The organism is Flavobacterium rarum (SeqCode), from assembly GCF_965234445.1.
In the GTDB taxonomy this organism is placed as follows: Bacteria; Bacteroidota; Bacteroidia; order Flavobacteriales; family Flavobacteriaceae; genus Flavobacterium; species Flavobacterium rarum.
Map to the genome: position 1 here is coordinate 1 of NZ_OZ248502.1, position 57,671 is coordinate 57,671.

A 57,671-nucleotide genomic window follows, 5' to 3' on the forward strand; every position below is an offset into this window, starting at 1 on the left:
CTTGAACGATGGAACAGGTTAGAGCTGCTTGTGGTTGACCAATAGTTACAGTACATGTTGTTTTGTATCCTAATTTATCGGTAACAGTAACTGTATGTAAACCTGCATTTAATCCAGTGGCTTGTTGTGTAGTTTCTCCGTTATCCCATAAGTAAGTGTATTCACCATTTCCTCCAATAGCAGTTAGGGTTGCTACTCCATTACTATCTCCATAACATTTTGCAGGATTATTTTGAACAATGCTACAAGAAAGTACATCAGGTTGAGTGATGGTCACTTGACAAGTAGTAGTACATCCTTTTGAATCAGTAACAGTCACAGTATGTAAACCTGCATTTAATCCAGTGGCTTGTTGTGTAGTTTCGCCATTATCCCAAGAGTAAGTGTATCCACCATTTCCACCAAGAGGAGTTACTGTAGCTTGACCATCAGAAAATCCATTATTAGAAACGGCTTTATCTTGAACGATGGAACAGGTTAGAGCTGCTTGTGGTTGACCAATAGTTACAGTACATGTTGTTTTGTATCCTAATTTATCGGTAACAGTAACTGTATGTAAACCTGCATTTAATCCAGTGGCTTGTTGTGTAGTTTCTCCGTTATCCCATAAGTAAGTGTAGTCTCCATTTCCACCTATGGCAGTTACGGTTGCTACTCCATTACTATCTCCATAACATTTTGCAGGTGCGTTTTGAGTAATACTGCACGATAAAACATTGGGTTGAGTAATAGTGATTTCACAAGTTGTTTTACAGTTATTTGAGTCGGTAACAGTAACTGTATGCAAACCAGCACTTAATGCAATTGCTTTTGCATTTGTTTCACCGTTATCCCATAAGTACTGGTATCCGCCACTTCCACCAAGTGGAGTAACTGTTGCTTGTCCATCACTTAATCCGTTAGAAGAAACTGCTTTGTCTTGTGTTATGGAACAAGTTACAGCCGAAGCAGGTTGAGTAATTGTTATGGATAAAGGAGCAGTGCTACAACCATTTGCATCTTTTACAGTAACGGTATAGGTTCCTGCAGCCAATCCTGTACGGTCTTCTATATCATTTGTTCCTGCTAAATCGGCCCAGTCGTAAGTGTAAACACCAGTTCCTCCCGAAGCGGTAATGTTAATAGCACCAGTAACGGCACCAAAACAAAGTACATCGGTTTGAGAAGATTTAGCAACCGCAACAGCCGAAGCAGGTTGAGTAATTGTTATGGATAAAGGAGCAGTGCTACAACCATTTGCATCTTTTACAGTAACGGTATAGGTTCCTGCAGCCAATCCTGTACGGTCTTCTATATCATTTGTTCCTGCTAAATCGGCCCAGTCGTAAGTGTAAACACCAGTTCCTCCCGAAGCGGTAATGTTAATAGCACCAGTTGCGGCACCAAAACAAAGTACATCGGTTTGAGAAGTTTTAGCAACCGCAACAGCCGAAGCAGGTTGAGTAATTGTTATGGATAAAGGAGCAGTGCTACAACCATTTGCATCTTTTACAGTAACCGTATAGGTTCCAGCAGCCAATCCTGTACGGTCTTCTATATCATTTGTTCCTGCTAAATCGGTCCAGTCGTAAGTGTAAACACCAGTTCCTCCCGAAGCGGTAATGTTAATAGCACCAGTAGCGGCACCAAAACAAAGTACATCGGTTTGAGAAGTTTTAGCAACCGCAACAGCCGAAGCAGGTTGAGTAATTGTTATGGATAAAGGAGCAGTGCTACAACCATTTGCATCTTTTACAGTAACGGTATAGATTCCAGCAGCCAATCCTGTACGGTCTTCTATATCATTTGTTCCTGCTAAATCGGTCCAGTCGTAAGTGTAAACACCAGTTCCTCCCGAAGCGGTAATGTTAATAGCACCAGTAGCGGCACCAAAACAAAGTACATCGGTTTGAGAAGTTTTAGCAACAGCAACAGCCGAAGCAGGTTGAGTAATTGTTATGGATAAAGGAGCAGTGCTACAACCATTTGCATCTTTTACAGTAACGGTATAGGTTCCTGCAGCCAATCCTGTACGGTCTTCTATATCATTGGTTCCTGCTAAATCGGTCCAGTCGTAAGTGTAAACACCAGTTCCTCCCGAAGCGGTAATGTTAATAGCACCAGTAACGGCACCAAAACAAAGTACATCGGTTTGAGAAGTTTTAGCAACCGCAACAGCCGAAGCAGGTTGAGTAATTGTTATGGATAAAGGAGTAGTGCTACAACCATTTGCATCTTTTACAGTAACGGTATAGGTTCCAGCTATTAGGCCAGTTCTGTTTTTTGGATTATCTGTACCTGTTATATCAGTCCAATCATAAGTATATGGTGAACTACCTCCCGTTGCATCGTTTAAATTTATTGCACCAGTTGCAGCTCCAAAACAATTAACATTGGTTTGAGAAGCTAAAGTAACAGCAGGGCAAGGAACATTTGTAGAAGGTGTAGTAATATCTAAAAACGCTGTAGCACATGCTGAATTTTTATAATCTAACCTAGAAGTACTCACTGTTTTTGTGCCACAAACATTGGTCTTTGGAGTTAATTCATATTTTAATGTTATGGTTTCAACATTAAGAAAATCAATATTCCAAGAAATAACTTGACCTGAAACAGACGCTGTTCCTTTTGAGGGAGTTATTGTTCCAATAGTAAAATCATTGCTAACCGTTTCTTTATCAAATGGCGTACCTGTTATTTGTTGAGCAACCCAAGAGAGCTGAGTAAAAATTTGATTATAGATACCAGTTAAATTAGCTGAATTTTCAGTAAAAAATGCACCCCCAGATTGTATTTGATTTAGAGCAAATTCTGCATCTGTTTGTGGTTGGCCTGAGATCGCTCCAAAAAGACCTACCGAAAAAATTTGATTGTTGTATACTACACTAGAAACAGTAGTAGTTTTTGCATTTGTAGCAGCATCAATTGCACTTTGTATACAAGTTCCATTTTGTCCACTAGTACAAGATTGATCATTACCAATTCTAGTTGCAACACCATCGGTTAACAACAAAATACTTCTAGAAGTTACACAATCAAATGTGCCGTTTGCAGTCAATTCATTATCAGCTTTTACTATTCCGTCTTGAATATTCGTACTTCCATTTGCAGTTAAACCATTTATAGTTGTAATTAAACCGGCTTTTCCAGAAGAAAGAGTTAATCCATTAACAATATTTGCTGAACTACTGTATTTTACAATCGAAACTTTATTTTTCCCAGTTGGGTTATTGGCTGCTAAAAAAATTTTGTTTATAAAATCTATTGCTGCATCTTGAGCATATTCTAATGAATTTTTCGGATCATTTGGAATATCATCATCCATACTCCCAGAAACGTCAATAACTAAAACCACTTCAAGGGGTCTATTGACAGGATTAGCTCCTTGGATTTTCAGCTCCACATCAATTTTACCGCATACACCAGGTCTTACAGTAACTGTTTTAGTAGGTGTGATTGTTTGTGAATAACCAAGTAAGTTTGAAAATATAAATAGAATTAAAAATAATCCTTTTTTTAAAATTTCTATGTTTTTGCTAAAGTGTAATGTTTTTTTCATATTAAAAAAAATTAAGGTGAAAAACCTAATATATTTCAAGAGTATTTCTAATCAATTATTCTTCGGAAGGATCACTTACCAAGGTATGTAAAACAGTGTTTACTTTGTAAGAAGGGCATTCTATAGATGTTGCCGTAATTTGAGAACAATTCCATTTATTAACAGCGGTCCCAAAAGGAGCTTTAACTTTTACTAAAAATGTAACTGTTTCCCCTGGATTCAAAGAAATTTGATTTATTGAATTTGAATTTGTATCAGTAAATGACATGCTTAAAATCACATTACTAGAAGTGTTACTTCCGTCATTGTTGGAACAGTTACTGTTTATATTTGAAGCACTCAAATCAAAAGTAGCATTTCTAGATCCTGTATTTGAGATTAGTAAAGAATAGGATATACCTTCTGGAGGTACACTTTTTGTGAATCTATTTTTTTCTACTTGTAGTGTAGCTTTACAAGATTGTGAATAAGAATTAGCAGTTATGAATGCAAAAGCAATCATTATAACTATTTTATAAGGAGTTAAAGGAAATTTTTTACCAAAAATGAATGAATAAATCAATTTCATTTTTAGAATTCCATTCGCACAATTAACTTTTAATAGGTTTAGAGTAGTTTTAGGTTTCATAAACTTTAATTTTTTCGTTAAAATATTTTTTTTTAAAACTTAATAATGGAGAAAAATCCCCTTAAGAATAGTGACTTTTTACTAGATTTGTAGGTTTACAAGTTTTTAAATTTGAATTAAATTGCTTGGATTTATCAAATAAAAACCTATTGCAAAACTTCAAAATTATTTGAAGTTTTAATTAAAATTATAGTATGTTTTTGTCTTAATCTTTGACTTAAATTGGGGATTTAAATCAAAAATTTTTAATTAAATTTTTTAAAAACTTAATTAAGGGAGCAGGTTTATTATAAAAAAACAAATGACTTTTTGAAAGTGTTTGGGGTCATAATCAAAATTAATTCAGTCACTTAGTATTTATTTACAGTTCAAATTTATAAAGATTGATTAAATTAAAATATCAATGTCTTCAAATAACCTAAATACTCGTTGAAAAGTTAAAATTGTAGCATAATGATTAAATTTTTCGCATAAAATTTCTTTTTGTTTAGCACGTAAAGAATTGTTTTGTAAAGTATTTTTTATTTTTTTAACATTATTATTTATATTTTTATCTAATCATTTTTTAATTAGATCAAAAAATATAAATCTTGAGAGGATTTTATTATTTATTTTATAAGATTTTTCACTAAAGAAAGGTAAAATTGTTTTTAAGAAATTATCAAACAAATTAAAACATATTGGTTATCACTTCTTAATAACTCACCTTACGCAGAAATACATTAGAATTCCATAGTTTTAACATTTGAGAAGTTGATAAGATTTAACAAATAGCTAGATGGTTAATTTTGGAGATTTATATAGTGATTACTTGATATGTTCTACATCTTATACTACTGCGACTGGTATGGCTAAACTTTTATCAATAAAGCATGACAAAATCACCCGTGAATTATCCAATGAGAATTATGATAGTAAATATTTATGGAAACGAGTAAAACCATACATTCAAGAATTAACACATTCTAAAGACTTGATAACCTTAAGTTTTGATGATTCTATTGAAGAAAAACGATATACAGATGAAAGTGAACTTAATTGTTGGCATTATGATCATAGTTTTGGCAGATCAGTCAAAGGAGTAAATTTCCTTACGGCTTTAGTAGAGGTTGGAGGTATGCGATTGCCTTGTTCTGTTGAATTTATACTGAAAGATGCGTGGGTAACAGATTCAAAAACAGGTAAGTTAAAACGGAAATCTAGTGTTACTAAAAATGAACTTTTTAGGAAAATGCTAAGAGAATGTGAAGGCAAATTTCGTTTTGATTATGTTTTGGCAGACAGCTGGTATTCCTCTACTGAGAATATGATTTGCTGTAAAAAAGAGCTAAAAAGAGAATTTATTATGGCTTTAAAAAGCAATAGAAATGTTGCTTTATCAAAAGAAGACAAAGTGAATAAGAAATACATAAGTATTGATACACTACAGCCAGGGCAACAAACCGTGGAGATTTGGCTCGAAGAATTAGATTTTCCGCTGTTGCTTACAAAGCAAGTTTTCAAAAACGAGAACGACACAGTCGGCGAGTTGTACTTGGCTAGTAGTGATTCAAACTTATCGTATGTCCAAATCAATACAATCTACAAAAAACGGTGGGGAGTAGAAGAATATCATAAGTCAACAAAAAGCAATACAGGCTTTGCAAAATCACCAACAAAAACAATCAAAACACAAACCAATCATTATGTCTTATCCATAGTAGCTTACGTAAAACTAGAATGGCTTAAACAAAGAACACAAACAAATCATTTTGCGATGAAAGCTCAAATATATTTAGCTGCTCAAAAAGCCGCACATGCAGAATTGGAAATATTGAAAAAACCAAGAAAGGCTGCGTAATTATATTTTAAGAGATGGGGTTTTATGGATTGTAAGTTGTTAACAATGCAAATGTTAAAACGTGAAAATTCGAGGACTTTTTTGCGTAAGATGAGTTAATAAGACATAAGTTCAATAATTTATATTTCTAACGATTCCTATTTTTTACGAATTAGCCAGTTGGGTGAAATATTTTTATCCCGTAGATCTATAGTCATTATATTTTTTTTAAAAATCTTACTATCAACTGTGTTATTATACGTATGACAGCTATTCTTGATTTTTCTTTTTCTATTAAGAAAAATTCTACTCTAAAGTAAATTCTGAATTGAAATGGTATTATACTGTATTTTTTATTTGTAAAAGTATAAGCATTGGATATTATTTATTTTAAGATTAATAATATTACTGATTATCAGATAAATACATTTTTTTGTAAGGTAAATTAATATTAAATAATTATTTTTATGTATTTCATCGATTAAATTTTGCGTTTAAACGGATATATTGTTATTTTGGTAAATAATTCAATTGATAATAAAAAAATCAATAAAGGATTTTACCAAACTATATACTTTAATTTTAAATATATCTACTATGAAATCAAGAGCGCTTATTTTGTTTAGTTTTTTTGCTTTGTTTAGTTTATTAATTTCGTGTTCATCTGATGAAGATAATACAGAACCCGAAGCAAAATTATCAATTGTAACGGTATACAATTATAGTCCATTAGAATTAGAAACAATGACTTTAATTAATAATTACAGAGTGAGTAAAGGTCTGAATGCTTTAGAAAAAATTAATCATGTTTCATTTAAATCTGAAGAACATGATGATTATATGATAGCAAATAATGTTGTAAATCATAATGATTTTGTAGCAAGATCAGAAAATATAATAAAAGCTTTGGGAGCCGTAAAAGTAAGTGAAAATATAGCCTATAATTATAATAATGCTCAAGAAGTTTTTGACGCTTGGATGAATAGCCCCAGCCACAGAGATAATATAGTAGGGAATTATACTCATTTTGGTCTTGCTATTAAACAGAATCCAGTAAATGGTAGAAATTACTACACTAATATTTTTGTAAAAATATAAGTATTTGTTTGTTTGTTTACTTGTTTTTAAAAAAGCTATCATAAATTGATAGCTTTTTTTATTTAATTTCAAAACGTAAGTTTTAAAACCTTATTCTGCTTTAGAAATTTAGTATAACTTGTTGTAAGAAATCAATTCATACTTCATAGAAACATTATAATTATAACCCGTTGGGTGTAATTATTTTACACCAAATAGATGACACAGATCAAAAGGATTTCGCACAGATTTCGCCTTTCCTTTTAACTCAATTAATAAAAAGATCCGTATTAATCTTTTATATCCCTGTCATCCTAGTGTTAATTGGATAGCTTAGCAAGATTGCAAAGTGCTATTTTAATCAATGCGAATGTCTTGGCTTTTAAAGGTTTTTTCGATTATTTCGAAATCTATTTATGGATTGATAATAGTCTTTTTTTGAATTCCACAGTTTTTGGCCAAGCACCTGTTTTGTTTTATTTGAATTTCTCAAAACAGTTTTCTGTAAATAAAAATTTGCAAAATATTTTTATTGAGGAGTTCAATAAAATTATTTGTCTTGGCTTTTTTCTGTAAATTTCAGAACTCTTTTTCTTCATTAAAAACTATTTTTTCTACGATTTTAAGTTTAAAACGGAGTTAAAGAATCAGTTTTTTTTTATTTGTAAATTTAAAATACAAAAGTAACTTAGCCTCGGTTTTTAGTTTTTAAAAGTATTTGTTAAACCTTGTTTGTGTTTTTAAATATAGTAATCAAGCCATTGTTTTGATTTTATAATTAAGGTTTTGTACCGAAGTCTAATTTGGAATAAAAATTAGAAAAGTTAAACTCAAAATATTTTTTAATTAATTTTAAAATTAAAACAAGTTACTAATCAATTTTTTTTGTAAATTGTTGTTTCTTAAAGGATTGATATAAGTTTTAATATAGTTTAATACTTTCTGTTAAAACTTAAAAAATTATTCTAAAAACAAATTTCCTTTTTTTTACCTACTACAATTAAAGATTTTCTTTAATATGATAAACAGTTGTTATTTATGAAAAATTTAATATTAATTAGACACGCTAAATCAAGTTGGGATGCACCTTTGCATGACAAAGACCGTCCTTTAACTTCACAAGGTATGCAAGCTGCTCATTCGGTTTCTTCACATGTAATTAATTATCTTCCAAAAGTATTTAGTATTTGGAGTAGTACTGCTGAAAGAGCAATAGAAACGGCTTTGATTTTTGCTCAAAATTTTAATTTCCCATTGGAAAGTATATTATATAAAGAAGAGCTATATACATTTGATGAAAGAAAATTAGAAAAAGTTATTAAATCTTATAGTAATGGTTATGATAGTATAATTATTTTCGGGCATAATGCAGCTATTACAAATTTTGTTAATAAATTTGGGGATGTTTTTATTGACAATGTACCAACAGCAGGATTTGTTCATTTGGAATTTGAATCTGAAAGTTGGGAAGAAATTGAAAATGGAAAAACAAAAAAAACGATATTCCCCAGAGATTTAAAATAAAATAAAACGTGTCAGAACAAAAATATATAGACAGAGAGAAAAGTTGGTTAGCATTTAATGCAAGAGTACTTCAGGAAGCAGGAGATAATACAGTTCCACTATTAGATCGATTGCGATTTTTAGGAATTTTTTCAAACAACTTAGATGAATTTTTTAGAGTTCGTTTTGCTGCTATTCGCAGGTTAAGTTTAAGCGGTATTTCTGGAGAAAAATATTTTGGAGGTGTTACAGCTCAACAATTGATAAAAGACATTACAGAGATCGTAATCCAACAACAATCTGAGAGTTTGAGAATTTTGAGTACAATTGAATCAGAATTAGAAAAAGAAAACATCTTTATCATAAATGAATTTTGTATCAATGAGGAGCAAGAAATATTTTTGAAAGATTTTTTTATACAAAAGTTAAGCCCAGAATTAGTTACGATTATATTAAACGATTTGGCTGAATTCCCCATTCTAAAAGACTCATTGGGATATTTAGCTGTAAAATTGGTAATGAAAAAAAATGATGAAATTCGATATGCAGTAATTGAGATTCCTAAAATGATCAATCGTTTTGTGGTATTACCTTCAAATAATGAAAAAAAATACGTCATTTTAATTGATGATGTGATTCGACATAATTTAAACAATATTTTTAATATTTTTAATTACGAAAGTGTTACGGCTCACATGATTAAAATCACAAGAGATGCTCAATTGGATATTGATAGTGATTTAAGTAAAAGTATGCTAGAAAAAATTTCGAGTAGTGTAAAAGATAGAAGAATTGGAGAGCCCGTTCGTTTTATTTACGATCAAGAAATTGAAAAAGACACTCTTCGATTTTTTTTAGACAAAATGAATATTGATTCAACAGATAGTATCATACCTGGAGGAAGATATCATAACCGTAGAGATTATATGGATTTTCCAAACTTGGGAAGATTTGATTTGTTATATAAAAAAAATGATCCATTACCAATTCCAGGTCTAAGTCTTGAAGGAAGTATTTTGGAAAAAATAAGAGAGAAAGATTATTTAATGAATGCGCCTTATCAATCTTTTTCTTATTTAATAAAGTTTTTGAGAGAAGCGGCATTAGATCCAAAGGTTACAACAATAAAAATTACACTGTATCGATTAGCCAAAAATTCACAGATAATAAGTTCTTTGATTAATGCTGCCAAAAACGGAAAAAAGGTAACTGTTCAAATTGAATTGCAAGCTCGATTTGATGAAGCTTCAAATATCAGCTATTCTGAGCAAATGCAAACAGAAGGAATTCAACTAATATTTGGAATAAAAGGATTAAAGGTACACAGTAAAGTTTGTGTAATTGAAAGAATTGAAAAAGAAAAAATTAAAAGATACGGATTTATATCCACCGGTAATTTTAATGAATCCACTGCTAAAATTTATACAGATGTAACCCTTTTTACATGTCACCCTCAAATACTTAAAGATATTACAAAAGTATTTGAATTTTTTGATATAAATTATAAAGCACAACGTTATAAACATTTAATTGTTTCGCCACAATATACTCGACATCGATTTGTAAAAATGATTGATAGGGAAATTGTTCATGCTTTAGCAGGTAGAAAAACTTACATGAAGCTTAAAATGAATAGCTTGTCTGATTTGTTGATGATTGATAAACTCTATGAAGCAAGTAAGGCTGGTGTAAAAATTCAACTTGAAGTTAGAGGGATTTGTTCACTAATTCCAGGAGTAAAAGGATTAAGTGAAAATATAGAAGCCATTAGCATTGTAGATAATTATCTTGAACATGCTCGAATTTATATTTTTGGAAATGCAGGAATACCAGAAGTCTATATATCTTCAGCCGATTTTATGACAAGAAACATCGATGCTAGGGTAGAAGTTACTTGCCCTATTTATGATCAAAATATAAAAAACGAATTGATTGAAAATTTTGATTTAGGTTGGAAAGGTAATGTCAAAGCGCGTTATCATTCAAGCAAGCTAGATAATAAATATAAGGTTAGAAACGACAACCCAATATTTAGAGCTCAACTGGAAACCTACAAATATTATCAAAATAAAATTGAAGTTTTTGAAGAATCAATTTAATTTAAAAAGTTAACCCGCTGGGTGAAATTCAAATAAAATAAAAATTTAACCACATAGAAACATAGATTAATGCTAAATAGGCAAAGAATAAATAGAAATAGCAATATTTCACACATAGAATAGCTATGTGAATAGTAAAACGTCTATTTCAATCTTTTAAAAACTATAAACTCTATGTTTCTATGTCGTATAAATAATTTCACCCAACGGGTTAAAAAGTTAAACAAAATAGAATACTTAAAACCATTAATCGGACCCATTATAAAATGATTAAAATAAAAAAATACGCTGCTATTGATATTGGATCGAATGCGATGCGTTTATTAATTACCAATATTGTTGAAGAAGAAGGCAAAGAAACTCAATTTAATAAGAGTTCCTTAGTTCGTGTTCCAATTCGTTTAGGTCAAGATGCATTTACAGTAGGGGAAATTTCTCAAGAGAATATCGAAAGGATGTGTGATGCAATGAAAGCATTTAATCTTTTGATGAAAGTACATAAAGTGGAACGCTATATGGCCTTTGCAACTTCTGCAATGCGAGAGGCTTACAACGCAAAAGAAGTGGTAGCATTAATCAAAAAGAAAGCAGATGTTAAGATTGAAATTATAGATGGAAAAAAAGAAGCTGCTATAATTGCTTCAACAGATTTACACCATTTATTAAAATCAGATGAAACGTATTTGTTTGTAGATGTTGGTGGTGGTAGTACTGAGTTTACATTATTTTCTAATGGTAAAATGGTGAATTCAAGATCTTTCAAAGCAGGAACTGTTCGATTATTAAATGAGATGGTTTGTGATGTTGTTTGGGATGAAATTGAAAAATGGATAAAAACAAACACTGAAGATTATGAAGAAGTAACTTTAATAGGGTCTGGCGGTAATATCAATAAACTATTTAAAATGTCTGGAAAAGTTCAAGAAAAACCTTTGTCATACATTTATATGAATGCTCAATATGCTTATTTGAATTCGCTTACTTACGAACAAAGGATTTCTCAATTGGGTTTAAATCCTGATCGTGCCGATGTAATTGTTCCAGCTACTCGCATTTATTTAAATGCTATGAAATGGAGTGGTGCCAGACAAATTTATGTTCCAAAAATTGGACTTTCCGATGGAATAGTTAAAGCGATGTATTACGGTAAAATTTAAAAAATAATTTGTCAACTACTATTTATCGCCTTCAGTTTGACATATGGACGTATATGAAATCATTTAAAATTAGAAATGTGATTTCTCTTTAATGTAATTGTTAGAAAAAAATATACCTTAAGGAAACTAAATTATATTTAAAAGCCCACTTAATTAAGATAAATTAGGTGGGCTTTTTGGTTTTAACCCAGATTCCGCATTAGAAATCTACTACAACTAATACAAAACACAAATACTATATAGTCCAAAGGCCCACTCTAATTTGGAGATCAATAGTAAAAAAAGCAACCACTCCCGATATTTATCGGGACGCAGATTATTCCTTAAAAAAAAATTTTTTTTTAAAGAAATTAATTCGCGCTAATTCCGCTGTAAGCGGCTAATTTATAGATTAACTTATATTTAAAATCTGCGAATCTGCGGTAAAACTACTCATACGTTTGTCTTGGGGAGAGAGTTTGGCTTGAGGATAAATAATTGGACTAATTTATATATGTGTTTGGTATAAATTCTTCTTCAAAACCAAGAACTTTTTTCACGCTTTTATATTTTACATTGGAGTTCAAGATACGCTTCGCTTGATTCTCCCATTTTTAAATTCAAAATACAAAAGTTGTACATCTTCAAAAATAGTCCGTGAGCTTTTGCTTTTAGGGAATAATTCAGATTCGCTACGAAGTATAATGCGGATTCTGGGTTTAAATTTAAATTTTTAAAAAAAAACTGGAAAGTTTATGAATTATTGTTGTTGTTTTAATATTGGAACCAATAATCCTTTTAGCCAAATTCCAACGAATAAAGCTATAATTAAGAGACCAGAAAACAGGTAAAAAATTGTTACTTCTGTGGCCAAACCAAGTAGCATTGGCCCTATAAAAGCTGCTGCGGACCAAGCTGTCAATACATAGCCAAGTACTTGTCCATAATTTTCGGAACCAAAAATGTCTTTAACAAAAGAGGGCATAGTTGCAAATCCTGCGCCATATCCAGCTATTATAATAAAAGTTAAAACTTGGAAATACGTTTGATTTGTTGCTAAACTTGGTATTAAAGCAAAACAAATAGCGTTAATCCCAATAAAAATCATGAAAGTAGACCAACAACCAATTTTATCCGATATGCTGGACCAAAACAATCTTCCCAAACCATTAAATAAACCAATTGTCGCCACAAAAATAGTAGCTTGCGCTGTTGTCATTCCTACCAATTCTTTTCCTAAAATGGCAGCTTTGGATATAATGGCTATACCACCACAAACATTTAAAAACAATAAGAACCATAGCGCTAAAAAACGTTTGTCTGTCACAATTTGTTTTGGTTTTAAATCTGTGTGTTCCAGCTTTGACTCTACTATAATTATTGGATTGGCTAGGTACAAAGCACTAAATAACATACAAATTCCATAACCAATTCCTAATGTTAAAAAGGCTCCTTCTAATCCTAATGAAGTATATAAAGGGCCAATTAAAAATGAAGCCAATAATGATCCCAAAGCAAATGACATTATGATAATACCTGAAGCCAATCCTGGACGATCTGGAAACCATTTGACAACTGTGTACACAGGAACAACGTATCCAAAACCCAAACCAATACCTTGCAATACTCCAAATGTTAAGTAAAAAAGAGTTATTGAATCTACCTTAACAGCTATTGAGCTTCCTAACAAACCGAGCGTTAAAAATACTGCACCTATTAATCCAGCTTTTGTTGGACCGATTTTTTGGGCATAATTACCCATAAATGCGGCTGTAATACCCAAAAAGAATATAGCCAAACTAAATGCAGTTTTGGTATCATGAGCTTCCCAATTCAATTCTTTAGTTAACGGTTCAATCCATTTACTATAGGCATAAATGGACCCGATTGACAGTTGCATAATCATTCCTGCCAATACCATAAGGTATTTACTTTTTGACATAATTGTGGTAATAGATAATGAAAAAAAGTTTTCATTAAAGATTTGTAGATTATTTTATTTTTACGTTTTTAAAATATTGCTTAAAAATAGATAAAGCTTTTTCTTTTTCTTCTGTGGTTGGAGGTAGTGTGTTTTCCAACGGATACTCAAAGCCTAAACTATCCCATTTATGTTTACCCATTTGATGAAAAGGAATAATTTCTACTCTTTCTATAGTTTTATAATTGGTAAAAAATTGCCCCCATTCATTTAGGTATTCTTCTTGGTCTGTCCAACCTGGAACCAAAACATATCGTAACCACATTGGTTTCCCTGTACTTTCTCGGTATTCGGCTAAACTAATGGTTGTTTTGTTTTTTAATCCAGTAAGTTTTTTGTGCCATTCATTGTTGATGTGTTTGACATCCAATAACAACAAATCGGTTTTGCTTAAAAGTATTTTTGTTCTTTCGTCCAGAACCCTTCCATTTGAATCCAAACAAGTGTTTATACCATTTTCATGCAATCGATCAAATAGTTGAATTAATTTGTCTCTTTGCAACAAGGGTTCACCACCAGAAACGGTAACACCTCCTTTTTTACTAAAATAGGATTTTTGATGTAAAGCTTTGTCAACTAAGTCTTCAATGGGCATAAAAGTGCCGCCATTAATGTCTAATGTATCGGGATTTTGACAATATAAACATCTAAATTGGCATCCTTGAACAAAAATAACCATTCTAATTCCAGGCCCATCATGGGTTCCTAATGTTTCAATGGAATGAATACGTAGCGAATCAGAATGAATTATATCTATTGAATTGTCTGTAGAATGTTGTTGCGGAAAGTACATTAAATTATAAAATTAAAAACGGGTCTAAAATAACAATTCAAGTCTCAGTTTTAAGTATCAATTATTAGAATTATATAAAAACAAAGCAGCTTACTTTTTTTAAAATAGTAATAAAATAGAGATTCTGTTTAAGAAATATTTTAATAAACTTCATTTTTTTGAGCTAAAAACTGAGACTGAAAACTGAGACTGAAAAATAGTTGAATTGTTGCAATTGAATTATTTTTCTAGACAGGTTTATGCGGTTTAATTAGAAACTATAGTTTTGATTTATTAAAAGTTTTCATGAAAAGTTCTTGTAATGACTTCTAACTGATGGGCTTTTGATAATCTTACGAAATTTACAGCATATCCAGAAACCCTGATGGTTAATTGCGGATAATTCTCAGGATGTTCATAGGCGTCCATTAAGGTTTTTTTGTCCAATACATTGACATTTAAATGATGTGCATTACGTCCAAAGTAGCTGTCCAAGATTGTTGTTAGATTTGACACTTGTTCTTCTTTATCCGATCCCAAAGATTTTGGAACCATTGTAAAAGTATATGAAATACCATCTTGAGCATCTTCGTAATTTAATTTACTAACTGAGTTTAAAGAAGCAATAGCACCATTAACATCTCTACCATGCATGGGGTTTGCACCTGGAGCAAATGCTTCTCCACCTTTTCGACCATCTGGAGTAGCACCAGTATTGGAACCGTACATAACATTTGATGTGATTGTAAGTAAAGAAAGGGTAGGAGTAGCATTTTTATATGCTATGTGTTTTCTCAATTCATCAATAAAAACTGCTGTAATTTCTTGAGCTATACTATCAACTCTATCATCGTCATTCCCGAATTGAGGGAAATCGCCGTCAATATCAAAATCGACTGTCAATCCTATTTCGTTTCTAATTGGAGTAACTTTTGCATATTTTATGGCCGAAAGCGAATCAGCAATAATAGAAATTCCCGCAGCACCATAAGCAATGTCTATGTTTGGATCACTATCAATTAATGCCATTTGAGCTCGCTCATAATAGTATTTGTCATGCATATAATGGATGATGTACATTGATTTTGCATAAACTCTAGCTACTTCGGCCAAGGTTATTTTGAATAGGTCAATTACAGTGTCATAGTCCAGAACGCCATCTTTCATTTGTGGTATGTTTCGAATGACAACAGAACCGTTATCCTCTTCTCTTCCGCCGTTTAAAGCCATAAGTAAGGCTTTTGGTAAATTGGCACGTGCTCCAAAATGCTGAATTGTTTTTCCTATTTTTTGATACGAAACACAACAAGCAATACCGTAATCATCTGATCCTCTGTTTGTACGCATTAAGTCATCATTTTCATATTGCAATGAAGAAGTATCAATAGAAACTTGAGTACAAAAGTCTTTGAATCCTTTTGGTAAATTTTGAGACCATAAAATGGTTAAATTGGGTTCAGGTGATGCTCCTAAATTATAAAGAGTTTGTAGAAATCTAAAAGAAGTTTTGGTTACTTTGGTTCTACCATCATTTAATTGTCCACCAATTGCTTCAGTTACCCAAGTTGGATCACCACCAAAAATTTCATCATAAGCACTCGGACGTAAGTGACGTACTAATCGAAGTTTCATAACAAACTGATCGATAAATTCTTGGGCCTCTTCTTCTGTTATTAATCCTGTTTTTAAATCGTTTTCTATAAAGATGTCTAGAAATGAAGAAACATTTCCAAGTGACATTGCAGCTCCGTCTTGTTCTTTTACAGCACTTAAATAAGCTAAGTAAGTAAATTGAACTGCTTGGTGCGCATTGGTAGCAGGAACCGAAATGTCAATACCATAAGCATTGGCCATTGTTTTCATGTCCTGCAAAGCATTAATTTGATTTGAAATCTCTTCTCTAAGTCGTACTTTGTGATCAGACATTTCGCCTGTTGTTGCATTAAAATCAGCTCTTTTTGCTTCAATCAACCGATCTACACCATAAAGCGCAACTCTCCTAAAATCTCCAATAATACGGCCTCTAGCATAATTATCGGGTAAACCTGTTAATAAATGTTTGGATCGATATGCTCTTATTTCACTATCATAAGCACTAAAAACTGCTTGATTATGATCTTTAGCGTAGTTAAATATTTTGACTACTTCCTCAGAAACTTTTAATCCTCTTTCGGCTACTGCAGATTCAACCAATTTGATTCCTCCAAATGGTTTCATTGCTCTTTTTAATAGTTGATCGGTTTGTAAACCAACAATAACTTCGTTTTCTTTATTTATGTATCCAGGTCCAAAAGAAGTCAAATTAGAAATTACATTTGTGTCAATTGCAAGACACCCATTATTTTTTCGTTCCAGAAGTAAATTTTCTTTACAAACATTCCACAAATTTTTAGTTTTATCTGATGGACCTACCAAAAATTTGGCATCGCCTTCAAATGGAACAATGTTTTGCATTACAAAATCATAAACATCAATGGATAAATTCCAGTTTCCAGTTTTAAAATTTACTGTTTCAGATGTACTTTTCATTTTTTTATATATTAAAATATTATCAGTCCTTATTATTTATTATATCAGCCATTATACTAGTAAATTTAAGAATTTTTTGGATTGAAAACACGCTAATAATGATTTTTGAAGTATGATTAAAGTATTAATGTATAAGTAGTTATTTTTTTTGATTTTATTAATTTTTGATAACTATTTCTCTTTTCTATAACGTTATAGAATAAATTTATATCATTTTAAATTAGTAAGGTTTTTATTCTTTATTTCAACAAAAGACTCTTTTAACGAATTCAAAATTCAAATATTAAATATTAAGAATCAAAAACGAGTAAGTGGAAAGATAAAATAGTTCGGTTGAAGGTTAATATATGTTTTTAATTGCCTCTTGATTCAAAGGTTTTTATTTTTAAAGCTAGTTAGAGATGCTATTGCTTGCTTTTGTATTTGGTTTTGCATAAAACCCGTCCATCCTAATAATAATCCTTTGAAACCCAAGGCTTGTTTGGACCATTTCCAGATGTCAAATGAATCCGTATGCTTTATGATTAAACCTTCTTTAAATTGAAATTCTGCGGAAATCACATTAACGACTTTTCTATTGGTTTTACTAAAGTTGTAGGTAGCGATCCATTTTGTAGAACCTGTAAATTCATCTGCCTTTAGATCCATAAATTCAATTTTGATATTTCCTTTGCTTTTTTCAATCAACATTTTCCACATGTTGCAAACATCATTTCCATTTAAACTACCAAATGCTGGATCTTGAAATTGAATATTGGAATGATAACATTCGCACATGGTTTTTGCATCAGAATTTGCAAAAGCTGTATAGAATTTATGAATTGTCGTTTCGTTTGTGTTCATTATACTAAAGTTTGAAAGTAAAAATAGTGATTTTTAAACAAAAAAAAAGATAGGCTTTTTAATTGCCTATCTTTCTGTATTTTATAATAGCATTTTATGGCTATTTGACTTTATAATTAAAAATGTTATGGTTTGGAGATTATGTTAGTGTGCGTCATAACGATAGCACCATTTCTAGCCAACATTCTTCCTTGTACAGTGGCGTGTGAATTCATTGTTATAGAAGTCAAGGCCAATATATTTCCTTTGAATATAGTATAGTTTCCAATAGTTGCAGATCTGCCCACTTGCCAAAAGATATTTTTTGCTTGAGCGCCACCGCTTAGTATTACATTTCCACCAGCTCCACCTACAGTTGTAAAATCGGATGCTACTTGAAAAATCCAAACTGCATTTGCATCACCTTGCGCATCAAGTGTTAAATCTCCAGATTGAATTAAGAGGGTAGAGGTCGATTTGTAAATACCAGGAGCCAATGTTTTTCCTCCTTGATCACCAGATACTGTTGCAGGTGCTGGAGTAGATGCTCCTTCGGCAAAAAGATAGGCGTTTGTTAAATCTTGTTTGGCTTTTATTAGCATAGCTCCTATTCCTGGAGGAGCAATATCATCAGATGCATAAATAGCTCCTTCAACAATGATTGCAGGCGGAAATCCTGTAACCGATGAACGTACACCAGGATAAATACCTACATCCATGTTTCTTATTTCACTAAAACCAGCATTATTGCTTACTCCAACGCCTGCAAGAATACCAAATCTTTCTGAAGATCCAAGATTTACGGTGTTACCAACTAATGATGAACTTGTACTGAAATTCCAAACGTAATCATTGGCAATAGCTATACCTGCTAAGTTTTTGGCGCCTGAAATTGTTGCCGTGTAAGTTGTACCAGGCAATAGATCAGTACTTGGATCAAAAGTGGCTGTTGTACCTGAGTAAGTAACATTTCCAGTCAGAAGTGTAGTTCCATTTTTTACGGTAAATGTTTTATCATTGACACTCTTAGGATCAATAGCGATATTAAAAGTTGCTGAAATCGATTTGTTAATAGGGGTTGCCTTTGCTTTGTCTAAAGGATCAGTGGAAACGATCGTCGGGGCAGTTGTAGCACCTGTTGTAAACGTCCAAATATAATTTGAATTCAATGCCGTACCTTGAATGTTTTTGACTTCTGTTGTTATTGTTGCTGTATATACTGTATTTGCTTGTAAAGAAACATTTGGTTTAAAATAAGTTGCTGTTCCTTCGTATGAAACACTTCCTGCAATAACTGTTGTTCCTTGTTTAATTGTAAAGGAGTTTGAGTTTAAGGTAGTTTGATCCATTGGCATATTAAAATTTGCAACAATTACTTTATTTAGTACTACATCGGTTGCTTTATCGATTGGATCTGTTGATAATACCATTGGATTTAAAGTTGTACCAGTACTAAATGTCCAAATATAGTTGGCCTCTAAAGCTTGACCAAATGCATTTTGAACAGTTGTTTTAATCGTTGCTGTATAGGTAGTATTTGCTGTAAGAGGAGCTGTTGGGCTAAACGTAGCTGTTTTTCCGCTTACGGAAACTGTTCCTGCAACAACTGCGGTTCCTTGTAAAGTGAAAGATGTTGCATCAATAGTAGCGTTTTTCATGTCTTGGTCAAAAACCACCGATATGTTTTTGTCCAATGGAACATTTAGAGTTCCATTTTCAGGATTTGCAGATAGTACCATTGGAGATAAACCAATTGTTTCTTGCGCATCATCTTTTGAGCATCCAGTAATTATAAAGACAAGTGCTATTGCAATTATCGAGACTATTTTTTTAGTATTCATTTTTTTATGTATTAGGTTATTTATACAGCAAAGATGAATTGATAGCCTCAAATGCTCGTTATAGAATTCAAGCTTTTAGTTGTATAATTCGCTGTATGCAGTTTTACAAATATGGAGTATTAAACCCAGATTCCGCATTAGAAATCTACTGCATCTGAATTCTTCTTCAAAACCAAGAACTTACTCCTATTTTTAAAATCAAAATACAAAAGTATTACATCTTCAAAAATAGTCCGTGAGCTCATGCTTTTATTGAATAATTCAGTTTCGTGACGAAGTCTAATACGGATTCTGGGTTAAATCATTTGCATAAAAAAAGCCAAATTGCTTTTGTACAATTTGGCTTTTTCTACTTCTTGTTTGAAGGATTATAGTTTTTTGTTTTTTTCGTATAATTTTTTCTTAAGGTCAAAAGTATAAGAAGATAATTCTTGAGTATAAACGTCAAGTATCAAAGAAGACTGTTTAATGAATTCTATGAAAACTTTAATTTCTTCTTTTGAGTTTTTGGAATCATTCAGTAAATACGATAATCCCAAAATATTTGCAATAGGTTGTCTTATTCGATGGGATGTCATAAACAAAATAGACTCCAGTCCTTCTATATATTCTTTTTGAGTTTCTTGGACTTTTTTTAGTTTTTCATTTGATTTAGAAACTAACTCACTTAGTTTTTTGTTTTCTTTATTTTTCGAGAGAAGCTCATTATGAGTAATAGTCAACTCTTCATTACATTTTTTGTTTGCTTGATAGTGAAAAATCAATTCTTTATTAATGTTTTTTAATCTTGTAATTTGTTTTTCATTTTCATCATTTTGACTTATAATTTTTTGATTGTCAATAATCAATTTTGCAACCCTTTTTTCAATCTGTTGATTTTGAATTATCAATTTTTCATTAGTCTTTATCATTTCATTTTTATTAATTGCATCCATCAAATTTGTTGTTTTTGAAATTTAAATTCATAAAATGCAGTACCGATTATGTATTGCTTCGCCTGTTCGCTATCGATCGGGTCAATACAATCCGAAAAAATGGACTATTTTTATACTATATCGGCATAATACCACTTGCTATTGGACTATTTAATAAATAATGCGAATTAAGGGTTCAAATGTGCCGTTAGGCACTAAATATTGATAGAAAAATAATTTCAGCTGCTTTTTTGTCCCGTAGGGACTAAACAATCACTATTTATATATAATTATGAAAAACGTATAGTCCCTACGGGACATTGAGAACATTACAAATTTAATTAACTACCAATATTTAGCGCCTAACGGCACAAAAAAATAGATTTTAACTCTTAATTCGCGTAAATACAAATGGTATACTATGAAGATACAATTCATATCTTAAAAATAGTTTACACTGATTTATGTATAAAAAAAACAACAACAATAATGAAAATAATTTGAGAGCCTAATAAAAAACACAAACAAACGATACATCTAAAGCAATAGTTGCAAAAGATTAAAATTTAGTTGATTGTGGTTTTATCTTTATAAAAAATTTCACTACTGTTATTGTTTTACTATTCAAAAATTAAACACTTTCGTTTTTAATTTCATTTTTAACTTCCTCAAATTTTGATTTTCCATCGGCAAAACGGTTTTTACCCTCTTGAACCATTTTTTCATAATTGTCTTTTAATACACCAGATATATTATCCAATTTATTTTTCAAATCATCGGCACAATCATTGCCTTTTTGTTGAATTTTTTTTCTGGTATCAACTCCTTTTGCAGGAGCAAACAATATTCCTAATGCAGCTCCAGCGGCAATTCCACCCAAAACTCCTAATGCTATTTTATTTGCTTTCATTTTTTTGTGTTTTTAATGTTATAAAATTTTTCTGCCTTGAATTATTCTTAATATTACAGCTATTAATGCAATTACTAGCAGTATGTGTATTATAGAACCTGCACTGTATGCAAAAAATCCAATTGCCCAAAAAATAACTAATATTACTGCTACTGTGTAAAGAAGATTGCTCATGATTTTATTTTTTTTTAAATTATTAATATTTGGTTGCAATCATCACTATTACAACGACGTAACTTATTTATTTTAATTTTTATTGTTCACGGTAAAGTCTTTTAAACTTTGACCAAGTTCATCCATATCATGATTAAATTCTCTTTTGAAAGAGTTCCAATCACTGTCGACATCATTTTTGTAAGAATCAATTTTGACTTTAAGTTCCTTATTTTTTTGTTCCATTGTATCGATATTTTTTTGGTACGTTTTATCAATGTCTTTACCCGTTTTTTTAATTTTCAATTTCAGCTCGGCTATTTGAGCATTGTTTTCTTCAATTTTTGCATTTGTATCTTCTTTGAATTGTTGCCATTCTTCGGCAGTTGCCACTCTTTTGGCTTGATCCAAATCGTCTTCGGCTTCTGTTACGGCAACTTTTGCACTGTCAACATTTTCTTGTGCATCTTGAACCTTTTCGGTATTTGGTTTGCAACTTGTAATGGAAGATCCAATTACAAAAGTGGCAACTGCAAGGGTAAAAATTGATTTTTTCATATGTAAACTATTTATGGTTTTTACGTTTTTTTGTAAAAATTGTATCCATTTATATTTTTATAAATTAAATGGATACAATCTCCAATCACTATTTTAAAGTGCTTGAATAATTTTGTAGAGTTCCTCTTTGGTTTTACCCAATTTGATTTGGAGTTTACCCATCATTTCTTCTTTTTTACCTTCGGCGAATAATAAATCATTATCAGTTAAGGCAGCAAATTTTTGTTTCAATTTCCCTTTTTGTTCGTCCCAATTTCCTTCTAGCTCTGTTGTATTCATTTTGTTATTATTAAGTGTGAAAGTAGTTTCACAACACTACAAAGATGGGGCAGATTTGAATTAAAAGAGTTACAATATTCTTGCAAAGAGTTGCATCATTTACAGTTTTTGATTCGTTAATTTTATTGTTTTCATTCTTTGATATGATTTTCTTCGTCATCCAAAGCTTTATCCAGTTCGCAATTAAATCCACCTTTTAAATCTTCATCCAATTCTTTGATTTGTTCAGCCAGTTCAGAATACTCTTTGGATAATTCTGTAATTTCTCTTTCTGTTTTAATTTCTGCATTCATGACCGAATTGCTTGCAGGTTCATGTGATGAAACCAATTCGTTTATTTTTAAATGCAAAGAAGCAGAAAACCGATTGAAGGATTTTTGAATAACAAATAGACTCAAGAAAGTAAACCCAAAAATGATGTCACCAATAATAAGATGAATGTCATTGTAAATAAATAAACTATTGATCCACCAAAAAAGTACTAAGCATAATGCTATTAGAAATGAAATTGAATTCCCTAATATTGTGGTTGCAATCGAAACTAATTTTTCGAAAAGATTTTCGGTATGATTGTATATTTTGTTCATGATTATTTTATTTTATCCAGTTTTGTAGTTTCTAAGTTTCTAATTTTTGATTATTAGGCAGATCGTACTCACGATGATGACAACCTCAAAAAAGAGAATTAATATACGAGGTTTTTAACTTAGCATCTTAATGACTAAATAATAATGCTCGAATAGCTTCAATATTGTAAATAATATAAAAGCCCTGCCAATTTAATAGCAGGGCTTATTTTAAATTTTCAACAAAACGTTCCCGTTGTCTAAAATTTATTTTTTTATAACATTATGCTTTTGAAGTCTTGAAATAATCAGAAACATAACTGATTCTTTCTGGATCACTCATTTTATCTGCTTCTTTGACTGTAATTTCTATAGTGTCAAAGTGATGGTCTTTTCGCACTTTATTAAATAGCTCTGTTTTTGCATTAGTAGCACCAAAAAGGAGTACTTCATTATAATTCAAGATAACAGCTTCGAGATTTTTATAATATTCTGTCTGCAATTGTTGTTCTTTGTTGTGCATTAATGATTCACTTTTGACAAGGCTTTCTACTTTATCTTGATGTGTAAAATTGGAATCAATGGTTTTTAATTCTTTCCATTGAACATCAAATTCTATGATATGAGCGATTGAATGATCCATCCAAATGCCTAATTTTTTTTCTGTTTTCATTTTTTATTTATAAAATTATGAAATATCAATTTTGTGATTTGGAGCATATTTATCCAGAATTTCTTTTAAGGAACTCAAATAGTCTTTCAATACTTTTGTGTTCATTTCAGGGTTTTTAACATCTGGAATGGTTTCTGGCATTTCTAGTAGATATTTTGATAACTCTGGATATTCCTTTCGAATAAGCATTGTTGTCTTCAATATTTTTTGGTTGAGTTCTTTTTCGGATTTCATATCTAGATTATATTTGTGTTTGTTTGCAACAAACTAGTTGTTAATGGCAATTTCATAGCATTAGAAACTAATCTTTATCTTTTTTATGTCCTTTGTTTCCTTTTCCATGATTTCCATTATCATGATTTCCATTGTCATGATTGGATGCAGATCGATAATTTTCTTGGTGACCTTTATTATACCCTTTGTAATATTTGACTTTGTGTTCTTTGTAATGTCCATAAGGTCTTGATCCGTGGTAATCATTTAAAACTACTTTATACCCATTATATAAGTTATAGTTTCTATAACGATTTGGTAAATTATGAGATCTGATCCAAACTCCATTGTTCAAAAAGATGAACTGTTCGGCACGAATATCATAATAGGATTGTACATCTGGTAGATAGTAGTATGATACTTCAGAGTAGCCAACTGGGCCCCATTGTGGAGGTGTTCCAAAATTAACATTTATAGACACTTGTGCGTGATTTGTTGTCGAGGCAAAAAGGAATAGGGCTAGGGTAATTAGTTTTACTATTTTCATTTTTTTCATTTTTAAATATTTTTATTCCTATTCATTTTGAAGAGGATCGAGAAAACATTCTCCTTTTAAATTTTATACTACAAAGGTGAAACAGAACCTCAATAATTATGTTATACTATTACTTATAAAGGTTTCATAATTCACGGATTATCTGATTTAGCTTTTAAATCCTTTACTTTTTGAATTTCTTTTTCTTTTTCTTCTTTCTTTTTGGCAGCTGCTTTTTCTTTTTTATTGAAATACCCTTTCAGCAAAAAGTTGTGTTTTGCAGCTTCCATATTTTCATTAAAACCTTTGGTTCCTTTTTCCAAATTTGTCATTGTGGCATTTAGTTTATCTCCCATTTGTTCATCCATTAACAATTTGGACAAAGTTCCTTTTCCGTTATTTATTTTGTAGCTAAATTCAGCAAGCTGATCCGTAATTACGGCCGCATTATCTACCGTGGTTTTTACTCCTTTCATAATATCTTCAATTTCGATAGCACTTAGAGATGCAATTGTGGCATTGTCTTTTACAGCACTTTTGGATGTTGTTCCTGGTGATATGGTTAGTACTTTGTCTCCCATTAAACCATCAGAACCAATACTGGCTTTGGCATCTGTTTTTATAAAATGTCTTACCTCTTCTTTTATAACTAATTTTACCACAACTGCCGAATCGGTAAGGAGTTCAATCTCGCTAACGGTTCCTACATTTATACCTGAGAATCGAACATTATTTCCGATTTTTAGTCCAGTTACTGTTTTAAATTGAGATTTTAAGGTAAAAGTAGATCCAAATAAATTTTTCTGTTTTCCAACAAAGTATATGGTGCCAACAAAGAGAATCAATCCAATTGTTACAAACATTCCTAATTTCCATGTAAACCCTGATTCTTTATACATAATTTGAGTATTTTTTTTGCCACAGATTAAAAAGATTAACACTGATTTTTTTGACGCATTAGAAGATAATCTTTGGTTTTTTTTTAATCTGTGACAAATTTTATTGTTTTATTTTAAGTGTGGGATAGTTGTTTCATTAAATGAAAAAAGAACGAACCCATTTGTCTTTACTTTTTTCTAAATCTTCATAAGAGCCTTCTGCACCTATGACTCCATCATTCAAAATCATGATTCGATTGCCTGTTAATTTTGCACAGGCCATATCATGAGTGATAATAATAGATGTTGTTTTGTATTTTTTTTGAACAAATAATATCAAATCGCTAATTTCTCTAGCGGTGATAGCATCCAATCCTGAAGTGGGCTCGTCGTACAAAATGATTTCGGGTTTAATGATAAGTGTTCTGGCAAGACCAATTCTTTTTCGCATTCCTCCTGATAATTCGGATGGCATTTTGTCAATAGCTTCTTCCAGTCCAACACTTTCCAAAGCTTCAAGAATGGCTTTGTCCACTTCGGAGGATTTTGCATCTGGGGAATGGTGTTGTAACGTAAATTCCAAATTCTGTCGAACTGTCATCGAATCATACAACGCACCATTTTGAAACAGAAAACCGATACGCACCCGGATTTCATTTAATGCTGTAGTATTTAATTTTGTAATATCAGTGCCAAAAATATTGATTTCACCTTCATCGGCAGGAACCAAACCCACCAAGCATTTTATGGTGATTGATTTTCCAGAACCTGAACGTCCTAAAATCACCAATCCTTCTCCTTTTTTTACGGTAAGGGAGACCCCTTTTAGAACATCATTTTCTCCAAAAGCTTTGCATACATTCTTCAATTCTATGATTGTTTCCGATGTATTTATTGCTACTTTTTTATCTTTCAATGGTTTGGCCTGTATCATGGTTTTAATAAAATAAGTCGGTTATTTGTACAGCAACCATATCAATGATAAAGATGGTTAAAGAGGCAGTAACTACTGCAGTGTTTGCAGCCTTTCCAACACTTTCGGTTCCATTTTCGGCATTAAATCCTTTGTAACAGCCTATTAAACCAATTGCAAAACCAAAGAAAAAAGTTTTTAATACAGCTGGTAAAATGTCCAAAAACTCCAGATGTTCTAATACATTGGAGAAATATCGGTAAATCCCCATGTTTTCATGAATATTGTAACCGATGTAGCCACCAAAAATTCCGATAAAATCGGCGTAAATCACTAAAATAGGAATCATAATTGTGGTGGCCAGAATTCGGGATACCACCAAGTATTTGTATGGATTTATAGCCGAAACTTCCATAGCATCAATTTGTTCTGTTACTTTCATGGAACCCAATTCGGCTCCTATACCAGAAGCTATTTTTCCGGCACAAATTAAGGCAGTAATTACCGGTACAATTTCTCGTATTAGTGAAAGTCCAACCATACTTGGCAACCAGGATTCGGCGCCAAACTTGGCCATTGTTGGTCGGGTTTGGATTGTAAGTACCAAACCCATTATAAAACCGGTGATACTCACAAGAGGCAAAGATTTGTATCCGATGGCATAACATTGCCATAAAAATTCTTTGAATTCAAATGGAGGTTTTACAACTTCTTTAAAAAAACGAATTGTAAATAGTGTTGCTTTGCCAATCTCTTCAAAAATATTTTTCAAATAAGATTTTGCCATAGATACTTTTATGATATTTATAGAGCTATTCATGGTTTTAAAAATATAATTGTACAGTTGATTTTATAAAATCTAATTCTTGAAAATTACTCATTAAGTTTCCAAGTTGAATTTTCTACAGATCACCAGCAGATCTCCTAAACCTTTTAGAGTATCATGGTCTTTCTTTATGCATTGATGATGCGCTTTTAATAGGTATTGATGCTTTTCAGTAAGATGTTCTATATTGTTACTCAACACTTTTTTGAATTTATTGAAGGTGACATCAGCATCATATTCACAACGATTTAAGATATCTTCTCGGTCATTAGTGTTAAATCTTGATTTTAATTTGTTCCAAATTCTAGAAATGGACTTCATTATGATTGAATCCTTTTTTGGTCTTCCTCCTAATTTTTGAACTTCAGAAATCAATTCGGCTTTGCATATTCTAGTTTTTTCCTGAAAATTATCAAACAACATCATCTAATCCATATCATTAGTTTCTATTGATGCCGTGAGATAACTTTCAAATCTATTGTTGTTGATGGCAATAAATAAATTTAAAGCATCGATTGATTTTTTTGTATTCATAAAATTCAAATTAAGTTTGGTTATTTTTAAATATAAAAGACTAAATTTTCAATAGACAAAGGTTTGTACTTTAGTAAAAAAAAGTGTTCCATAACTTTCGAAAAATCTTATATTATTCACATATTAGATCAATACTTTTTTTATGATTTAATTTTAAGAAAAATTCTTTATTCGGTAAATTTGACGTGTGCAATTTGAAAGATCTTCTCTTATTTTTTTCGATTGTTAGTCGAGCCATTAAATAACTTACTGTAGATTCTGCTCCCTGATTTAAATTGATATAAGTGTCTTCTAACCCGTCATAACAGCCACCAGTACAAGGGTTGTAAATGATTTGATGCAAATGGTTATTGCCCAAAAACCAACTAAAAGCAATCTTCATTTTACGTTCATATTCCAGATCTTCAAAAGCTATAGCAAATTTGCTTAATGCCAAAATGGTATAAGCCACATCAATAGGTTGTTCGCCTCCGATTACTTGTTTATTGACTTTGTCGTCTTTTTGTAACCATCCTTTGTTGGATACAACTTTGATGCTGTTGTTTTCAAAAATTTTTTCCAAAAGAAAATCAAATGAAGTTTTTGCCACTGCTTTGTAAATGGTATCACCTGTACTCAAATAAGCGCAAAGCATTGCTTCGGGCAAAATACTGTTTCCATAAGTCAAATAACTTTCAAACCAATTCCAATTGGGATTGGATTCGTGTTTGTACATTTCGATCATTCTATAGGCTAATTTTTTTATAATTGCTGTGTATTGAGATGATTTTACTTTAGTATTGGCGTAATAAAGCCCTTTGATTATAAAAGCCATTGCTCGAGTCGAATGAATTTCAGTTACATTAACGGTTGCTCGATCTAAGGTTGATTTCGCTTTTTCAATCAGAGCTGTTGGCAAAATTGTTCCTAATGAAATCAAATATCCCAATGACCAAATGGCTCTCCCATTGGAATCTTCCAGGTTGGTTTCCTTGTTTTGCTCGGTAAAATCACCATCTTCGTCTACATAGTTTAGAAATGAACCATTGTCTTGCAAACAGGAGGCAATGAAATCTAAATAGATTTTGATGTACTCTAAATCTGTTTTGTCTTTTGTCAATTCATAATGTTCACATATAGCTACCATCGCTCGGGCATTGTCATCAACCGTGTATCCAGAATCTAAGTCGGGCTGATTGATAATAGAAAATTGGATCATACCAAAATCAGTTGTTAGTTTTTTAATGTGATCAAGATTGATTTCAGGAATTTTATATTCTAAGTTCAATTTTTTGTTTCCTATTTGTTCAAATAATAAAGCATGAGCAATGGCAGAATTTTCCCAAGCGGTAGGGGCAATTTTGTGCAATCCGTTGTTACCCATATTTTTTCTTAATTTATTGTCCAATAATAAATGATTGACTTCTTTGGCCAATTGTTTGGAATTTCCAAACTCGATTATGATTCCGGCTCCATCACTCAAGACTTCGTTTGCGTGGGGAATTGGAGTGGATATAATGGGGCAACCAGAGCTTAATGCATAAGAAAATGTACCACTTACAGCCTGATTTGGATCTTTTGACGTAAACAAATAAATATCTGTAAGCTGCAAAAAGTCTAAAAGTTGGGGTAATGGTAAAAAAGAATTGACAAACAAAACATGATTTTCAAGTTGTAAAGTTTTAATTTTTGTTTCCAACATCGTTCTGTATTTTTCACCTTCTTGCTTTTTAACAGACGGATGTGTTTTTCCAATTATTAAAAACACTACATCTTCGTTTTCTTTTATAATGCTTGGCATGGCATCAAGTGTTGTTTCAATACTTTTTCCAGAACCCAATAGTCCAAAAGTGGAAAGCACTTTTTTTCCTGACAAATTGTATTCCGCTTTTAAAAGTTCTTTGTCAGAGTGCGGTACCAAATGGGTTCCGTGTGCTATTACAGTTATTTTTTCAGGATCAACTCCATAATCTTTAGTCAAAATTCGCGAGGCCGAATGGGTCATCACAATTATAGAATGAGCTTGTTGTGCTATAACCTGTACATTTACTTTAAATGAACTGTCTGGATTAGGTAATACAGTGTGAAATACAATTATGGCAGGTTTATTAATTTTATATAAAAATTCTATCAAATTAGCTTCATTATTTCTAAAAAGCCCAAATTCATGTTGCAGTAATACCATTTGAATCGAAATACTGGCATTGATCTTTTCGGATAAATTATAAAAAGCATTTGGCTCATCCGTGTTGAGTATGTATTTTATAGGTTCGTCATAGTGATGTTTTTCGGTATCCGATTCCAATGCACAAATTTTAATATTGAACGAATTTTTGAATTTATTTTTTAGAGATAAAATCAAATCTTGCGAATAAGTTGCAATGCCACATTCTCTTGGAGGGAAAGTGGTCATAAACAATATTTCAGGAAGTTTTACTGTTGTTTCAGAAATTAAATGGTTGGAAACTGCGGTATTAAACTCTGTTTTTAATATCCTTGCCGAAAGAATATTTGGGCTTTGTGTGGTGATTCTATTTCTCATTTTTTTCAGTATTAAGCATTAGTTCTTTTAATAATTCGGATATACTCATAGAAGCGGTGCCTATGCGTTCGTCGGCAGCTCCATAATAGATATAAAGTGTATCATCAAATAATGCAGTTCCACTTGGAAAACAAACATTATTAACTTCACTTTTTAATTCCCAAATTAATTCAGGTTTAAAAAGGGGATAGGGTAGTCGGGCAATTTCCTTCATCGGTTTTTTTAAATCCAATAAGGCAGCACATGCAGAATAGACATACCCTTTAATAGTATCTTGAACACCGTGATAGATAATGAGCCAACCCAGTTCTGTTTCGATAGGAGGACAGCCTCCACCAATATAACTGGCTTCATGATCGTATTTGGGTTTCATAACAATGCATTCATCAAAATGTGTAAAGTAGTTAGCCCAAAATTGAGCGTTTAATTCTTCTAAAGTTTTTACACTTACTACAATTTGAATATCTGGTTTGATGCGATGCAGAAAAACAAATTGGTCATCAATTTTCCTTGGAAATAAAATGATGTTTTTATCCCACAGTAATACTTTTTTATCTTGTTCTACGGTTAGTACTTCATGTTTGTTGTATCGGGAGTATTTTTCATTAATTCTTTTGTTGTTTGTAGTTAGAACATCAAATTCATCGTAAGTAATTTGAGGTACAACTATTCCTTTTTTCTCCCAGTTTACCAAATCTGTAGATATAGCAAGAGCTCCCAGAGCATTTACACCATCAAAAGCAGTATACGATAGGTAGTAGGTATCATCAATTTTTACAATTCTAGGATCTTCAACACCATGAGATTCATAATCAAATTCAGAAACAATTACAGGAGCCGTAAGTCTAGTTTCAACGGTTAGTGGCCCTTTGAGCTTGCAATACCCAATGCTAGAATAATTGCCCATACTTACAGCCCTATAAAAAAGATGTACATATTCCCCTTCTTTTAGTACCGCAGGATTTAGAACTCCTTCGTTCTCAAAAACGAGTTCTGTTTTTTGAATTAGAATACCTTCTTTTTTTACAGTTATCATGATAGTGTATTTGACTTATTTCATAAAAATTAGAATCATAAAGGTCATTTTTTTATGTCCAAAAGAGTTGTAATACTTTTCGAATAAGTTATATTATTTACAGATTATCAAGTGTTTGCGTTTTGTGTTTTAGTTTTTTTGTTATAGCATTTTTTTTCAATAGAAAAGGGCTGTCGTTTCCAACAGCCCCCTTCACCCAAACCTACCTTTTATTAAAAAACGAAACTTTATTTTTGAATATTATATTTAAAATGCTTTTGTGGTATAATTATTTTTGTAACTAACCCACTATTTATTTGAAGTGTAAAGGTCTGTTTATAAAGTAAAAAGGGATTACAATTTTAATTTAAAAAGTTATACAATTCACAGATTTGGAGATTTTGAACACTTTTAATAATTCATTCTTTGAGTGCTAATTTTTGCATTTTAGCATTGCATTTTCTTAAACAAAAAAAAGAGGTTGTATATTGCAACAACCTCCCTTTTTTAGAGTGAATTCAAACCAATAAAATGCACTCTTTAATACGTTGTTTTCAACTCAACCCTTCTGTTTTTGGCACGACCCAATGAAGTTTTATTACTTGCAATTGGTTTGCTTTCACCATATCCAATAGCTGTCAATCTGTCACTATTAATACCTTTACTTTCTAAATAATTTTTCACAGAATCCATTCGTTTTTGTGATAAATTTAAGTTGTATGTATCACTACCATTATAATCAGTATGGCCTTCAATCAGCAAATTGGTTCCACTATAACGGTTTAAGATTAAAACTAACTCATTCAATTCAATAAAAGACGAACCTTTTAACTTCGCGCTAGCATTTTCGAAGAAAATTTTACCCGCGATATAAGCAATTCTTTTTACATCTTGTGGCGTTATATCTGGACATCCTTTGTTTGCAATTGTTCCTTTTACGGTAGGACAACGGTCATCAATATCGGCAACACCATCTCCATCAGAATCTGGACAACCTTTTAGGGCTACTGGTCCAGCAACATCAGGACAACGATCTTCATTATTAACTACTCCATCTTTGTCATTATCCAATGGACATCCTGCGGCATCGACTTTATAACCAGCAATTGTGTTTGGGCATTTATCATCGATGTCTGCAACACCGTCATTGTCTGAATCTGGACAACCTTTCAAAGCAACTGGTCCAGCAACATCAGGACAACGGTCTTTAGCATCGGCCACACCATCATTGTCTCTGTCTGGACAACCATTCAAAGTAGCTAAGCCCGCAACATCTGGACATTCATCTTGATAATCGGCAACACCATCTTTGTCTTTGTCAAGAGGACAACCATTTTTGTCTACTGCTATACCTGCTGGTGTGTCTGGACATTTGTCATTTCTATCTGAAACACCATCATTATCAGCATCTTTTTTTTCTCCTAAGTTGAAAGACAATCCCACAGTATGCATCAAAAAAGCATCATTGCTTCCTCCAGAAACACCATCTCTGTCATCTCCATCTGTAAACATGAATGTTTCTTGTACATTAAGCATCACAACTGGACTCAATTTAAAAGTTAATCCACCACCCGCTGTAGGCAATAGATAATCAATTTTTTTACTGTTGACATCTAGTTTTTTGTCAAAAAGCATCACTCCCAAACCTCCAAAAACATAAGGTCTTACCACATATTCTGGATTTAAAAAATTAATTTTTAGATTCAATGCCAATGATGAAAACTCACTGTTGAAATAACCATCAGGTCGGTTGTAAGCTACAGTTCCTTTGTTTGCGGCTAAGTTCAAATCAAAATATTTTCCTAAATATCTCGAAACAGACAAACCTCCAACTCCATAAAACGTCATATCGGTTTTGTAAAAGTCATTTCCCAAATCTCCGTTATACTGTGTTGCACCACCAGATAAACCAATATTCCATTTTCGATCTTCGGTTTGTGCATTCGTAATGAATGTAAATGCTAAGCACGTACATAAAAATAGTAATTTTTTCATTTTGTGTTTTTGTTTAATTATTTAGTCAAAGGTCATTCACAAATCGAATGTTTGAGTTACAAAACTTTTGTTAATAGTTGCATCATTCACACCTTAATTCAATTAAACCCAGATTCCGCATTAGAAATCTACTGCATCTGAATTCTTCTTCAAAACCAAGAGCTTTTTTCACTATTGCATATTTTATTTTGGAGTTCAAGATACGCTTCGCTTGGTTCTCCTATTTTTAAATTCAAAATACAAAAGTATTACATCTTTAAAAATAGTCCGTGAGCTCTTGCTTTTATTGAATAATTCAGCTTCGCTACGAAGTCTAATGCGGATTCTGGGTTAAACAGCGACATAATCTAATTCAAACAACTTTGCGTTTAATTTTATTGGCAATCATTTGTTCCATTTTTTTTCAATTTTATAAAATAAAAAGCCGAGACTGTTCTGCAACAGCCTCGGCTTTAAAGTGAACTAACAACCAATTAATTTACTCTTTCAAATAAGACGTTTTCAATTCGACTCTTCTGTTTTTGGCTCGGCCAGAAGCTGTTTTATTATTAGCAATTGGTTTTGTATAACCAAATCCTGTAGCAGACAATCGGTCTCCAGAAATACCTTTACTTATCAAGTAGGCTCTTACAGAAACGGCACGTTCACGAGATAAGTCGATGTTGTGTTTTTCACCAGCATTACTATCTGTATGACCTTCTATTTGCAAAAAGGTTCCATTGTATCGATTTAAAATAGCCACCAAATAATCAAGCTCCACATAAGATGATATTTTTAAGGCATCACTATCATTTTCAAAGAAAAGTTTACCTGCTATATCCGCTACTTTTCTGGCATCAGCTTCTGCAAATGTTGGACAACCCTTGTCTACAATATTACCCTTTTCGGTAGGGCAACGGTCAATAGTATCGGCAACACCATCTCCGTCAGTATCTGGACAACCTTTTAACGCTGGTGGTCCAAATGCATCAGGACACATATCCATTTCATTGGCCAAACCATCTTTATCTGTATCCAAAGGACATCCTGTTGCATCTACTTTGTATCCTGCAGTTGTATTTGCACATTTATCATCAATATCTGCTACACCATCATTATCAACATCGGGGCATCCCATTAAAGCTAGGGTTCCTGCAATATCTGGGCAACGATCTTTAGCATCGGCAACACCATCAATATCTCTATCTGGACATCCATTCAAGGTTCCTAAACCAAATACATCTGGACATTTATCCAGATAATCGGCAATACCATCTAAGTCTTTATCCAACGGACAGCCCGTTTTATCTACTGCTACACCTGCTGGAGTTCCAGGACATTTATCGTTCTTATCAGCAACACCATCATTATCCGAATCTTTTTTTAATTCTATAAATGTTGCTCTAAAACTTCCATTTCCATAAATTGTTGTATCCGTTTTATAAAATACCATTCCTAATTCTCGGTTACAGGAAATTACACCATCAAACAAATCAATATTGCTTTTAAAATCTTTTGTTTCTCCGGAGTAACTAAATGTAAATGCCAAGCAGGTACATACCAATATAAATTTTTTCATTTTGTTATTGTTTAAATATTAAACCAAAGGTCATTAACAAATAAGGTTAAGTAATTACATAATTTTTACAATTAGTTATATGATTTACACTTTATTATTTTTAATTAACTATAATTCAATTATTTATATATAAAAAAATGCGTCTTCGCCAAAATTAATGGAAAACCAAATTACGTTGGTTGTAGATAAAAATTAAGGTGTAATTTTAGTTATGGTTTGTAGTTCAAATGATTCCCTACAAACCTTTTAATTTTTTTTATAAAACTAGAATTTGTTGATTTTGTAGCTTCAAGTTCTCCTATCAAAAAACCATAAGGTTTCAATGATTCAATGTGATCACATAAAATTTTGAGCATGGCAGTTAATGGTATTGCCAAAATAATTCCGGGAATTCCCCAGAGGAGTTCACCCAATACCAATGCAATAATGGTAAACAACGGATTAATTTTTACTTGAGGTCCAAGCATCAAAGGTTCGAGTAACCAGCCTTGTATGAATTGTACAATTCCGTATGTAAGAACAATACCTCCCAAAAGTGTTAGATTTCCACCATGCATACCGGCAATCAAGACAGTAAGTACGGTACCTGTGAGGTTGCCTACAAATGGAATTATTTCAAGGAATCCACAAAGAAGAGCAAAAAAGAATGCATTTTCCAAGCCAATAAAACTAAAACCCAGAAAATACATAATCCATAAACAAACAATCATTTTTGAAAGTCCTACCAAATATTGTTGCGATACATTTGCAATTTTATGAATGATTAGTTCCATCGCTTTTTGTTCTGAAATCGCTGTAAGTTTTAAAATAAATTGTTTAATATGGGAACGATAATACAATAAAAACAAAAAATAAGCCGTGACCAAAACTAAGTTGGTCAAGATGGTTGCCAAAGAGCTCAATATCATTTGCATCATACTAGAATATGAAGGTTTTTCTTCCTTCAAAATTTTGGATTGTTCTTCAATTGAAATATCAAAATGGTTAAAAATGTATTTTTGAATATAGGCTACAGTATCTACCGCTTTTTCTTTCAGAAGAGCAATATCATTCATTACTTCGGATATTTTCCAACTAAGTAGTGCAATTAAACCCAAAACAAAAAGTGCTAATGCAAAAAAGCACAAAAACACCGCCAATCCTTTTGGAATTTTCTTTTTTTCCATCCAATTGCAAAAAGGTAAAAAGAGTGTTGCCAAAATTCCTCCAATTACAAAAGGCATCAAAAAAACTTGTCCGTAATACAAAGCAGTAATAATCAAAAAAATTAAAAATATTTTTTTTGCAATAGTAGTGGAGGAGGTGGTCATTTTTCTTTTATATTAAAAAATTTTTATTGGTGGTGAATTATCCAAAATATAAATTCGAATGTTTTCTTGAGGAAAATTTCCAACAAAAAAACACTCGAATTGCAATTATTTATTTTTTAAAACTCTTTACATTTTAGAGATACAACTCTTTATAATCAATTCAATAGACCAAAGCTACTCTTTTACAAAAACAGAAGTAAGTTTGTCTGTTTTATAAACTGCATTTCTCTATTTGCCAAATTCAGATTGTACTTTTGCAATTAAAAAACAATTTATATTTTATATATAGAAAAACATTTTTGGACTTAAAGTGTTCGTACTCTTTTTGTAAACTGAATATTAGATTTTTTAAAAGCTTCAGTTTTAAAATCAATTTGCACAGCACATGAATCGCCTACACCGTTTTTTGGAGTAAAAATTTTACCCACTTTGCAATGACTTTTGGAACTAGATATTAATTCTTTTTCTGCTTTAAACATCATCATAATTTTTAGTGTTTCAATTTTTTTTAACTCAGATAACGCCTCAATATCCAGGCCATTGTTTCATGATCTTGCATTAATCCAGTCATAAAATCGGCTGTACCTGCATCTCTGTTTTCTTCAGAACATACTTTAATATCTTCACGTAATTGCACAATTACAGTTTCTTGATCTTCTAGTAATTCCAAAATCATATCTTTTTGTGAGGGATATTTATTAGGATTTTCTTTGAGTCTTGTCAGTTCCGAAAACTCTTTCATAGTTCCAATTGTTTTGCCTCCCAATTTACTGATGCGTTCTGCAATTTCATCTATTGAGGCTTCCAATTGTTTGTATTGGTTTTCAAATAATTTATGCAATTCCATAAAACTATTACCCGAAACATTCCAATGAAATTTTCTTATTTTAATGTATAATGTCATTTCATCTGCCAAAATGGAAGATAGAAAATCAATGCTTTTTTGTAAATTCTGCTTGCTAATTCCAATTTGTGGTTCCATAATTTCTTGTTTTTTTCAATTATTTGTTTTGATTCTCTGATTTGGATCATCCGAATACTGAAATCGTTGTTATACAAAGGTGATAACTAAGGTGTGAAATTGGGTTACATAACTTTTGATAATAGTTATAGAATTTACAGATAAATATTTATCGGTATTTAACTTATAATCAATATTTTATAATTATAAATAGAATTGATTTATCCTGCTTTATAACATAATTTCCCCGATATTAGAGTGTTGAATTCTCGATTAGATTTCCTAGTATTTTGGTTTAAAAAATTTAATAAAAAATGAATTATGGCAATATTGACGCTTATTCGGCACGGACAGTCGACCTATAATTTTGAAAACCGATTTACTGGAAATTGCGATGTCGAACTCACTGCTTTAGGAAAAGAAGAAGCCGAAAAAGCTGGTGTAAAATTGAGAAATTTCACATACAATATTGCATATACTTCGGTTCTTAAACGAGCACAGGAATCTTTAGAAATAATATTGAAAGTTATTCACCAAACCAAAATATCTATTATTGCTGATGAAGCATTAAATGAAAGAAAATATGGAAGTTTACAAGGACAGAATAAAGATAAAATTGCCAACAAATACGGCGCTGAACAAGTAGAAATTTGGAGAAGAAGTTATGATATTCGTCCCCCAGAAGGCGAAAGTTTAGCCGACACTTATGAAAGAGTTGTTCCTTATTATAAAAAAGAAATAGAACCAAAACTTAAAGCGGGGCAAAATGTTTTGATAGTTGCTCACGGCAATAGTCTGAGAGCGCTAGTGATGTATCTAGAAGTGATTAGTAAAGAAGAAATTGTTAGTTTTGAAATTCCTACCGGAGCACCTAGACAGTATGTTCTTGATGCTTATCTAAATATAAAAACTGTAAACTATTTGTGAATTATTGAAATAAAATGAAGAATTTTTTTAATACTTTTTACTAATGCGAATCAAGGACTCAAATGTGCCGTTTGACACTAAATATTGGTAGAAAAATAATTTCACCTGCTTTTTTGTCCCGTAGGGACTAACCAATCCCTATTTATATCAAATTATGTAAAAATGTTTAGTCCCTACGGGAAATTGAAACCATTACAATTTTAATTAACTACCAATATTTAGTACCTAACGGCACAAAAAATAAATTTTTAACTCTTGATTTGCGTTAGCAACTATATTTTGAAAAAGTTTTTAGATTGCACCGCATAAATCTAAGACTCATCTTTCGTAGTGCGTATCAAACTAATTCCAGCAATGAAGAAAACCGTACCCAAAATACCATAAATTACTAGAGATCTAATGTCTCTGTCGCTACCAGATGTATTTGTAAATATAACCGCATCATAAATAAGACCGCCTATTCCGAGAGCCGTTAATAATGCACCAAAGATTCTTTTAATATTCATAATTCCTATTTTTAATAATTTATACTGTATGCAATTATCGTTTATTCTGGAATGTCTTCTTCCAAATCGTTATGATCGTCTCCGCCCAAACTGTAGTAATCATTTTCTTCATCTTCAGAACCAATTGCTTCTTGATCGTCATCCAATTCAGCCCCTGGAATATCTAAATCATCTCCTGTTTTATCATCCTTGAAATCTTTCTCGTTCCTTTTTTCAAAAGGTTGGATTTTTAGATTTTCTTTCATTTTAGAAATATCCTCTGGATTTATATCCGACTCTTTATGAAATTGGTTATAGATGTCTTCACTTTCAGGATAATCCGATAGTAGATAAGGTTCCGTTTCATTTGCTTTATGCAAGTTAGTTTGTTTTGAATTTTCCATTTTTTTTTATATTTAGAATCCAGTTAATACACTAAAACCAATTTGCAGATAAATTATGTTGCTTACTATTCCTGCAAGGTCTTTTTCTGGATCTTGTAGGTATCTTATCATTGACATTTATACCTACAAGTTTATATAAAACCTTGCAGTATAAGAAGAAAAATTGCAGATAAGTTATTGCTCTTTGGATCCTGCTTAAATGAACTTATATTTCTTATGTGGTAAAATAAAAGTTAGTTTTTTACATCCTTTCCATGTACCAATTCAATTCTTTTTTCATTTTTCTAAATTCAAAAAGAGCAGAAATTATTTTTTTTAAGCGAACAAATGCTGTTTCACTTTTTACTACATAATCAAAAGCTTGATGGTGCATACAATCAATTGCAACCTCTATTTTATCTTGGGAAGACAACATAATCACTTCGATTTCAGGATTGAATGCTTTTATTTTATCCAAGGTATCAATACCGTTTATGGCATTCAAATCAATACCATCCAAATGATAATCCAAAATAATTACATCGGGATTATGAGACAAATTGGCTAGACAGAGTTCGCCAGTAGGGTAGGTCTCTATCTCAAAATCAGCATGATCTAGAAACTCGATTTCCAAAGATTTCAAGAATAAGGCGTCATCATCTACTAAGAACAGTTTTATTTTGTTTGCGGTATTCATTTTAGGGATTTTTTTAATTTTTCTAATTCTAGTTCCAATTCTTTACAGGCTTGCATGCACACGTCTTCCAATTTTAATACCATATTTTCCATTTCATCATTTTGCTGTTGTATGGCAACAAATTCCTGAATCTTTTTGGCCATATTTTCAAAATCGGAATGGATTCCCATTATTGAAAAAGACGGAATCATTTTGTGAATAGCGGCGTTGAGTAAATTCCAATCTTGATCAACCAAACTCTGCTTCAATGTATTGATTAATTGTGGCGTTTGTTCCAGATACAAACCAATCATTTCAATCATTAATTTTGGATTGGATTTGGTACGGTGATTTAAATAATCCAGATTGATGTATTTTACTATTTCTGCTTCTGTAACCTCTATATTTTTATTTTTACTGGGCAATGCGTTTTGAGGCTTTTGTATTAAACTAACAATTTTACTGTACAATACCCTTTCATCAATGGGTTTTGCAATGTAATCGTTCATGCCTACTGCTTTGCATTTTTCCAAATCTACCGTAGTAACATCAGCGGTTAAAGCAATGATTGGAATTGTCGATTTCAGTGTTTTTCTAATATGTTCTGTGGCTTCAAAGCCATTCATTTCAGGCATTTGTAAGTCCATTAAAATAATATCGTATTGATTTGTTTTAAGTTTCTCGATGGCAATTTTTCCGTTTTCGGCTATATCACGTTCAAAGCCAAAATCATCCAAAACTGTTTTCATCAGCAATTGATTTAGCGCCATATCTTCAACTACCAGTACTCGGATGCCTTTAATTTTATTATCCAATTCCATTATTTCATTTTCTAATACTGCATCTTCTTTTGTTTTTAGAAAAGGCAACGTAAAACTAAAACGAGAATACTCGTTTATTTTACTTTTAACCCTAATATTTCCTCCTTGGGACTCTACCAATTGTTTTACAATGGCAAGCCCAAGTCCTGTTCCTCCATACAATCGGGAGGTACCACTGGATGCTTGCTGGAAATTTTCGAAAACTCGGTCTATTTTATCTTCTGCTATTCCTATTCCAGTGTCATTGACTGCAAATTCAATAATTACTTTTTCATCATCTTCAAACATTAAATGAACACTTACAGTAATGATACCTTTGATTGTAAATTTCACTGCATTACTAACCAAATTTAAAATAATTTGGTGCAAACGAATTGCATCTCCAACTAATACTTCTGGTATTTTATCGTCGTATTCTGAAACTAACTTTAAGTTTTTTTCCTGAACTTTTGTTTCAAATAAATGAAGCATCGACGACAATGATTTTTTTATCTTGAAAGGGCTTTGTTCAAAAGTCATTTTCCCAGCATCTACTTTTGCCAAATCCAAGATATCATTAATAAGTACAATTAAGGCATCTCCACTCATTTTTATGGCCATTAAATATTCTTTTTGCTTGGCTGATAATTCGGTTTTTAAAACCACTTTTGTAAATCCTATAATGGCATTCATCGGAGTGCGAATTTCATGACTCATATTTGACAAAAACTGTTGTTTTGCTTTTACTGCATTTTCTGCAATTTTAGTAGCCAATTCTGCTTTACTTTTTGCTTCTTCGGCTATAACTGTTGCCAATTCCGCAAAAACTTTGGCTTCAAATAACTCTGTTGCAATTCTTTTTTGTTCTGTAATATCTCTGGCAACCACAACGGCTCCAACTACATTTCCTAAATCATCTTTATAAACCGAACCATTGAATAAAACATCTGTTAATTTTCCATCCATTATGGTGAGTGGATAATCGACAACAAAGCCTTTTGAAAAAACTTTTTTATAACCTTCTTTTGCTTTTTGAGGTTCTGTAAAGTAATCAATAAAATCGGAACCAATTAGCTGTTCTCTGGATACACCGGTAACTCGGACGGTTGCATCATTGGTATCGGTAATTTTTCCATTGGGCGAAATGGTAAATAATGGATCCCGACTGGCTTCAATTAAACTCAATGAATATTGGGAAGCCAACATAAGTGAATAGCTGTGAGCTTCTAACTCTTTGTTGGCAATTTCGCGTTTCTCTTTTTCTTTGTTTTGAAACTCCAATTCCAAATCGGCAATAACAAGTTCAGCAGCTCTATTTTCTTTTTCTCCGGTTTGAAAAATAAGTTCTTTGTTTGCAATGTATAATTCGTCTGCTCTTTTCTCTTTTTCATCATTTTGGTAAGCCAATTCTTTGTTGGCAATTACCAATTCTGCTGCTCTTTTTTCTTTTACTTTATTTTGATAAGCGAGTTCTTCATTGGCAATAACCAACTCTGCTGCTCTATTTTCTTTTTCGTCGTTTTGATAAGCCAATTCTTTATTGGCAATGAATAATTCTGCAGCACGTTTCTCCTTTTCATCATTTTGGTAGGCCAGTTCTTTGTTGGCAATCCCTAATTCAGCGGCTCTTTTCTCTTTCTCTTCGTTTTGAAAAGCCAATTCTTTATTGGCAATCCCAAGTTCGTCGGCACGTTTTTCTTTTTCTTCATTTTGAAAAGCCAATTCCTTATTGGCAATTCCTAGTTCGTCGGCACGTTTTTCTTTTTCTTCATTTTGAAAAGCCAATTCTTTGTTGGCAATACCCAATTCATCGGCTCTTTTTTCTTTTTCGTCATTTTGAAAAGCCAATTCTTTGTTGGCATTTCGTAATTCTAGTGCCCATTTTTGGTCTGCAATATCTCTTATTACAATGACTACACCAATTATATTACCACAATTGTCTTTATAAACAGAACCATTAAATTGTACTTCGGACAGTTTTCCATTTTTATGGCGTAAGATAAGTGGAACATCCGTTACCGAATCTTTTTCAAAAACCTGTTGATAAACGTCTTGAACTTTGTTGGGTTCCGTAAAGTAATTATTAAAAAAAGTGCCCTTTAATTCTTCCCTAGACACTCCTGTGATATGCATAAAAGCCTCATTCATGTCTATAATTTTTCCTTCGGCACTTATGGCTATCAAAGGATCCAAACTGGCTTCAATTAAACTTCTGGAGTAATGTGATTCTTGCATGGGGAGGCGTGGTATTGTTTTTTTTATTTATCGTTGGGTTTTCAAAAGGGTAGTCGTATTAATTACCAATTTCTTCAATCGGACTACGTCTTTTGTCTTTTAATTGTTTAAAGTGGGTAGGGGATAGTCCTGTTACTTTTTTGAACTGACTTGATAAATGGGCAACACTGCTATATCCCATTTTCCATGCGATTTCGGTGATATTGAGTTCGCCATAAATAATCAATTCTTTGATTCTTTCGGTTTTGTGCGAAATAATAAATTGTTCTATGGTTGTTCCTTGCACTTCCGAAAAAAGATTGGACATATACGTATAATCGTGGTTTAGTTTTTCATGCAAAAAATCCGAAAAATTGATTTTAATGTTTTCGTCAGTATGGTGAACGAGTTCAATTATTACATTTTTTATTTTCTCGATAAGCATCGCTCTTTTGTCATCCATCAACTCGAGACCGGAATCCAATAAGGCCAATTTTAGTTGTTCCCTTTGATACATAGAAATAGTCTCCATGATTTCTACTTCGCCCAAATCAACCACAATAAAGTGCAGACCAAGTTTTTTCAACTCTTCTTTCACTGCCATTTTGCAGCGATTACTAACCATGTATTTGATGTATAATTTCAAGTTCTTTGTTATTTAATGGATAGAGTAAAGGTCGTCTAGAAATCAAGAACCGCTGTTATAGAATTTACAAGATTGTTGTATAATTCACTGATTGTTGATTGTTTTTATAACACCTTTGTCAAAGGTTATCCCGATAATTATCCTGTCGTTTGGACACATCTAAAAATAGAACACAGATTGGACGGATTTACACAGATAAAAATTAGTTAATCTATATTTGACCTTACAGATTATGTTTATTTCATACTCAAACTTTTAATTTATCACAAAAGAATCAGTGCTAATCTGTCTAATCTGTTAATTCTGTGTCCCATTATGAAGTAGAATATATTTGTGTCCACACATTAGGATAATTATCGGGATTGACAAAGGTTTGCGGTTTCATTTCTTATGAACCGTTTTCTTAAGCTGTTTAATTATTTTTTCAAACAAAAGCTTTTCATCAATGGGTTTAGAAATATAATCATTCATACCAACGGTTTTAGATTTTTGTACATCTACAGTGGTTACATCTGCAGTAAGCGCAATGATTGGAATTTTAGAATTCATAGTATTCCGAATGTAGTCTGTCGCTTCAAACCCATTCATTTCGGGCATTAGTATGTCCATTAGAACAATGTCATAACTATTTTCTTTAAGTTTTTTTATAGCTACTTTACCATTTTCGGCAATATCACATTGAAAACCAAATTCTTCCAATATTATTTTTATCAAAAGCTGATTCAATGTTACGTCTTCTGCTACCAAAATTTTTATGTTTTCTAATCCTTCTATGGCATGAATACTATTTTCTACTTCTGAAGGAATTTCGGTACAGAATTTTTCAAAATCCATTATAAAACCAAAAGTAGAACCTTTACCTTCATCACTTTTTACAATTAATGTCCCACCTTGATGTTCTACCAATTGTTTGACAATGGCAAGTCCTAAACCAGTTCCTCCATACAACCTCGAAATTTCGGTAGAAGCCTGTTCAAAATTATCAAAAATGTGTTCCAATTTATTCTTTGCAATCCCAATTCCTGTATCGGTTAAGGTAAATTCTATTGTGGTTTTTTCAGCATCTTCTTTTAGCATTTGAACACTTAAAATTATTTTTCCTTTGGAAGTAAATTTGATGGCATTGCTTATTAAATTCAAAATAATTTGTCTCAAACGCATGCAATCACCTACGATATATTCAGGAATTCGAGTGTCATATTGTTGTTCTAATATTAGATTTTTCTCCAAACATTTAGATTCAAATAAATAAAAGATGTCGGCAATTGATTCGAATATATTAAAGGTTTTCTTGTCGAAGGTCATTTTTCCAGCATCGACTTTCGCAAGGTCTAGAATGTCATTAATTAAAACAATCAAGGCACTTCCTGAGGATTTAATGGCAGTAATGAATTCTTTTTGTTCTTTGTTCAAATCCGTTTTCAATACTACATTGGTAAAACCAATGATGGCATTCATTGGAGTCCGAATTTCATGGCTCATATTAGACAAAAATTGTTGCTTTGATTTTAAGGCATTTTCGGCAATTTTTGTGTTTTCTTCCGCAATGTGTTTGGCGTCAATTAATTCATTTTTTAAATTAATATGAGCCGTAACTTCATAAGCAATTATGGTAACTCCAATTATGGTTTCATCGGCATCGAGATACGGCTGATATACAAAATTAAAATAAACATCCTCCAATTGACCGTTCCGCATCAAAGGAACAAGCAGTTCATATCCCTCTTGTGCAACACCTGTTGTGTAAACCTCTTCTAGCATTTTTGGAATAACACCTCCTTTTAACTCGGGTAAAATAGCAAAAAGAGATTTGTTTTCTACTATATTTCCTTTTCCCCAAAGCTCTTTAATACTATCGTTGGCTAAACTTATTATCATTTCTTTTCCTTTTAATATAGCAAAAGAAAAAGGCGATTGCATCAGCATCATGCTGTAGCGTTTGTTGCTGTCTTCAATTAATTTAAGTGCTTTTTTCTCAACCTCAAGTTGTACTTCCAATACTTTTTTCTCTTTGACTTGGAGTTCAATGGCAAGATTTCGAACATCGGTAATGTCAATAATGGTAAGGACAATCAGTTCTTCATTTTCACGTGCCTGAATGATTTTATGAGCGTTAAGTAACATTATCTTTTTGCCAATTACCGGAAAAATATGTTCTACTTCAAAATCATGAAAATGCTTATTTTTCGAAGCGATCTCTTCAATTAACTCTCTTAATTTTGGAATATTCCATTGGTTATTTCCTAATTTATACAATGATTCTCCAATGCATTCTTCCTCGGTCACATGAAATGTTTTGTAAAAAGACTTGTTCACCGATTTGATTTTAATGTCTTTATCCAAAATAAGCACAGGTTCATGAACCGTAGAAAGTATGGCTTCATTATATTGGTATAATTCTTCTACTTGCTGGATTCTGGAATGCAATTCTTGATTACTGGTTACCAATTCTTCATTGGTCGATTCAATTTCTTCCTTGGATGTTTCCAATTCCTCATTCAAGCTTTGTAATTCTTCATTGCTGGACACTATTTCCTCGTTGGCACTTTGCAGTTCTTCGTTGGCGGCTTCCTGATCGTGCGTAATAGAACCCATATCTGCTCTAGCTGCAGCCAATTCTTCTTCCAGTTTTTTTATCCTACGGTCTTTTGCAATGGTATTATTTTGTTCTCCCTTGATGGATTCTTCTTCAGTTTCCTGCTGAATGTATCCAGTAAATATAACAATCAGCAGCGGTTCTTCTCCTTCAATATTTAGGGGAATGGCTTCAATATTTACAATCTGAATCGTATTGTCTATAGGATTTCGATTCATTTCTATCCCCATTTTCCGGATGGGAAGTTTTGTTTTTATGGCATGATGAATGGCGTTTCGTAACTCAAATGAGATTTCGATATGTGCCATTTTCAAAATATTAAAACTGGCCTTGCCTGGAGAATGTTGCAAGTACAAAGAAGTTGATCCCCGAAATTGCAGAATTTCCAAATCGTAGTTAATGATAACGCTGGCAGGAACATGATGTTCTAGCAAAACGGTATCAAAAGCCAGACCGATGGTACCGTTTACAGATGTAGCTACTTTTTTGAATGTTGAAGTCGGGGTTGTATTTTTATCTGGCATAGTAATATGGGAAAGACGTGATGTAAGATCTGGAATGGTTCGTAATCCCGAATTTTTTTTTCGGGAATATAATTTATTTTTTTTATCAATAATAGTAAAAAGTTGTGCCGATGTTCCAATGGTTTCCGATTTCCCTAACATCAAACATCCTCCATCATTTAAGGCATAATGAAAGGTAGAAATGGCTTTTTTCTGAGCTATCGTGTCCAAATAGATTAGCATATTTCGGCAACTGATAAAATCCATTCTTGAAAATGGAGGATCACGCAAAATATTGTGCTTTGCAAAAACACAAACATCCCGTAACTCTTTTGAAATACGGTATTTATTTTTTGATTTTTCAAAAAAACGAACCAATCTTTCCGGAGAAAGTGACGCCAATTGTGTGGTGGAATATTCGCCAATTCGAGCTATCCGAATAGCATCGGCACTGAGGTCGGAAGCGAAAATTTGAAAAGGAATACTGTTTGGATACTTTTCCTGTAATTCAAACATTAGCATGGCAATTGAATACACTTCTTCTCCAGTGGCGCAAGCGGCTACCCAAATACGGAGCGTTTCTCCAGTAGTTTTGGTTTCAAGTAATTTAGGAAGAATTGCTTTTTTTAAATATAAAAAAGGTTCTGTATCTCTAAAAAAAGCAGTTACATTAATCAATAAATCCTGGTAAAGAATATCTACTTCATTGCTTTGGTTAGAAAGTAACTCGGCGTATTCTTTTAAAGTTTTAATTTTATGAACCAACATTCTACGAAGCATTCGCCTCTTAATGGTATTCATTTTATAATGACTGAAATCTACATTTTTCCTTTTGTGCAAAAGTTGAAGAATTATCTTCAACTCCGGATTGCTATTTTCAATTTCGGCTTCGGGTGTTTTTTTTAAAGAACTCCTTTTTAGCGCTGGATTCTGACTGATTCGTGTTAATTCAATTCCAATAGCTGCAGGAGACAAAACAAAATCAACAATGCCAGCTGCAATTGCCGAATTAGGCATACTACTAAACTTAGCCGATTCATCTTGAGCAAAAGTGATTCCGCCTGCCTGTTTAATTTCTTTCAAACCGCGCGTACCATCATTGGCAGATCCCGACAGAATAACACCAATTACATTTTCATGATGCGTCTCGGCCAAGGATGAGAAAAGGAGATCAATCGAGAAATTGGAGGTCCGATTTGTAGGTCTAGGAATCAGTTTTATATGACGGTCAGTTACTTCAATTTCCTTGTCATTGGGAATTACATAAACGTTATTGGGTTTCATCATTTCCATATCATCAATCACCTGAACCTCCATTTGGGTAACTTTTGACAAAAGCACATCGAGCAAACTTTTATGATCAGGACTTAGGTGCTGAACATAGATATAAGCCATACCAGTAGTAGGAGAAAGATTTTTCAATAATTGGGTTACTGCTTCAAGACCACCAGCAGAGGCACCAATAGCTACAACAGTAAAAGATTTTTTTTTGAGTTCCTTCTTTGAAAAAGAAAGTATTTCTGTAGGGACTTTTGTGATTTTGATTTCTTTTGTTGCTATTAATTTCTTGATAGGAAGTGATTCAAGTAAACTATTGTCGTCTATGGTCAAAACTGATTTCATTGTACCAATATTTACTTCGGACAACTAGGTAAAAAGAAGTATACTCTTTGACCTATCCCATAAAAGGGAATATCCATATCAAATGTAAACATAACTAATTCCAATAGCTATTAATAAAGGACTTATATTTTTGAAATCGTAAGGTTAGTAGCTTAGTAATTTTGTAAAAAAAACAATAAGATAGCTTAGAAACAGTATATAAATTGTAGCAAAATAAGCGATGAAATCATTTTATTAATTTTTGTTTACTCTAAAACAAATATTAGATTATTATTAAATCTTTAATAACAAATTGGGATCAGGGCAGTTTTCCAAATAATAAGTCAGTTTATCTTTACTGCAAACACCTGGATAATCTCCAAAATTATCATCAATGCTAATTATAATTTGAAAATGCAAATGGGGGGCGTAATCACCATTTACGGTTGCAGCTCCTAATGTTGCTAATTGTTGTCCTTTTGCAAAAAAATCGCCAACTTTGAGAGAAGCAATACTTTCAAATGCCAAATGTCCGTATAAAGTATAGAAAGTTTGATTTTCTAATTGATGTTCCAATATAATGGTCGGACCATAATCACCTAGATTATTGTTATATTGAAAACTGTGTATTTTCCCATCCAAAGCTGCCAAAACAGAAGTTCCCGCTTTAATCCATAAATCCAAACCAATATGAATATTGCGTTCCTCTGTGTTCGTATCATTAAAAACGGTGCTTCTTTTGTATAAATTGCGTACTTCATTATAACCTCCATAAGCAACTGAAGCTTTATTCTTGGCTAAAAGATTTTCAATATAGGTTTCAAATTCAGTAGCATCAGAAATATTCAGCTTATTCAATTCCAGATTCGAAGGAGATAAATCCAATGGAGTATATTGAAAATAGAGGATTGTGCTGTCTATTACTTTGATGTCTTTTAAATCTAAAAATAAAGTTTCTAATGGTGTCATTTGGGATAGAAAATAAGTTTTGAATAAAGATAAAAAAAATCCCATTCACCGTGGCGAATGGGATTATGAATATTAAATTAAAAGCTTAATACAAGCTAGGATATTTCGAAGGATTTACTTCATGCATCATTTCATATACCTTTTCGTAAATGTCTTCAGCAGAAGGTTTTGAGAAGTAATCGCCATCTGTTCCATAAGCGGGTCTATGCGCTTTGGCAGTCAATGTTTGAGGTTTGCTGTCTAAAAAGTTGTACGCATCTTGTTGCTCGATAATTTGTTGCAAAATATAAGCAGAAGCTCCACCTGGAAGATCTTCATCAATTACCAATAATCGATTGGTTTTTGCAATACTTTTTACAATATCACTATGAATATCAAATGGAAGTAAGGATTGTAAATCGATAATTTCGCAATCAATACCCGCTTCAAACAATTCATTGGCGGCTTGTTCTACCAATCTTAAAGTAGATCCATAAGAAACTAGTGTAATGTCAGTTCCTTTTCTTAATGTTTCAACTACACCAATTGGCGTTTTGAATTCACCATAATTCTCTGGCATTTTTTCTTTTAAACGATACCCATTCAAACATTCAATAACCAAAGCAGGCTCATCACATTCTAACAAAGCATTATAAAAACCTGCCGCTTGTGTCATATTTCTTGGAACCAAAACATGAATTCCTCTGATAGCATTTATAATCATTCCCATTGGTGAACCAGAATGCCAAATACCTTCTAGTCGATGCCCACGAGTACGAATAATAAGCGGTGCTTTTTGTTTTCCAACAGTTCTATATTGTAGAGTAGCCAAATCGTCACTCATTATTTGAATAGCATACAATAAATAATCCAAATACTGAATTTCGGCAATAGGACGTAAACCTCTTAATGCCATTCCGATTCCTTGTCCTAATATAGTAGCTTCACGAATTCCAACATCGGCAACGCGCAACTCGCCATATTTTTCTTGCATTCCTTCAAGACCTTGGTTTACATCACCAATATTTCCTGCATCTTCTCCAAAGATTAAAGTTTCGGGATATTTAGTAAAAATAGCGTCAAAGTTATCTCTCAATATCATTCTTCCATCGGTATCTGCAATGGCATTATTTGAATATTCCGGTAAAACTTCTTTAACCGAAAAAACATTTTTATCCGATTCAGAAAACAAATTACTACTGAATTTGATTTGAGTTTTATTGATATAATTAGTAATCCAGCTCGATAATTCTATTTTGTCTTCCTCATTGATAATAGAACGTAATGTTTTACGTGCAGCTACCAATATTTCTTTTTTCAAAGGAGATTTAATACTTTTTAAACTAGAAATAGTTTTAAGTATATCTTCTTTTTTTGCACTGGTTACGGCTACTCTTTCCAAAATGGCTACTAATTCTTTTTGTTCTTCAACTATTGGACCAATAAAAGCATTCCAAGCAGCTTTCTTACCCTCGAAAACTTCTTTTTTAGCCTCCAAATCAATAGCATCAATTTCTTCTGGAGAAGCAATATTTATGGCAATCATCCATAATTTCATTTGACGAATACAGTCAAAATCTTTTTCCCATGCCAATCGGGCAGCATTTTTATATCTTTCGTGTGAACCGGAGCTCGAGTGTCCTTGCGGTTGGGTTAACTGATTTACGTGTATTAAAACAGGAACGTGTTTTTCTCTTGCAATTTCTGAAGCTTTTTCATATGTCGCAATCAAATCAACATAATCCCAACCTTTAACTTTAAGGATTTCAAAACCATTAGAATTCTCCTCTTTTTGGTATCCTTTTAATATTTCAGAAATATTTTCTTTGGTCGTTTGATGTTTTGCGTGAACAGAAATTCCATACTCATCATCCCAAACACTCATTACCATTGGAACCTGTAAAACCCCTGCTGCATTGATTGTTTCAAAAAACAAACCTTCAGAAGTACTCGCATTTCCAATTGTTCCCCATGCAATTTCATTTCCATCAATAGAAAATTGATCTGCATTTGGAATACCTTGAACGTTTCTGTATATTTTTGATGCTTGCGCCAATCCAAGTAATCTTGGCATTTGCCCAGCTGTAGGGGAAATATCAGCGCTAGAATTTTTTTGTTGTGTTAAGTTTTTCCAAGATCCGTCTTCGTTCAAACTATGAGTTACAAAGTGACCTCCCATTTGTCTTCCAGCAGACATTGGCTCTTGTTCAATGTCAGTATGACCATACAATCCGGCAAAAAACTGTTGAATAGTCAATTCTCCAATAGCCATCATAAAAGTTTGATCGCGGTAATATCCAGAACGAAAATCACCATTTTTAAAGAATTTAGCCATAGCAAGCTGTGGAACTTCTTTACCATCTCCAAAAATACCAAATTTGGCTTTTCCAGTTAATACTTCCTTCCGACCTAATAAACTACATTCTCTGCTTATTATGGCAATTCGGTAATCATTTAAGACTTCGGTTTTAAAATCTTCGAATGTTAAACTAGTATTGACTTTCTCTTTAATCATAATATTAAAAGTATAGCTTTAGTGCTGCAAATCTAATGAAAAACTACGTATATATCATTATTCCATTCTGTATTTTTATAATTTATTATGAAATAATTTCCAGTAAAACGAATGTATTTTTACGATATATATAATTTTAACTTAAAAAACTGAGCAATTGTTTAATAATTTAAAGTTTTTGTTTTGAATTAAAACCATTTTCTAGTAAAAAGATTAATTAATGATTTTGGATTAAAAACAAAGACAAATCGTATTTTTTCTCCGTAATGCTTTTGTGAGACTTCAAATCCATTCGAAGAATATACCGGAAAGAATAATTCAAAGTAATCTTGTACCAAATTAAGTCGTATACCGCTATCGTATAAGAATTCAGTTTGCTGTCCTCTGTTTTTTACCAAACCGAGATCTGCATAAGCATCAACCCAATTCCATAATAAACTATAGCTCAAATTAGTTGTTGCCAGCCATTTATTCGATTCAGATGGATTTACAAATGATTTAAAACCTCCTTGCGACATAAAGTATTGTTGGCTTAGTATTCCAGTCTCATCAGATCGTGCAAAAGCGGCATAATCAAATAAATAATCATTTGCTCTGGAAATCCCAAAATTATAGTTTTGCGTATTATTGGTATTGTATAAAAAAGTACCAACAAATACTCTAACGTTAAAATAACGCTTATCACTGAACAATTTACGGTATTCCATTTCTGCAGAGGTTTTTCCAAAATAAGCCGAAACTTGCACATCCGTTAAGAATTTGACATGGCTGGTTATCTCTGTTTTTATATTAAAATATTTTAGGTTTAATATCGAATAATTATCTGTACTGTCAATAACTATTGCCGAAGGTTCTTTATTTATAATATTGTATTTTAGTGTTATAGCTTGTTTTCTATTGTCTCTGTAGCTAGGTTCTCTAATAAACAGGGATACACTTGGATATAATTTTAAATAAGCCGCGTCTGGTGCATAATGGTAATAAGATCCGTTTACCGAATACCGAATATTGTACAATCTTCCTTCTCTCAAATATTGATTAATGGCCAATGTATAACTCCCAACAATTGATTTGGTGTTAATGGAATACATTGGATTCAGGTTAAATACAAATGGTTTATCAAAAAAACTATAATTGTAAAAACTGATTCCAGGAGCAAAACCATCGTATTTATTGAAAAATAGGGTAGGAACATAAAACAATTGCGAATAGTGCGGATCCTCCAAATCTTCAAAAAAAGTAAGCTTTAAAGGACGATTTAATGAAAAAGGAGTCAATGATTTCCAATTGTTTCTTAAGTTAAATTCGGGAACTTCATTTTTATAATTCAGTACCAGTTTGTCGACACTTTTTCTATCGAATGTCAAAACAGTATCGATTTGATTGGTTTCCAGCCATTTTTTGAAAATTACTTGCTTGTTTCTAATTCCGTAAATAGGCATTGGAACTAGCGGAACTCCTTTGTTTTTTACAGTAAATGTCAAACTGTCTTTTGTTTTGGTAATAGCACCAAATTTATAATCAATAGTTTCTCGGCTATCTATTATATAATTAAAAAACCAATCGATGTTTTTTGCCGAATTTGTTTTTAAAAGGTTTTCAAAATCTCTTCTGTTGGTTTGTCTTTCCTTATTTAAAGCATAAAACTCCACAATACTGGATGAAACCAAATCTTGACCAAGATAGTCGTCCAAATACTGTAAACTTAAACCAGCTTTGTATTTATTGGCAATCTGTACGTTGTATTTTATGAGTTTATTTTTGGGAGCATTTAGCGGTTGATCTAGATTTTTTCTAGCCATAAGCATATAATAATAACTGTACTGATCATTAAAATCAGTTTGAGCCAATTTAAATCCTCTTAATAAGTAATACTTGGATGCCGAACCCATCATTTTACTTTCTGGGTGATATTCATTAATATAATTCATCATGGTAAACATTTGTATACCGTCATAAATCCAATTGTCTTTTCTGGCATCTAAGCGCAAACTATTTCTAAGGTAATTATTCAAATAAGTCTTTAAAATTTTTATTTCGTATATAAAGTCGGTATGAAAAGGACGCATGAATTTTGGCAATTGATTCAGCCCATAAAACGGATTTTTTTCATAATCGGCCTCCGAAATTATGATTTTACTACATGGATATTGCCCAATTTTCGCATTCGAAAAAGCCACAATTCTATTGATAATTACTGATTTTAAAGAATCACTGAATCTTCCTGAACCGATATTGGTCATCAATTCTAAGTTGCCTATTTTATAACTGGTGTAAGTAGATTCTTTTTCAATGACAATGTCAAAATCAGTTCTACTTTTGCCCGTAAGTTTTGAGCTTGTTTCTGCATCTGTTTTGGACAAATTAGAAATTTCTAAATCTGTAGTAATGTCATTTGCACTAGGAATCTTCAAATCAATTTCAAAATCCGAAACTGCATTGGCAATATCATCTAGGTTTTCGTTGCTGTATTTTATAAATTGATGTTCTTCATAGCGGGCAGGGGTAAGAAACCAGTTTTTAAGGTGCATGCCATACTTTTCAAAATGACCGTATTTGGTGAATTTATTACTTGGTATTTTGGAAACATAGCTAAGGTGAAATATTACTTTTTGGTTTGGAAGCAATATTCGGTGTAGCAAAATGGTTATAAAATCAGGATTTTTCATTGTTCTTTCCCAAGTAAAAACATTTTTGTCTTTGTCTTCAATAATCAAATTATCTGTTCCGCCAAGATCTTCATCAGATGCCATGTGAAACTTATTATAAAACTCATCCGAAAATCGTTTTCCAAGCGGGCTGTTTCTATCCGAAAAAGCATTATTCCAATCGTTTAATACGATAGAAGTTAAGGTGTCATTGGTTTGATTATAAAAAGTAATTTCCTGATCAACAGTCAGGGTTTTAACATCCATATTCACAACAACAGCCATCTTGGAGTGATGCTGTGCATATTGTTTTTGGTAAACCAACAAAACAATAAAAAACAGGATTTTACAATAGATTTTCAATTTGGGGACGAATAAGTTAACTGAAAAATACAAAACTAAAACAAGTTACAAAAAATTAAGAAAAGTTCGGTATTATTAAGTTAAAATACACAGAAAAACGTCAAACGAAAAGAGCCGTCTTGTCACCAAAAGACGAGACGGCTCTCTGTATTAAAAATTAGGACTTAAATCATATTTTTTATAGAATTTATCCAGAACATCAACTACTTCATCTTCAGTATCTACAAGTTTAAACAAGTTTAAATCTTCTGGACTTATGGTATGTTCTCTTTCTACCAATACTGTTTTTATCCAATCAATCAAGCCAGACCAAAATGTAGTCCCAACCAAAATAATTGGAAATTTAGCAATTTTTTTGGTTTGGATTAATGTAATCGCTTCAAACAGCTCGTCCATAGTTCCAAAACCACCCGGCATAACCACAAAACCTTGTGAATATTTTACAAACATTACTTTTCGAACAAAGAAATAATCAAAATTAAGGTTTTTATCTCTGTCAATATAAGGGTTAAAATGTTGCTCAAAAGGCAATTCGATATTTAGTCCCACAGAGGTTCCACCGCCCAAATGAGCTCCTTTGTTACCTGCCTCCATAATTCCGGGACCACCACCAGTAATCACACCATAACCAGATTTACTAATTTTGAAAGCAATTTTCTCGGCCAATAAATAATAATGATCTTCTGGTTTTATCCTCGCCGAACCAAAAATAGTCACACAAGGTCCAATACGTCCCATCGCATCATATCCGTTTACAAATTCGGACATAATTTTAAAAATACCCCAGCTATCATTGCTTCGTATCTCGTTCCAAGTTTTCTGTTTGAGCTTGTCTTGGATTACTTTGTCTTCATCGTTATCAAAATCTTCTAATCTCATATATTTTATTTTTAGGAGCTTTATCCCGCTATTCGTTTCAATCTTTTTATTTTTAAAGAAAAAATAAAAAGGATTTTCACTGCTATCGGGGCTAGGGCATCTGTTTCCAATTTAATTTTTGTTCTAAGAATTAAACTTTGTCAAACTTCCAAACTTTGACAAAGACGTATCAGTATTTTTTTTTAATTATTTATTCAGTTGTCCTAAATTTGCGAAAACTGTATCTAATTCTTATACTTTAAAATTTTTATTTATTTTCGTTTATCCCAAATGGAAGTATCTCTCGAAGTATGAAGAATTCCAATTATTATAATAGCCTTTACCGTTGGATCAACATAATAATGAATTAAATAAGGATAAATTTCTATTACTGCTGTATGTACTTCATAATATCTAATTTGGGCAATATCCAGGTATGATTTAAGTTGGTCAATTGTTTTTTTTACAGTAGCTAAGAATTTTTAGCCCAACCCAATTTGTTGCGAATCATACCATTTTGCAGCTTCTCTCAAATCTTCTTTGGCAAGGTTTTCAATAACTGATTTATACCTCATAAAAGTTCTTTTTCTAATTCATCGCAAAAAGAATCAAACTCAGTAACATTATTTGGGTTTTCCTTGTAGTCTTTTAGTCTTTTGTCGATAATATCTTTATGCCATTCCGGTATTGTTGGAACTTCCAATTCCTCAACTAAATCTTTATGCTTTTTAGTTATTTTTTCCCAATCACTTATAGGAATTACTACGGCAGTTTTATTGCCAAAGTTGTCGGATAAATATTGAAGTTTCATATATAGATAATATTTGATTTTAATGGAATATGGTATCGCCAGATCTTCATTGGTGTTTGCGACAACTTTTGTCATGGCGATTTAATAATAATAGCTTTTATTTATTTGTTAATCTTTGTCAAAGATGTATACTAAGATAACTCTTTTTTCAAAAACTGCGCCGTATAGCTTTTTTTATTTTTTACAATTTCTTCAGGCGTTCCTTTGGTTACAAGCTGTCCGCCACCTTTTCCTCCTTCGGGACCAATGTCAATAATGTAATCGGCTAGTTTGATAACATCCATATTGTGTTCGATAATCAAGATGGTATTTCCTTTATCTACCAATTTATTAATCACATCCATTAGCACTCTAATATCTTCAAAATGCAAACCCGTTGTTGGCTCATCGAGAATATAAAACGTATTTCCGGTATCTTTTTTAGACAATTCACCTGCTAGTTTGATGCGTTGCGCCTCACCTCCTGAAAGTGTGGTGCTTTGTTGACCAAGAGTGATATAACCCAAACCTACATCCTGAATCGTTTTTACTTTTCTATAAATCTTCGGAATCATTTCAAAAAAGGGCACCGCTTCATCCACCGTCATATTCAGTACATCCGAAATGGATTTTCCTTTGTAACGGATCTCGAGTGTTTCTCTGTTGAATCGTTTTCCTTGACAGGTTTCACATTCTACATACACATCGGGCAAGAAGTTCATTTCTATGGTTCGAACTCCAGAACCTTCGCAGGTTTCGCAACGCCCGCCTTTTACATTAAAACTAAAACGTCCCGCTTTGTATCCCCGAATCATACTTTCCGAAGTCATCGTAAACAAGTTTCGGATTTCGGTAAAAACTTCGGTATAAGTTGCAGGATTCGAACGCGGAGTTCTCCCAATCGGACTTTGGTCAATATCAATCACTTTGTCGATATGCTCTAAACCTTCAATTTTTTTATACGGTTTCGGAATTTTGACACCATTAAAATAATAAGCGTTCAAAATAGGGTAGAGGGTTTCATTGATTAAGGTGGATTTTCCACTTCCCGAAACACCCGTAACGCAAATCATTTTGCCCAAAGGCAAATCAATCGTAACATTTTTTAGATTATTACCTGTAGCGCCAGTGAGTTTTAGGAATTTTCCATTTCCTTCCCGTCGTTTCTCGGGTATTTCCAGCTTCATTTTTCCATTCAAATACTGAGCTGTAATGGTATTGGAAGCCAAGGTTTCAGCAGGAGTTCCAATACTGATGATTTCACCGCCATATTTTCCTGCTTTGGGACCAATATCAATTACATAATCGGCTCTTTCTATCATGTCTTTATCATGTTCCACCACGATTACAGAATTTCCAATGTCTCGTAACTGTTCCAAGGAATGAATCAATTTGTCGTTGTCTCTTTGGTGCAGACCTATACTTGGTTCATCCAAAATATACAAAACACCCACCAATTGTGACCCAATTTGTGTCGCCAATCGAATACGTTGTGCCTCACCACCCGAAAGCGATTTGGAACTTCGGCTCAAAGCCAAATAATCCAAACCTACATTCATCAAGAAAGCCAAACGATCTTTAATTTCCTTGATAACTTCTGTTGCAATTCGTTTTTGTTTATCGGATAAATGTTGGTCTAATTCCAAAAACCAAGCCGTCA

45 protein-coding genes and 1 pseudogene (1 of these 46 running past the window's edge) are annotated in these 57,671 nt (G+C 32.3%); 6 read left to right on the forward strand and 40 right to left on the reverse strand.

Annotated features, from left to right (window positions below; translation table 11 throughout):
• Together AC8GF4_RS12485 and AC8GF4_RS12490 are read right to left on the reverse strand one after the other, a co-directional pair.
• Window positions 1–3,538 (reverse strand): VWA domain-containing protein (locus AC8GF4_RS12485; protein WP_506595078.1); only part of this gene is annotated, 3,538 nt, incomplete at its 3' end.
• Between the two features lie 55 nt (window positions 3,539–3,593).
• On the reverse strand, window positions 3,594–4,166 hold the full coding sequence (locus AC8GF4_RS12490; protein ID WP_506595079.1) for a hypothetical protein: 573 nt from the start codon (window positions 4,164–4,166) through the stop codon (window positions 3,594–3,596).
• A gap of 778 nt (window positions 4,167–4,944) precedes the next feature.
• On the opposite strand from AC8GF4_RS12490, the gene AC8GF4_RS12495 reads away from it, so the two are divergent.
• The 5 genes from AC8GF4_RS12495 (at window position 4,945) to AC8GF4_RS12515 (ending at window position 11,821) form a co-directional block, all read left to right on the forward strand.
• Window positions 4,945–6,006, forward strand: a complete 1,062-nt coding sequence (locus tag AC8GF4_RS12495; protein ID WP_506595080.1) for an IS701 family transposase — start codon at window positions 4,945–4,947, stop codon at window positions 6,004–6,006.
• Between the two features lie 576 nt (window positions 6,007–6,582).
• Window positions 6,583–7,083 (forward strand): CAP domain-containing protein, encoded by a 501-nt coding sequence (locus AC8GF4_RS12500; RefSeq protein ID WP_506595082.1) that lies wholly within the window; start codon window positions 6,583–6,585, stop codon window positions 7,081–7,083.
• 1,017 nt (window positions 7,084–8,100) lie between these two features.
• The gene (locus AC8GF4_RS12505; RefSeq protein WP_506595084.1) at window positions 8,101–8,586 is read left to right on the forward strand and encodes a SixA phosphatase family protein; all 486 of its coding nucleotides are present in this window, start codon (window positions 8,101–8,103) and stop codon (window positions 8,584–8,586) included.
• A gap of 8 nt (window positions 8,587–8,594) precedes the next feature.
• Complete coding sequence (gene ppk1, locus AC8GF4_RS12510; protein ID WP_506595085.1) at window positions 8,595–10,664, forward strand: polyphosphate kinase 1; 2,070 nt, start codon at window positions 8,595–8,597, stop codon at window positions 10,662–10,664.
• A gap of 266 nt (window positions 10,665–10,930) precedes the next feature.
• Complete coding sequence (locus AC8GF4_RS12515; RefSeq protein WP_506595087.1) at window positions 10,931–11,821, forward strand: Ppx/GppA phosphatase family protein; 891 nt, start codon at window positions 10,931–10,933, stop codon at window positions 11,819–11,821.
• A gap of 739 nt (window positions 11,822–12,560) precedes the next feature.
• Here AC8GF4_RS12515 and AC8GF4_RS12520 read toward each other — a convergent pair.
• The 25 genes from AC8GF4_RS12520 to AC8GF4_RS12640 all read right to left on the reverse strand — a co-directional run bounded on the left by AC8GF4_RS12520 (window position 12,561) and on the right by AC8GF4_RS12640 (window position 37,078).
• A complete protein-coding gene (locus AC8GF4_RS12520) occupies window positions 12,561–13,742 on the reverse strand; it encodes an L-lactate MFS transporter (protein WP_506595089.1) in 1,182 nt (393 codons plus the stop codon).
• 49 nt (window positions 13,743–13,791) lie between these two features.
• The gene (gene pflA / locus AC8GF4_RS12525) at window positions 13,792–14,574 is read right to left on the reverse strand and encodes a pyruvate formate-lyase-activating protein (protein WP_506595091.1); all 783 of its coding nucleotides are present in this window, start codon (window positions 14,572–14,574) and stop codon (window positions 13,792–13,794) included.
• A gap of 273 nt (window positions 14,575–14,847) precedes the next feature.
• Window positions 14,848–17,082, reverse strand: coding sequence for a formate C-acetyltransferase (gene pflB, locus AC8GF4_RS12530; RefSeq protein ID WP_506595093.1), 2,235 nt, complete (start codon window positions 17,080–17,082; stop codon window positions 14,848–14,850).
• 369 nt (window positions 17,083–17,451) lie between these two features.
• Entirely contained in the window at window positions 17,452–17,925 is a 474-nt protein-coding gene (locus tag AC8GF4_RS12535) for a nuclear transport factor 2 family protein (RefSeq protein ID WP_506595095.1), read from the reverse strand.
• A gap of 125 nt (window positions 17,926–18,050) precedes the next feature.
• The gene (locus tag AC8GF4_RS12540; RefSeq protein WP_506595097.1) at window positions 18,051–19,745 is read right to left on the reverse strand and encodes an Ig-like domain-containing protein; all 1,695 of its coding nucleotides are present in this window, start codon (window positions 19,743–19,745) and stop codon (window positions 18,051–18,053) included.
• Between the two features lie 368 nt (window positions 19,746–20,113).
• Entirely contained in the window at window positions 20,114–20,680 is a 567-nt protein-coding gene (locus AC8GF4_RS12545) for a hypothetical protein (RefSeq protein ID WP_506595099.1), read from the reverse strand.
• Window positions 20,681–21,290: 610 nt separating this feature from the next.
• Window positions 21,291–21,569 (reverse strand): YtxH domain-containing protein, encoded by a 279-nt coding sequence (locus AC8GF4_RS12550; protein WP_506595101.1) that lies wholly within the window; start codon window positions 21,567–21,569, stop codon window positions 21,291–21,293.
• 18 nt (window positions 21,570–21,587) lie between these two features.
• Window positions 21,588–21,743 (reverse strand): lmo0937 family membrane protein, encoded by a 156-nt coding sequence (locus tag AC8GF4_RS12555; protein WP_506595103.1) that lies wholly within the window; start codon window positions 21,741–21,743, stop codon window positions 21,588–21,590.
• 72 nt (window positions 21,744–21,815) lie between these two features.
• Window positions 21,816–22,280, reverse strand: coding sequence for a sll1863 family stress response protein (locus AC8GF4_RS12560; protein ID WP_506595104.1), 465 nt, complete (start codon window positions 22,278–22,280; stop codon window positions 21,816–21,818).
• A 93-nt stretch (window positions 22,281–22,373) separates the two neighbouring features.
• Window positions 22,374–22,559 carry a CsbD family protein gene (locus AC8GF4_RS12565; RefSeq protein WP_506595105.1) on the reverse strand — a complete coding sequence of 62 codons (186 nt, stop codon included), beginning with the start codon at window positions 22,557–22,559 and terminating at the stop codon, window positions 22,374–22,376.
• 131 nt (window positions 22,560–22,690) lie between these two features.
• On the reverse strand, window positions 22,691–23,146 hold the full coding sequence (locus AC8GF4_RS12570; RefSeq protein WP_506595107.1) for a low affinity iron permease family protein: 456 nt from the start codon (window positions 23,144–23,146) through the stop codon (window positions 22,691–22,693).
• Between the two features lie 262 nt (window positions 23,147–23,408).
• A complete protein-coding gene (locus AC8GF4_RS12575) occupies window positions 23,409–23,798 on the reverse strand; it encodes a hypothetical protein (protein WP_506595108.1) in 390 nt (129 codons plus the stop codon).
• 15 nt (window positions 23,799–23,813) lie between these two features.
• Window positions 23,814–24,032, reverse strand: coding sequence for a hypothetical protein (locus AC8GF4_RS12580; protein WP_506595109.1), 219 nt, complete (start codon window positions 24,030–24,032; stop codon window positions 23,814–23,816).
• A 67-nt stretch (window positions 24,033–24,099) separates the two neighbouring features.
• Window positions 24,100–24,558: a hypothetical protein gene (locus tag AC8GF4_RS12585; protein WP_506595110.1), complete on the reverse strand. Its 459-nt coding sequence runs from the start codon at window positions 24,556–24,558 to the stop codon at window positions 24,100–24,102.
• A gap of 140 nt (window positions 24,559–24,698) precedes the next feature.
• Window positions 24,699–25,445 carry an MlaD family protein gene (locus tag AC8GF4_RS12590; protein WP_506595111.1) on the reverse strand — a complete coding sequence of 249 codons (747 nt, stop codon included), beginning with the start codon at window positions 25,443–25,445 and terminating at the stop codon, window positions 24,699–24,701.
• 136 nt (window positions 25,446–25,581) lie between these two features.
• Complete coding sequence (locus tag AC8GF4_RS12595) at window positions 25,582–26,358, reverse strand: ABC transporter ATP-binding protein (RefSeq protein WP_506595113.1); 777 nt, start codon at window positions 26,356–26,358, stop codon at window positions 25,582–25,584.
• Window positions 26,359–26,362: 4 nt separating this feature from the next.
• Window positions 26,363–27,157: an MlaE family ABC transporter permease gene (locus AC8GF4_RS12600; RefSeq protein WP_506595114.1), complete on the reverse strand. Its 795-nt coding sequence runs from the start codon at window positions 27,155–27,157 to the stop codon at window positions 26,363–26,365.
• A gap of 60 nt (window positions 27,158–27,217) precedes the next feature.
• On the reverse strand, window positions 27,218–27,589 hold the full coding sequence (locus AC8GF4_RS12605) for a PA2169 family four-helix-bundle protein (RefSeq protein ID WP_506595116.1): 372 nt from the start codon (window positions 27,587–27,589) through the stop codon (window positions 27,218–27,220).
• A 220-nt stretch (window positions 27,590–27,809) separates the two neighbouring features.
• Window positions 27,810–30,218, reverse strand: coding sequence for a glycosyltransferase (locus tag AC8GF4_RS12610; RefSeq protein ID WP_506595117.1), 2,409 nt, complete (start codon window positions 30,216–30,218; stop codon window positions 27,810–27,812).
• A complete protein-coding gene (locus tag AC8GF4_RS12615; protein WP_506595118.1) occupies window positions 30,208–31,254 on the reverse strand; it encodes a glycoside hydrolase family 130 protein in 1,047 nt (348 codons plus the stop codon). The genes AC8GF4_RS12610 and AC8GF4_RS12615 overlap by 11 nt, the downstream gene beginning before the upstream one ends.
• A gap of 519 nt (window positions 31,255–31,773) precedes the next feature.
• Window positions 31,774–33,228: an OmpA family protein gene (locus AC8GF4_RS12620; protein WP_506595119.1), complete on the reverse strand. Its 1,455-nt coding sequence runs from the start codon at window positions 33,226–33,228 to the stop codon at window positions 31,774–31,776.
• 478 nt (window positions 33,229–33,706) lie between these two features.
• Complete coding sequence (locus AC8GF4_RS12625; protein WP_506595121.1) at window positions 33,707–34,786, reverse strand: OmpA family protein; 1,080 nt, start codon at window positions 34,784–34,786, stop codon at window positions 33,707–33,709.
• 209 nt (window positions 34,787–34,995) lie between these two features.
• Window positions 34,996–36,096, reverse strand: coding sequence for an AI-2E family transporter (locus AC8GF4_RS12630; RefSeq protein WP_506595123.1), 1,101 nt, complete (start codon window positions 36,094–36,096; stop codon window positions 34,996–34,998).
• Window positions 36,097–36,401: 305 nt separating this feature from the next.
• Window positions 36,402–36,581 carry a hypothetical protein gene (locus AC8GF4_RS12635; protein ID WP_506595125.1) on the reverse strand — a complete coding sequence of 60 codons (180 nt, stop codon included), beginning with the start codon at window positions 36,579–36,581 and terminating at the stop codon, window positions 36,402–36,404.
• 23 nt (window positions 36,582–36,604) lie between these two features.
• Window positions 36,605–37,078 (reverse strand): Dps family protein, encoded by a 474-nt coding sequence (locus AC8GF4_RS12640; protein WP_506595127.1) that lies wholly within the window; start codon window positions 37,076–37,078, stop codon window positions 36,605–36,607.
• A 300-nt stretch (window positions 37,079–37,378) separates the two neighbouring features.
• Between AC8GF4_RS12640 and AC8GF4_RS12645 the strand changes: the two genes are divergently transcribed.
• A complete protein-coding gene (locus AC8GF4_RS12645; RefSeq protein WP_506595128.1) occupies window positions 37,379–37,984 on the forward strand; it encodes a 2,3-bisphosphoglycerate-dependent phosphoglycerate mutase in 606 nt (201 codons plus the stop codon).
• Window positions 37,985–38,295: 311 nt separating this feature from the next.
• On the opposite strand, the gene AC8GF4_RS12650 is transcribed toward AC8GF4_RS12645, so the two are convergent.
• The 13 genes and pseudogenes from AC8GF4_RS12650 to uvrA form a co-directional block, all read right to left on the reverse strand.
• Window positions 38,296–38,490 (reverse strand): hypothetical protein, encoded by a 195-nt coding sequence (locus AC8GF4_RS12650; protein ID WP_506595129.1) that lies wholly within the window; start codon window positions 38,488–38,490, stop codon window positions 38,296–38,298.
• 41 nt (window positions 38,491–38,531) lie between these two features.
• Window positions 38,532–38,873, reverse strand: coding sequence for a hypothetical protein (locus tag AC8GF4_RS12655; RefSeq protein WP_506595131.1), 342 nt, complete (start codon window positions 38,871–38,873; stop codon window positions 38,532–38,534).
• A 241-nt stretch (window positions 38,874–39,114) separates the two neighbouring features.
• On the reverse strand, window positions 39,115–39,549 hold the full coding sequence (locus AC8GF4_RS12660; RefSeq protein WP_506595132.1) for a response regulator: 435 nt from the start codon (window positions 39,547–39,549) through the stop codon (window positions 39,115–39,117).
• Entirely contained in the window at window positions 39,546–42,563 is a 3,018-nt protein-coding gene (locus AC8GF4_RS12665; protein WP_506595133.1) for a hybrid sensor histidine kinase/response regulator, read from the reverse strand. The genes AC8GF4_RS12660 and AC8GF4_RS12665 overlap by 4 nt, the downstream gene beginning before the upstream one ends.
• Before the next feature lie 58 nt (window positions 42,564–42,621).
• A complete protein-coding gene (locus tag AC8GF4_RS12670) occupies window positions 42,622–43,167 on the reverse strand; it encodes a helix-turn-helix domain-containing protein (protein WP_506595462.1) in 546 nt (181 codons plus the stop codon).
• A 402-nt stretch (window positions 43,168–43,569) separates the two neighbouring features.
• Window positions 43,570–47,910: a CheR family methyltransferase gene (locus AC8GF4_RS12675; RefSeq protein WP_506595134.1), complete on the reverse strand. Its 4,341-nt coding sequence runs from the start codon at window positions 47,908–47,910 to the stop codon at window positions 43,570–43,572.
• 273 nt (window positions 47,911–48,183) lie between these two features.
• On the reverse strand, window positions 48,184–48,858 hold the full coding sequence (locus AC8GF4_RS12680) for a peptidoglycan DD-metalloendopeptidase family protein (protein WP_506595136.1): 675 nt from the start codon (window positions 48,856–48,858) through the stop codon (window positions 48,184–48,186).
• Between the two features lie 85 nt (window positions 48,859–48,943).
• Window positions 48,944–51,352 carry an alpha-ketoacid dehydrogenase subunit alpha/beta gene (locus AC8GF4_RS12685; RefSeq protein ID WP_506595138.1) on the reverse strand — a complete coding sequence of 803 codons (2,409 nt, stop codon included), beginning with the start codon at window positions 51,350–51,352 and terminating at the stop codon, window positions 48,944–48,946.
• A gap of 188 nt (window positions 51,353–51,540) precedes the next feature.
• Window positions 51,541–54,363: a gluzincin family metallopeptidase gene (locus AC8GF4_RS12690; RefSeq protein ID WP_506595139.1), complete on the reverse strand. Its 2,823-nt coding sequence runs from the start codon at window positions 54,361–54,363 to the stop codon at window positions 51,541–51,543.
• Window positions 54,364–54,513: 150 nt separating this feature from the next.
• Entirely contained in the window at window positions 54,514–55,242 is a 729-nt protein-coding gene (locus AC8GF4_RS12695; protein ID WP_506595141.1) for an LOG family protein, read from the reverse strand.
• Between the two features lie 251 nt (window positions 55,243–55,493).
• Window positions 55,494–55,691, reverse strand: a pseudogene (locus tag AC8GF4_RS12700) (hypothetical protein); the annotation flags it as partial.
• A gap of 101 nt (window positions 55,692–55,792) precedes the next feature.
• Complete coding sequence (locus tag AC8GF4_RS12705; protein ID WP_506595143.1) at window positions 55,793–56,107, reverse strand: addiction module protein; 315 nt, start codon at window positions 56,105–56,107, stop codon at window positions 55,793–55,795.
• A 56-nt stretch (window positions 56,108–56,163) separates the two neighbouring features.
• Window positions 56,164–57,671, reverse strand: the 3' portion of a protein-coding gene (uvrA, locus tag AC8GF4_RS12710) for an excinuclease ABC subunit UvrA (protein WP_506595144.1). It continues 1,324 nt past the right edge of the window; 1,508 of the gene's 2,832 nt are visible here — the last part of the coding sequence; its start codon lies beyond the right edge, outside the window — the gene reads right to left on this strand; the stop codon is at window positions 56,164–56,166.

Coding starts and splice junctions, on each gene's coding strand:
- AC8GF4_RS12490 (WP_506595079.1), bottom strand. CDS start 4,166: ATGAAACCTAAAACTACTCTAAACCTATTAAAAGTTAATTGTGCGAAT.
- AC8GF4_RS12495 (WP_506595080.1), top strand. CDS start 4,945: ATGGTTAATTTTGGAGATTTATATAGTGATTACTTGATATGTTCTACA.
- AC8GF4_RS12500 (WP_506595082.1), top strand. CDS start 6,583: ATGAAATCAAGAGCGCTTATTTTGTTTAGTTTTTTTGCTTTGTTTAGT.
- AC8GF4_RS12505 (WP_506595084.1), top strand. CDS start 8,101: ATGAAAAATTTAATATTAATTAGACACGCTAAATCAAGTTGGGATGCA.
- AC8GF4_RS12515 (WP_506595087.1), top strand. CDS start 10,931: ATGATTAAAATAAAAAAATACGCTGCTATTGATATTGGATCGAATGCG.
- AC8GF4_RS12520 (WP_506595089.1), bottom strand. CDS start 13,742: ATGTCAAAAAGTAAATACCTTATGGTATTGGCAGGAATGATTATGCAA.
- pflA (WP_506595091.1), bottom strand. CDS start 14,574: ATGTACTTTCCGCAACAACATTCTACAGACAATTCAATAGATATAATT.
- pflB (WP_506595093.1), bottom strand. CDS start 17,082: ATGAAAAGTACATCTGAAACAGTAAATTTTAAAACTGGAAACTGGAAT.
- AC8GF4_RS12535 (WP_506595095.1), bottom strand. CDS start 17,925: ATGAACACAAACGAAACGACAATTCATAAATTCTATACAGCTTTTGCA.
- AC8GF4_RS12540 (WP_506595097.1), bottom strand. CDS start 19,745: ATGAATACTAAAAAAATAGTCTCGATAATTGCAATAGCACTTGTCTTT.
- AC8GF4_RS12545 (WP_506595099.1), bottom strand. CDS start 20,680: ATGGATGCAATTAATAAAAATGAAATGATAAAGACTAATGAAAAATTG.
- AC8GF4_RS12550 (WP_506595101.1), bottom strand. CDS start 21,569: ATGAAAGCAAATAAAATAGCATTAGGAGTTTTGGGTGGAATTGCCGCT.
- AC8GF4_RS12555 (WP_506595103.1), bottom strand. CDS start 21,743: ATGAGCAATCTTCTTTACACAGTAGCAGTAATATTAGTTATTTTTTGG.
- AC8GF4_RS12560 (WP_506595104.1), bottom strand. CDS start 22,280: ATGAAAAAATCAATTTTTACCCTTGCAGTTGCCACTTTTGTAATTGGA.
- AC8GF4_RS12565 (WP_506595105.1), bottom strand. CDS start 22,559: ATGAATACAACAGAGCTAGAAGGAAATTGGGACGAACAAAAAGGGAAA.
- AC8GF4_RS12570 (WP_506595107.1), bottom strand. CDS start 23,146: ATGAACAAAATATACAATCATACCGAAAATCTTTTCGAAAAATTAGTT.
- AC8GF4_RS12575 (WP_506595108.1), bottom strand. CDS start 23,798: ATGAAAACAGAAAAAAAATTAGGCATTTGGATGGATCATTCAATCGCT.
- AC8GF4_RS12580 (WP_506595109.1), bottom strand. CDS start 24,032: ATGAAATCCGAAAAAGAACTCAACCAAAAAATATTGAAGACAACAATG.
- AC8GF4_RS12585 (WP_506595110.1), bottom strand. CDS start 24,558: ATGAAAATAGTAAAACTAATTACCCTAGCCCTATTCCTTTTTGCCTCG.
- AC8GF4_RS12590 (WP_506595111.1), bottom strand. CDS start 25,445: ATGTATAAAGAATCAGGGTTTACATGGAAATTAGGAATGTTTGTAACA.
- AC8GF4_RS12595 (WP_506595113.1), bottom strand. CDS start 26,358: ATGATACAGGCCAAACCATTGAAAGATAAAAAAGTAGCAATAAATACA.
- AC8GF4_RS12600 (WP_506595114.1), bottom strand. CDS start 27,157: ATGAATAGCTCTATAAATATCATAAAAGTATCTATGGCAAAATCTTAT.
- AC8GF4_RS12605 (WP_506595116.1), bottom strand. CDS start 27,589: ATGATGTTGTTTGATAATTTTCAGGAAAAAACTAGAATATGCAAAGCC.
- AC8GF4_RS12610 (WP_506595117.1), bottom strand. CDS start 30,218: ATGAGAAATAGAATCACCACACAAAGCCCAAATATTCTTTCGGCAAGG.
- AC8GF4_RS12615 (WP_506595118.1), bottom strand. CDS start 31,254: ATGATAACTGTAAAAAAAGAAGGTATTCTAATTCAAAAAACAGAACTC.
- AC8GF4_RS12620 (WP_506595119.1), bottom strand. CDS start 33,228: ATGAAAAAATTACTATTTTTATGTACGTGCTTAGCATTTACATTCATT.
- AC8GF4_RS12625 (WP_506595121.1), bottom strand. CDS start 34,786: ATGAAAAAATTTATATTGGTATGTACCTGCTTGGCATTTACATTTAGT.
- AC8GF4_RS12630 (WP_506595123.1), bottom strand. CDS start 36,096: ATGACCACCTCCTCCACTACTATTGCAAAAAAAATATTTTTAATTTTT.
- AC8GF4_RS12635 (WP_506595125.1), bottom strand. CDS start 36,581: ATGATGATGTTTAAAGCAGAAAAAGAATTAATATCTAGTTCCAAAAGT.
- AC8GF4_RS12640 (WP_506595127.1), bottom strand. CDS start 37,078: ATGGAACCACAAATTGGAATTAGCAAGCAGAATTTACAAAAAAGCATT.
- AC8GF4_RS12645 (WP_506595128.1), top strand. CDS start 37,379: ATGGCAATATTGACGCTTATTCGGCACGGACAGTCGACCTATAATTTT.
- AC8GF4_RS12650 (WP_506595129.1), bottom strand. CDS start 38,490: ATGAATATTAAAAGAATCTTTGGTGCATTATTAACGGCTCTCGGAATA.
- AC8GF4_RS12655 (WP_506595131.1), bottom strand. CDS start 38,873: ATGGAAAATTCAAAACAAACTAACTTGCATAAAGCAAATGAAACGGAA.
- AC8GF4_RS12660 (WP_506595132.1), bottom strand. CDS start 39,549: ATGAATACCGCAAACAAAATAAAACTGTTCTTAGTAGATGATGACGCC.
- AC8GF4_RS12665 (WP_506595133.1), bottom strand. CDS start 42,563: ATGCAAGAATCACATTACTCCAGAAGTTTAATTGAAGCCAGTTTGGAT.
- AC8GF4_RS12670 (WP_506595462.1), bottom strand. CDS start 43,167: ATGGTTAGTAATCGCTGCAAAATGGCAGTGAAAGAAGAGTTGAAAAAA.
- AC8GF4_RS12675 (WP_506595134.1), bottom strand. CDS start 47,910: ATGAAATCAGTTTTGACCATAGACGACAATAGTTTACTTGAATCACTT.
- AC8GF4_RS12680 (WP_506595136.1), bottom strand. CDS start 48,858: ATGACACCATTAGAAACTTTATTTTTAGATTTAAAAGACATCAAAGTA.
- AC8GF4_RS12685 (WP_506595138.1), bottom strand. CDS start 51,352: ATGATTAAAGAGAAAGTCAATACTAGTTTAACATTCGAAGATTTTAAA.
- AC8GF4_RS12695 (WP_506595141.1), bottom strand. CDS start 55,242: ATGAGATTAGAAGATTTTGATAACGATGAAGACAAAGTAATCCAAGAC.
- AC8GF4_RS12705 (WP_506595143.1), bottom strand. CDS start 56,107: ATGACAAAAGTTGTCGCAAACACCAATGAAGATCTGGCGATACCATAT.